Raw genomic sequence first — 43,079 nt, 5'->3', positions numbered from 1 at the left:
ACCTCAGACCCGGGCTGTCCCCCCACTCCCCTTGACCACCCTCGGCAACGCCAGCTGGATCTCCTCCCGAAGGTCCTGAATCTTCGGGTAGCCCGAGTACTGAGCCGTCAGCCGGTACATCTCCCGCAAGCGGTCCCAGGTGCGATGGGACGAGGTCTCGCCCATCGACATCAGCGCCAACCGCGCGTAGCGGTCCGCCTGTTCGGGGTCGTCGGCGATGAAGCAGGCCGACGCCAGCGAGATGTAGTCGAAGATCTGGGAGCGCTGCCGGCCCTTGGCCCGCAGCTCCAGCGCCTCCTTCGCGTGACGCTGTGCGATCGCTGCGGCCGAGGGGTCGTGGTCCGCGAGCGTGCGGTACGCCAGGGCCTGCATACCGTGCATGTCCGCCTCGTCGAACATCTGCATCCAACTGGGCGGCGGTACATCGCCCTTGTCCGAGACGAAGAGGTCCTCCGCCTCGCCGAGCGTGCGGCGCATGGCCTGGCCCTTGCCCATGGACGCCTGTGCCCAGGCCTCGATGGTGTAGAGCATCGCCTTCGTACGCGGCAGGACTTCCTCGCCCGAACCTGACTTCGCCAGGTTCATCAGGTCGAGGGCGTCGTCCGGCCGGCCCAGATGCACCATCTGGCGGGCCGCGCGTGAGAGCGCCTCGCCGGCGCGCGGTTTGTCGCCGCCTTCGCGTGCCGCGTGGGCGGCGATGACGAAGTACTTCTGGGCCGTGGGCTCGAGGCCGACATCGTGCGACATCCAGCCCGCCAGTACGGCGAGGTTGGCGGCGACGCCCCACAGGCGGCGCTGGAGGTGGTCGGGGTGGCGGTACGAGAGCATCCCGCCGACTTCGTTGAGTTGGCCCACCACTGCCTTGCGCTGCAGCCCGCCTCCGCGGGCCGCGTCCCAGGCGCGGAAGACCTCCACGGAACGCTCCAGCTCTTCGATCTCCTGGGACCCGATGGGGGCGGCCTCATAGCGGTCGTACCCAGCGGGGTCGGCGTGCAGGGGATCGTTGATACGGGGAGCGTCGGAGGAGAGGGCCGGATCGGTGTGCAGCCAGTCGTGCATGGCGCTGCTGAGTGCGGAGCCCGCGGCAAGCGCGGCGCCCGCGCCCACCAAGCCGCGTCGGTTGAGCATGAGGTCCATTCCCGTGAATTCGGTGAGGACCGCAGCCGTCCGCTCGGGCGCCCACGGCAGACCGTCGGGGTGTTCCACCTCGTGGCCGCTCTGCCGTTTCCCCGTGCGCCCGTGCCGGACCAGACCTAGGTCCTCGATGGTCACGACACGGCCGAGGCGCTCGGTGAACAGTGCCGCAAGTACCCGCGGCACGGGATCGCGCGGGATCTCTCCCATGTCGATCCAGCGACGCACCCGCGAGGTGTCGGTCGCCAGCTGCGGATGGCCCATGGCCGCCGCCTGCCGGTTGACCAGCCTTGCGAGCTCACCCTTGGACCAGCCGGCCAGGCCGAACAGGTCGCTGAGTCGGGCGTTTGGTTCGCTGCTCACGTCAAGCCCCCAGGTTCTCGGCTGAGTTGACAGTAACCCTCTGTCAGTTGCTGAGCGACTATTCGCCAGGGTTCGCCAGGGTGCGCCAGATGGTGTGCCATAGGCGACCGGGTGTCAGGTAGGAATGCGCCACCCCGACCCGGCGGCCGACCGCATTCCCCAGGGTGCGAACGGAAGTCGGGCCGGGCAGCGCACGTGACTCGTCGGCGCACGAAGGGATCTGTTTCGCCCATGTACACAGCATCGTCCTCCGTGTCCGCCCCGCCCCGGCCGTCCACCACGCGGCAGGCCGGGGGCCCTTATCTCGCCCCATCCCGCCCGGCGGCCCCCGTGTTGGGCACCGGTCGGACGCGGCGGGCTCCGGGGGCCGCAGGCTCAGCGGGGTTCGGCACCCAACCGCTCAGCGGGAGACTCGACTTGTCCGGCCCTCAGGGCGCCCAGTTGCGTACGGCTGTCGCCTCGGTGCACCGCATCTGCCCGGAGTTCAATCCCGTGCAGGTGCTGCGCCGCAGCGGCCGCTCGGTTCTGCTCGTCGGTACGACGGGACGTATGACTGCGGTCGCGAAGTGCTTAGTCGATCACTCCCCCGCATGGGCGGAGCGCAGCCGCCATGAGATAGCCACATACCGTTCGTTCGTGCGGCACCGTCCTCCGGTACGGGTGCCACGGCTGATCGCCGCCGATCCCGAGAATGGCACGCTGGTGATCGAGCGGATGCCCGGCCGGGTGGCGGCCCTGCAACGCCATCCGGCCGAGGCCCCGCCGCGTGCCGACATCAGGGCCGCGCTCGGTGCGATCTGCCGGCTGAACGCATGGCGGCCGCCGGCCGGCATGTTCGACGCTCCGCTCGACTATGCGGCGCGGATCAACCGGTACCACGAGCTGGGGCTGCTCACGGACCGGGACTCGGGCGATCTGCAGAAGCTGCTGCACGGCATCGCGCAGTCGGCGGGCAGCGGTTCCCTGGGTCAGTTCTGCCATGGTGACGCCCTGTTGTCGAATGTCCTCCTTTCGCCTGCGGGCCCGGTCCTCGTCGACTGGGAGCACGCCGGCTGGTATCTGCCGGGGTACGACCTGGCGACGCTGTGGGCGGTGCTCGCCGACGCACCGGTCGGGCGCCGCCAGATCAGCCAGCTCGCGCAGTCCGCGGGCCCGGCGGCCCGTGACGCCTTCCTGATCAACCTGATGCTGGTGCTGACCAGGGAGATAAGGACGTACGAGATGGCGGTCCAGCGCACGATGCGCGAAGCGACCCCGGCGGCACCGGGCCCGGCCCATCCCGGTGCCGTGCCGTCCGGCGAGGAACAGCGGCTGCTGCTCAGGCGGCTGCACGACGACTGCGCTCTGGCCCGCAGGGCCGTGAGGGCGGCGGTCGGCACTCGCTGACGGGGAGCGAAGGCCCCTGGGTGTTCCCCCAAGCTCTCGACTTCGCTCGAGCAGGGAGGGACCCCCATGGGTTGGGCGCACCCAGGGGCCTTCGCCAGCGGTCCCGGCTCCCTTGATGACCAGGGGGAAGCAAGGGAGCCGGGACCGCGCGTCTCCATACGGCGCCGGGGGAAGCGGCTACTCCGTATGGAAGGTCACCGAGTCCAGGTCGTACGGACCCGACTGTGGCGAGGTGAAGACCAGATACAGCTTGTGCGTCCCGGCCAGCGCCTCCACCGGCACCTTGACGGTGTCCTGGTAGATGTCCCAACCTCCCGTGTTCTGCACGGGAGTTGTGGCGAGCAGCTTCCCGTCGGGAGCGTCCGCGCGCAGTTCGATCGCGCCGACGCCGTACGGTGAGGACACCTTGTAGCCGACCGAGGCGATGCCCTCGACGCTCATCGGCTCGAAGGCCACCCAGTCGCCGTTGCTGATGTCACCGATGCGCTTGCCGTTCTCGGCACCGGCCTGCGAGACGATCCGGGTCCCCGACTGATCGTCGTAGTACTCGGCCTGCTTGTGCTTCGGGTGCATCACCGAACGGCCGTAGCCGGTCAGCGCGCTCGCGCCATTGCCGCCCTTGTCCGTGTACTTGGCGTTCAGCACGTACGTGAGATCCGCGCCCTCGGGGTGACCGCCGAGGTCACCGGTGTCCACGGTGCCTTCGCAGCCGGGGATGTCGGTGGTCGGATGCTCGTGGTCGTCATGGCCGAGTGCCGGGTTCACGGTGACCTTGGAGCAGTCGATCGCGCCGTCCTCCGGATCGGTGACCGTCACCTTGTACGGGATCTCGTCGCCGAACTGGATGAGCTTGCCGTCGACCGGCGTCTCGATCTTCACGACGGGCGCCGTATTGCCCGCCGTGATCGGGATGTTGGCGAAGCCCTCCTTGCCGGTGGAGTCGGTGACTTTCAGCTGGGCGTTGAAGTCACCGGCCGTGGTGTACGTGTGGGACGGATTGGCTTCGGTCGAGTCGGCGGTGCCGTCTCCGTCGAAGTCCCAGGCGAAGGCGAGGGCATCACCGTCCGGGTCCTTGCTGCCCTCGCTGGAGAAGTCCACCTTCAGTGGCGTGGGCCCGTTGGTGACCGAGGCCGTGGCCTTGGCGACGGGGCTGCGCTTGCCCTGGGCGTAGTCGATCCGGAAGAGACCGGAGTCGTTGTTGCCGCCGCCGAACTCCGATCCCCATTCGAGGACATAGAGGGAGCCGTCGGGTCCGAACGTCATGTCCATGGGCTTGGCGAACTTCATGGACGAGAACAGGTCGTTGATCTTGAGCAGCTTCTCGTCCTGGTCGAAGCGCATCTCCTTGACGTCGTTGCGCGCCCACTCGTAGAAGAAGCTCGCCCCGTCGTAGTACGCGGGGAACTTGGTCTGCGACGTGCTCTTGGCGTCGTAGCGGTAGACGGGGCCGCTCATGGGCGCGGAACCGCCGGCGCCCATCTCCGGGAACTCCTTGGACTCGCCGTATCCGTACCAGACTTCGGGGACCTGGATCGGCGGCAGGTCCGTCAGACCGGTGTTGTTCGGGGACGGGTTGGTGGGCTTGGTGCAGTCGAACTTGGCGCCGACTTCCTGGGTGTCCGGGTTGTACGGGGCGTATGCCTGGTTGTTGCCGTGGCAGAACGGCCAGCCGAAGTTGCCCGGCTTCTTGATGACGTTGTACTCGACCAGCCCCTCGGGGCCGCGCTCGGTCGTCGGGGCGCCGCGGTCGGGTCCGTAGTCGGAGACATGGGCGTAGCCGGTCTTCGGGTCGACGGTGAAGCGGAAGGGATTGCGGAAGCCCATCGCGTAGATCTCGGGGCGGGTCTTGTCCGTGCCCGGGGCGAACAGGTTGCCCTTGGGGATCGAGTAGCCGCCGCCGTCCTTGGGCTTGAGCCGCAGGATCTTGCCGCGCAGGTCGTTGGTGTTGGCCGAGGTGCGCGCGGCGTCCAGGCGCTCCTTGCCGGGCCGCCAGTCGATGGGTGAGTAACCCTGCCAGTCGGGGTCGAGGTTCGGCGGCACGTCGTCGCCGGTCGACAGGTAGAGCGTGCGGTTCGGGCCGAACTCGACCGCGCCGCCGGTGTGTCCGGGCTCCGGGAAGGAGCGGTCACGGTAGGCGGGGACGTCGATCAGCTTCTTCTCGCTGGCGGCGTCGAGCTTGCCGTCCTTGATGGTGAAGCGCGACAGACGGTTGATGTCCTCGGTGGCACCCGTGGGTGCGTAGTAGAGGTAGATCCACCGGTTGGTGGCGAAGGACGGGTCGAGCTCGAGGCCGACGAGGCCGTCCTCGCCGCCGGTGTAGACGTCGAGCTTGCCGGCCTCGGTGGTGGCGTGCGTCGCCGGGTCGAAGACCTTCACCTCGCCGCTGCGCTGGGCGTAGTAGACCTTGCCGTCCTTGGCGACGTCGAGCTCCATCGGGTCGGCGGTGTTGTCGTCGAGGGTGACCTTCTCGTACCCGTTCCAGACGGTGCCACCGCAGTCGCCGGCCGCGGTGCCGGAGGCCCACTTGAGGCCGCCGATGACGTGGTCGCGGAAGTACGCCTCGGTGTAGGAGGCCTTGTCGTGGCCCATCGCGGTGGCCCAGATCCTGCCGCCTTCGGTGCCCCGGCACCAGGAGATCGGATGGTCGGCGCCCATCGCGTCGCCGCCGGGGTTGTACGTGGTCTCGTCGGCCGTGACGAGGACGTGCACGTCACCGCGGGGGTTCTTGTCGAAGTTGTACCACTCCTCCGGGCGCTCCCAGCGCTGCGGAAGTCCCTTGGTGGAAGGGTGCACATGGTCGGCGACCTTCGCCGTGCCCTGGAGGACGCCGGGTGAGTGGGAGGGCATGTGCGCACCGGCGTTGATGGTTTCGTCCCACCACGGGAACTCGTTCTCGACGCCCATGTCGAGGGTGTTGTGGATCGCGACGACGCCCTTGCCGGAGCGTACGAACTTCTGCAGGCCTTCCTTCTCGGCGTCGGTGTCCCAGACCATGCCGGAGTTCTGCAGCATGACGATCGCGTCGAAGTCGTTCAGGGAGGGGTCGGCGAAGATCTTGGAGTCGGCGCTCTTGACGAGTTCAAAGTTGTTCTCGGCGGCCTCCTCCTCGAACATCTTGATGCCGTCGGGGATCGAGTCATGGACATAGCCCACGGCCTCGGTGAAGAGGAGGGCCCGGAAGGCGGGTTCCTTCCGGTCGACGATCTCGGCGGCGGCCGCGGGCAGGACACCCGCGACAAGCAGCAGTCCGCTGAGTCCTGCGATGAGGCCTCGGCGCATTCTTCGTGTGTCACGGACATGACATCCCATGGGGATTCCTCTCTGTCGTAACGGCCATGCGGGGGTGCCGGATGTCAGAGCGGTGGTGCGGTGCCGGATGTCGGAGCGGTCGTACGTGGGGGGCGGGTCAGGAGCGGCCGTACGTGGGCGGGTCAGGAGCGCTCTGCAAGGAGCCTGCGCAGGAAGCCGAGGCCGTCGGTGGCGATGGCGTCCTGGGTGGGGGCGAGCGGCCGCCAGACGGAGGCGGCGACCGCGATGGTCGCGTTGTGCGCGGTGAACGACTCGATGCAGAGCGGCCCGTGGAAGTCCACCTCGTCCAGCGCGTCGAGGAAGCCGCCCCAGTCCAGATGGTCGGCCCCGGGCGCACCCCGGTCGTTGGCACACACCTGGACGTGGGCGATCCGCCCGGCCGCCGTGCGGACGGCCGAGGCGAGGGAGCGTTCCTCGATGTTCTGGTGGTACGTGTCGAGCGCGACGCCGATGGACTGCGCCGGCAGTCCGTCCAGGCCCTCGAGGGTCTGCTCGACGGTGTTGAACAGGCTGGTCTCGTACCGGTTGAGCGGCTCGACGCCGATCCGGACGCCGGCCCGCTGGGCGTACTCGACGACGGGGGCGATGTTCTCCCGCCACTCCTCGTACGCGGCCTCGCGCTCGCACCGGTCCATCCGCCAGGTCCGGCCGACCGCCGCGTAGACGGGCCCGGCCACCACGGGTGCGCTGATGGCGTGGGCCGCGTCGACGCAGCGCCGCAGATAGTCCTGGGTGGCGCGGACCGTCTCCGCGCCCGCCCGTACGAGATCGCGGTCCGGCGGCATCACGGCGATCACCGCGGCCGGACGCAGGCCCGTGGCCCCGAGGAGTTTGACGGCCGCGGCGGGCTCCCAGTCGTCGGCCTGCTCCAGCGGAAGTTCGACGCAGTCGAAGCCCCAGCCGGCCAGGCGCGGCAGCACTTCGGCGAGTGCCGCCGGCCCGACCGGCGAGTGCCAGATCCACGGGTTGGCGCCGATCCTGCGTACGGAGGAAGCGGAAGAACTCACTTTCCGCCCCACTCCTTCGGGAAGCCCGGCAGGTCCTCGCAGCCGCACATGGCGTAGTGCAGCGGCGGCATGCCCTCCTGGAGGTAGTCGTCCAGGTTCTCCTCGGTGACGGTGGGCTGCGGGAGCTTCCACTCCTTGGGGACCTGCTTGCCCGCGAGGATGTCGAGGGCGGCGATCACGGGCGTGCGCCACTGGAAGGTGGGGTAGGTCGGGGCGATCGCGGTGAGCTTCTTGTCCTTCCAGGCCTTGAGGAAGTCCTGCTGGTCCTCGCCGGTGATCGGCGGGACGTCGACACCGGCGTCCTCGAAGGCTTCGATGGCGGCGACGGAGGTGGCGCCGGCGTCCATCCATACGCCGTCGATCTGTCCGTGCCGTGAGATGGCGTCGGCGACGATCGACTTGGTCTTGGCGGTGTCGCCCTCGGTGAACTTGATGTCCACGACGTCGAGTTCGCTCTTGTCGAAGGCGACCTTCGCGGCGGACCAGCGGTTCTCCAGGACGTCGACGCCGGGTGAGATGCGCAGGGCGAGGATCTTGCCCTTGGGCTTGACCTTCTCGACCAGGAAGTCGGCGGCGACCGAGCCGTATCCGTATCCGCCGATGGGGTTGATGAAGGTGACGGGGCAGTCGGTCTGCACGCCGCGGTCGAAGACGATCACCGGGACCTTTGTGCAGGCGGCCTCGACGGCCGGGGTGAGGGTGGCGGTGGTGTTGGGCGAGACGATGAGCGCGTCGCAGCCCTTGCCGGTGAGCTCCTCGATGTCGGAGATCTGCTTGTCGTCCTTGCCCTGGGCGTCAAGGACGGTGAACTTGGTGATCTCCTTGTGGAGTTTCACCTCGGCCTGCATGTTCTTCAGGCCGACCTGGCGCCAGGGGTTGAAGACCCCTGCGTTGGAGAAGCACAGGTGGGTGCCCGCGAGGCCGCCCTTCTTCTTGAACTCGGCGGTGTCGCGCATCTCGGGTTCGAGCATCTGCACCCAGGGCTTGTCCGCCGGTCCTTCGGGTGTGACGTCGGCGAGCTTGATCTGCCGGTCGTACTCGGCCTGTTCGAAGAACTTGGACTGCTCGGTGGCCTTGTCGTCCTGGCTCTCGGAGGCGGAGGCGCCGGGTGACTCGGGCGGTGCGTCGCTGGAGCAGGAGGTGAGCAGGGCGGCGGCGAACAGGGCCGCGCCCGGTGCGAGGAGTCTGTGCTTCCTGAGGGGTTTCATGAGGGTGTCCCTCCCGAAGAGTTGGAACGGCGGCGGATGCGGGACCAGTTGGCGGCGCCCAGGCCGACGGCGGCGATGACGATCACGCCCTGGACGGTGGATTCGAGGGCGCCGGAGACGCCTTGGAGGTTGAGCAGGGTGAACAGGGCCTGCAGGGAGAACGCGCCGGCCATCGCGGCCACCACGGAGCCCCGGCCGCCGCCGAGCACCACTCCGCCGAGCACGACGGCGGTGATGGCCTCGAACTCCAGGCCGCGTCCGGCCTGTGCGGACACACCGGAGAAGCCGCCGACGAGGATCGCGGCGAGCGCGGCGGCCACTCCGGAGAGGACGAAGGCGAGGACCCGGACGCGGTGCACGCGTACGCCGGAGAGCGCCGCCGTGCGCTCGCTGTCACCCGTGGCCATCAGGGTGCGGCCGAAGTCGCGGCGCATCAGCCACACCGCGAACGCGCCGACCGCGAGGCAGGCGAGTACCGCCCAAGGGAGCCAGCCGAAGGCCGAGTTGCGGCCGAGCGCGCGGAAGTCCTCGGGCAGGACGCCTGTCGGTGAGCCGCCGGTCCAGTAGAAGACGGCGCCTTCGAGGATCAGCATCATGCCGAGCGTGGTGATGAAGGAGGGGACGCGCAGGGCCGTGGTGATCAGTCCGTTGGCGAGGCCCACGATCGCGCCGCCGAGGACCAGGGCGAGGCTGATGACGAGCCAGTGGGAGTCGGTGAAGGAGCCGTACAGCTCGGCCGCGACGACCACTCCGGCGGTGACGATGGCGCCGACGGACAGGTCGAACTCGCCGCTGACGATGACCAGGTACTGACCGGCGGCCAGGATGACCAGGGGTGCGGCGCGTTTGACGAAGGCGAGGAAGCGGTCGAGTTCGTAGAAGCTCGGGTCGGTGACCGCGATCGCCACGAGCAGCACCACGAGCAGGGCGTACACCGGGATACCGGTGCCGAGGGCGCTCACCACTCGCTTGTACGACACGGGAGTTGACGTCGCGGTCGTCATGCGGACCTCCTTCCGCGCCGGGCGTACAGGGCGACGGCGGCGATGATCACGACGCCGCGTACGACGTTCTTGAAGAAGGGGTCCACGGAGAGCTGGTTGAAGACGCTGTCCAGGACGGCGAGGATCAGGACGCCGCCGAGCGTGCCCGCCACTCCCCCGCGTCCGCCCGCGAGCGCCGTGCCGCCGAGCACCACGGCGGCGATCGACTCGAGGTCGTAGCGCGCTTCGGTGCCGGCCCAGGGGGCGCCCGCGCCGAGCCGGGAGGCGAGGAAGAGGGCCGCGGCGCCCACGCACAGGGAGCAGATGATGTGGGCGATGACCACGGTGCGGCGGGTGCGGACGCCGGAGAGCCGGGCCGCGTGTTCGTCGCCGCCGGTGGCGTACATGTGATGTCCAAGCCTGGTGCGTCTGGTGATGAACCAGGCCGCGGCCGCGACCGCTGCGAGCAGGAAGATCGAGACGGGGATCGGGCCGATGCGGTCGTAGCCGAGGTGCCGGAAGGATGCGGGGACTTGTCCGGCGGGGCCGGTGTAGTTGTCCTCGATCCAGCCGCGCAGGATGAACGCCGTGCCGAGGGTGGCGATGAAGGCGTTGACCTTGAGCCCGGTGACGATCAGACCGTTGGCGAGCCCCACGGCGATGGACAGGGCGAGTACGGCGAGGATGCCGGTGACGACGCTGCCGTCCTGCATCGTCTCGGCGGCCACGAGGGTGCCGAGACTGATCAGGTACGCGACGGAGAGGTCGAGGGAGCCGGTGAGGATCACCGCGCTCTGGCCGACCGCGACGAGGCCGAGGGCCACGCAGTTGGACAGGATCGTGGTGAGGTTGGCCCGGGCGAAGAAGCTGCCGCCGTCGATCGTGACGATCAGCCAGCCGAGCACGATCACCACGGCGGCCGCGAGCCAGACGCCGACCGCCGGGTCGGTGAGCTTCGTGCGGCGCCGGGCCGGCTCGGGCTTGAGCACGGACGGGGCCAGTGCCGTCGGGGTCATGCGGCGTCGGTCCCTTCTTCGGCGGGGCCCGTGGCGAGGCGCATGATGTCCTCCTCCGAGGCGCCGGCGGGGAGTTCACCGGCGAGCCTGCCGTCGCTCATGACGAGGATGCGGTCGCTCATGCCGATGAGTTCGGGCAGTTCGGACGAGATGATCAGGACGGCGAGTCCTTCCTCGGCGAGCTCGCGTACGAGGGTGTGGATGGCGGCCTTGGCGCCCACGTCGACCCCGCGGGTGGGCTCGTCGAAGAGCAGCACGGTGGGCCCGGCCGCGAGCCATTTGGCGATGACGACCTTCTGCTGGTTGCCGCCGGACAGGAACTGCACCTGCTGGTCCGGGCCGCCGCGCGCCTGGAGCCGTACGCGCTCGAGGAGGTCCGCGAGGTCGCGTGCGGCTGTGGCACGCTGCTGGCCGGGGACGGCGCGGGTGACGAGCAGGGCGTTGTCGCGTACGGACTGGCGCAGGGCGAGCCCTTCGCCCTTGCGGTCCTCGGTGACGAGCGCGATGCCGGCGCGGATGGCCTCGCGGGGGTTGCCGGGCCTCAGCCTCCGTCCGCCGACGGTCATGTCACCGGCGCTGAACGGTGCGGCGCCGAACAGGGCGCGGGCCAGGGAGGTGCGTCCCGAGCCCTGCAGGCCGGCGATCCCGGTGACCTGGCCCGCGCGCAGGTCGAGGTCGATGCCCTTGAGCCGCTTGTTCGTGCCACCGCGCAGGGAGAGTGCCACCGCACCGGCCGCGTCCGAGGAGGCGCGCGGCGGGTAGTACGCGCTGAGGTCGCGGCCGACCATGGCGCGCACGATCGCGTCCGTGTCGGTGGAGGCGGTGGCGACGGTGGTGATGTGCCGGCCGTCCTTCAACACCGTGATGCGGTCGGAGAGTTCGAAGACTTCGCGCAGCCGGTGCGAGATGTACAGGATGCCCAGGCCGCGGCCGGCGAGCCGCCGTACGAGGCCGTGCAGGAGCCGTGCCTCGTGGTCGGCGAGCGGTGCGGTCGGTTCGTCCATCACCAGGATCCGGACGTCGGAGGCGAGCGCCTTGACGATCTCGACGGTCTGGCGGCGGGCCACGGACAGCTCGCGGATGTGCGTCCGCGGTGAGATACCGGTTTCTCCGAGCTCGGCGAGGAGTTCACCGGTGCGCCGCTCCATGGCGCGGCGGTCCACCAGGCCGAAGCGGGTGGGTTCGCGGCCGAGGAAGACGTTCTCGGCGACGGTGCGGTGCTCCAGGAGCGCGAACTCCTGGTGGATGATGCCGACCCCGGCCGCCTGCGCCTGCTTGGGGTGGGTGAACGCGTGGGCGGTGCCGTCGAGTTCGATGGTGCCGGAGTCCGGGATGTGCTCCCCGGCGAGCACCTTCATCAGCGTGGACTTGCCCGCGCCGTTCTCGCCGACGAGGGCGTGCACCTCTCCGGCGGCGAGGTCGAGGCCGACGCCATGGAGCACGCGGACGCCGAGAAAGCTCTTGGACACCTTTCGCATGGTCAGCAGCGGGGCTGCTCCGCCCGGTGACTGCGGTGACTCGCGTGTGGCCGGCATGCGCGGGGCTCCTTCGGCAGACAGCGTTTTCTGCACACCATCGCGGAGCAATGTCCTGGCACCGCTTTTTCCTGTCAAGGGTCCAAGCACCGTTCTGCACAAGGTTCTTGACGGTGACTTAGGTCGATCGCCGAACAGATGGAGCCTTGTACGCAGCAGAAGTGGGCCTCTATGGTGACGGCATGCCGACGGCCCCCGATGTGTCCTCCGCCTCCGCGGGCGACGTGCTCGCGCTCATCCGCTCCGGCTCGGTGGAGACCCGGGCCGATATCGCGCGCCTCACCGGTCTGGCACGCTCCACGGTGTCGCAGCGCGTGGACGCGCTCATCGCGCACGGCTTCGTCGACGAGGACAACGCGGACGGCGGCTCCACCGGCGGGCGGCCGCCGCGCCGCCTTCAGCTGCGTACCGGCGAACACGCGGTGGCGGGTGTGGACCTGGGGGCCTCGCACTGCCGGGTCGCCCTGCTCGATCTCACCGGCGCGACGCTCGCCCAGCGCGAGGACCCGCTGTCGATCGCGGACGGTCCGCAGGCGGTCCTCGGCCATGTCGAGAAGACCCTGCACGCGCTGCTCAAGGAAGCGGACCACGCCCCGCAGTCATTGCAGGCGATCGGGGTCGGCGTGCCAGGGCCGGTCGAGTTCACGACGGGCCGTCCGGTCGATCCGCCGATCATGCCGGGCTGGCATCAGTACCCGATACCGGAGTTCTTCGCCGACCGTTTCGGTGTGCGCGCGCTCGTCGACAACGACGTGAACGTCATGGCGCTCGCCGAGCAGCGCCTCGCCTTCCCCGAGACCCGCTATCTGCTGTACATCAAGGTCGGTACGGGCATCGGCTGCGGGATCATCGCCGACGGCCGCCTGCACCGCGGGGCGCAGGGCAGCGCCGGCGACATCGGCCATATCCGCGTGGCGGACGACACCGAGCCCTGCCGCTGCGGCAACTCCGGCTGCCTGGAGGCCGTCGCGGGCGGCGCGGCCCTCGCGCGCAGGCTCGCCGAGCTCGGCCTGGACGCGGCGAGCGGCAGTGATGTCGTACGCCTGGTGAAGTCCGGCAATCGCGACGCCGTCCGCATGGTCCGCGAGGCCGGACGGGCCGTGGGCGAGGTCCTGGCCGGTCTGGTGAACTTCTTCAACCCGGACACGGTGGTGGTCGGCGGCGCGCTCGCGGCCGTGCACGACCAGCTGCTCGCCGGGGTGCGCGAGGCGGTCTACCGGCGTTCGCATCCGCTGGCCACGCACGTGCTGCGGATCGAGCCGAGCCGTACGGGAGAGAACGCTGCCGCCATCGGCGCGGGCATCCTTGCGATCGAACACGCCCTCTCACCCGATCAGGTGGACCGCGCCCTCGCTGCCGCCGCCGGCTGACCATATGCCGAGACGCCCTGCCCACCGCGGGACCCGTCATTCTTCCTGCTCACCAGGGCGCATTGGTCCATTCCACTGACGCGTCGCAGGCCGCCGTGCCACCGCGCCGGAAACCGCCGAACCCCGCGCTGACATGGGAAATCCCCTTTGCTGTCGCATGATTGACGGATCGTCGGGCAAGCGATACCACTGACCTCGCCCGGCCCCGTACGCCCCACGCGCGCCCCTTGGCGCCCCACCGTCCCGGAGGCTGCTTTGCGACGACGACCCGATGCTGCACAGACTTCTGCCCCCCGCAGACGGCTGCCCAGGACGGCGGGTGCCCTCGCAACGGCCGCGCTGCTGCTGCCCCTCGTGGCGGCGGCCCCGTCCGGCGAGCAGAGCACAGCGCCGTCCGCCCGGCTGCAGGGCGCGTTCAGCGCGGCGGCCGCCGAGTTCCAGGTGCCGCAGAGCGTGCTGCTCGGCGTGTCCTATCTGCAGTCCCGCTGGGACGGACACGCCGGAGCGCCGAGCGTCGCCGGCGGCTACGGCCCCATGCACCTGACGGACGCGGCCACCGCGCTCAAGGCCGAGGCCCCGCATCACAGCCACGGCGAGGAGGACGCGCGAGGGGACTCCTCCCGCCCCGCGCGCGTCCCCGAGGCGGAGCTGCCGGACGCCTCCGAACTGCCCGCGCGGCTGCGGACGTTGACTCGTGCCGCGGAGCTCACCGGCATCTCCGCCGAGGAGCTGCGCACGGACCCGGCGGCGAATCTGCGCGGCGGCGCGGCGCTGCTCGCCGAGGCGCAGAAGAAGGCCGGCAAGCCGCTCAGCGCCGACCCGGCGGACTGGTACGCGGCCGTCGCCGCCTACTCGGGCGCCGACGACGAGGCCACGGCCGCCTCGTACGCGAACGAGGTCTTCGCCGTGATCCGCGACGGCGCCTCGCGCACCACGGACGCGGGCCAGCGGGTCGCCCTGGACGCGACGCCGGCGGCCGCACCGGACGCCGCGCAGCTCGAAGGGCTCGGGCTCCGCCGCGCCGCGAAGGGCGAGACCGACTGCCCGCCGACCATCGCCTGCGAGTGGATCCCGGCTCCGTACGAGGAGTTCGGCGAGGACGACTACGGCAACCACGACAAGGCCAACCGGCCCGAGGACCAGTCGATCGACTACATCGTGGTCCATGACACCGAGGGCCGCTGGGACACGGTGCTCAAGCTGGTCCAGGACCCCACGTATGTGTCCTGGCAGTACTCGCTGCGCGCGACCGACGGGCATATCGCGCAGCATCTGAAGCTCAAGGACGTGGGCTGGCACGCGGGCAACTGGTACATCAACAGCAAGTCGATCGGCCTGGAGCACGAGGGTTTCCTCACGCAGCCCGACACCTGGTACACGGAGGCGATGTACCGGACCTCGGCGCGCCTGGTGAAGTATCTCTCCAAGCGCTACGGCATCCCGCTGGACCGTCAGCACATCCTCGGCCACGACACGGTGCCCGGGCCGACGGCGGGCACCATTCCGGGGATGCACACGGACCCCGGCCCGTACTGGGACTGGCAGCACTACTTCACCCTGCTCGGCAAGCCGTTCCACCGCAGCGCCGGGCCGTCGGGCGGCCTGGTGACGATCCTGCCCGAGTACGACGAGCACAGCCCGGAGTTCACGGGGTGCACGAAGGCCGGCGAGAAGTGTCCGGCGCACGGCTCCAGCGCGGTGCGGGTGTACACCGAGCCGCGTGAGGACGCTCCGCTGATCAAGGACATCGGTCTGCGTCCGGGCGGCGGCGCGTCGACGATCGGCGTGAACGATCTCGGTTCGCGGGTGTCGACCGGCCAGCGCTACGCGGTCGCGGAACGCAAGGGCGACTGGACGGCGATCTGGTACCTGGGGCAGAAGGCCTGGTTCAAGAACCCGAAGAAGCAGCCCACGGCGGTGGACGCGGCAGGCCTGGTGATCACGCCCAAGGCGGGGCGCACGGACGTGCCGGTGTACGGACGCGCCTACCCGGAGGCGGCGGCGTACGAGGGGACGGGCATCGCGCCGCAGCCGGTGTCGGCGCTGCCGTACAAGCTGCTCGCGGGGCAGGAGTACGCGGCGGGTGACAAGACACCCGGCGAGTACTACTTCGCGCCGGTGTTCGACACCAGCGGGCACAAGGTGGTGCGGGGCAAGGACGAGTACTACGAGATCCAGTTCGGACACCGCGTGGCGTTCGTGCGGGCGGCGGACGTGGAGGTGAAGTCCAGCAGCTGAGGCAGCGGGACCGAGGGGGCCGTGGCGTGTGCCACGGCCCCCTTTCCGCTGCTAGTCGAGTACGTACCGCTCCCCCGCCCGTGCCTTGAAGGTGCGCTCGCCGCCGTCCAACAGGCTGCTGCGGACCGTCAGTTCGCGGGTGCGGGAGGCGTGCAGGACGATGCGGGTGGCCTGGCCGCCGGTCCAGGTGATGTCGACCGTGACGCCGCCGCGCGCCCGCAGTCCTCGTACGGAGCCGTCGGGCCAGGAGCCCGGCAGCGCGGGCAGGATGTCGATCACATCGTGCTGGCTCTGCAGCAGCATCTCCACCACGCCCGAGGTCGCCCCGAAGTTGCCGTCGATCTGGAACGGCGGGTGGGTGTCCCAGAGGTTGGGCAGCGTCGAATGCTTGAGCTGCTCGGCCAGCATGGCGTGAGAGTGGTCGCCGTCCCTCAGCCGCGCCCAGAAGTTGATCTTCCAGGCCTTGGACCACCCCGTACCGCCGTCGCCGCGCGCCGTCAGCGACACCTTCGCGGCCTCGGCCCACGTACTGCCCGGCGCTATCTGACGGCCGGGATGCAGGGCGTACAGGTGGGAGACATGGCGGTGCTCGTCGGCCGGGTCGTCGAGGTCCGTCTTCCACTCCTGCAGCTGTCCCCAGGAGCCGATGCGCAGCCCGGGGTCCAACCTCTCCAGCGCGGCGGCCAGTTCGTCGCGGAAGGCGCGGTCGTCGCCTAGGGTGCGGGCGGCTTCGAGCGTATTGGTGAACAGTTCGTGCACGATCTGCTGGGACATCGAGGCGCCCGCGGTGAAGTCGCCGTGCTCGGGCGAGTAACTGGGCGAGACCACCGCCGTGTTGTCGCGCGGGTCGGTGTGCAGGTTCGCCAGCCAGAAGCGTGCCGCCTCATTGAGCACCGGATAGGCGGTGGTGCGCAGATAGTCCGTGGAGCCGCTGAAGCGGTAGTGCTCGTACATCTGCGAGGTGAGCCAGGCGGCTGCCTCCGGGAACCAGAAGGAGGTCGCCCAGTCGTGCACGCCCGTGAAGCCGTAGGTGTTGGTCTCGTTGTGCACCACCCAGCCGTCCGAGCCGAACATCTCGCGTGCGGTGGTCCGGCCGGGCGGGACCAGCGCCTGCACGAAGCGGTCGTACGGTGCGGTGGTCTCGGCGAGGTTCGCGGCCTCGGCCGGCCAGTAGTTCATCTGCAGGTTGATGTTGACGTGGTAGTCGGCGCTCCAGGGCGGGGTGGTGCTGTGGTTCCAGACGCCCTGGAGGTTCGCGGGCAGCGATCCGGGACGCGAGGAGGCGATGAGCAAGTAGCGGCCGTACTGGAAGAAGAGCGTCTCCAGAGCCCGGTCGGCGGCGCTCGCCCCGCCCGTGTACTGCGTCAGGAGCTGGTTCGTGGGGACCTCCGGCAGTTCGGCCGCGAGGTCGAGGGCCACGCGGCCGAACATGCCTCGGTGGTCCTCGATATGGCGGGCACGCAACGCCGCATGGCCCCGGCCGGCGGCGCGTTCCAGGGTGCGGCGGACACGCTGCGCCGGGTCCTGTCCGCGATAGCTGGGGTGTACGTCCGCGTAGTCGGTACCGGCCGCGAGGACGAACCAGGCACTGTCCGCTCCGGTGACGGTGAGGGCGCCATCGGGGCCTGCGGTGACGGTGCCGCCGCTCGTGCGCACGGTGAGCCGGGCCTCGAACTTCAGGCCGTTGTCCGCGAGGGCGCCGCGCACGGTGAGCGTGCTCCCGTCGGCGCTCGCCGCGTAATCCGCTCGGGGTGACGTGTAGCGCAGGGTGAAGGCGACCTTGCCCGGCCGGTCGGCGGCGAGGCGTCCGACGATCACCCCATCGGGGTACGAGGCGAAGAACTCCCTCTCGTGGCGCACCTGTTGATGGGTGTACGTGACGGTCGCGAGGCCCGTGGTCAGGTCCAGCGCCCGGCGGTACGAGGCGTCCGGCGCCGTAGGGGCGTCGGGGACGTCGAGGTACAGGTCGCCGAAGGTCTGGTAGGCGCCGAACCCGCGGCGGGGCTGGCCGAGCTTCGCCGTGACGGTGTCCGGGTCGAGCCGGCCCTGTTCGTCGAGCAGGCGCTGCACCTCGGCGAGGGCCCCGGGGCGCGGCTCGCGCCAGTCGCCGTGGTCGTATCCCTGCTGCGAGCCGGGGCCGCCGGTCCACAGCGTCTTCTCGTTGAACTGGAGCCGTTCGCTCGCGAGCGTGCCGAAGACCATCGCGCCGAGTGCGCCGTTGCCGATGGGCAGTGCTTCGCGTTCCCAGTCGGCGGCGGGTGCCGCGTACCGGAGCCGCAATTGATCGGATGCTTGTGGGGCGGCGTGGGCCTCACCGGCCAGGGCACCGGTGGCCGCCGCTGCCACTCCGCTCCCCAGGGCTAATGCACCGGCCCCACCGATCGCCGACTTCACGGTGGTTCTTCGCGATATGCCGGAAGACGCCGATGCGGGCGTGGAAGGTGTTTCAGGCATGGATGACATGCCCCCGGACGCTAGAGGTCCGATGACTCGGCTACAAGGGTACGTGCAGCATCAGCTGCCCCGTCGGGAACAGCGCGAGGGCTCAGCCCTGCTGGAACAGCTCCGCGGGCAGCGGCTTGAGCAGCGCGTACAGGTCGTCGGTGATGGGGCGGTCCCAGGCGGCGATGGTCACCAGGACGTTGTCACTGCGGTCGAACTGGACGCAGGAGATACGGCTCTCGGAGAGCTTGAGACGGCGCACGATCAGCAGGTTGTCCCCCTGCATCACCGGCATGTCCTCGGTCGAGACGACCTCGACCTCCTCCTCGTTCTCCAGCGCGAGCAGCAGCTGAGCGACCTCGAAGGGCACCTGCTTCTCGCCCAGGTCGCGGGCCGGGGAGCCCTCGGGGAGATTGCCGATCACCATCGCGGGGCCGCGGCCGCCGAACAGGTCGTAGCGCAGGAAGACGCCCTGGCAGCTGCCGTCGGGGGCGGGCAGCAGGCCCGCGCCGAGGTTGCCCGGCCAGTCTCCCGGGTCCATGGCGAGGACGTCGAAGTCCGGCCCGGCGGGGGTGGGGGCGTTGCGGCGGCGGAGGAAGGACATGCGCCCATGGTACGTGGCCGCGGACCGTTCCCGACCCCGGGGACCGGGCCGCTGCCCAGCCGCCGCAAGGGTGCCGCGGAACTGATCTGCCGCCCGCTCACGCCCGGTCCTGCGGCACCTCCCCGAGGGCCGCGCCCAGACCGCCGAGGTCGGTGCCGACCTTGCGGAACACGGCCGACAGAAGGCGCCCGGCGGCCGGCTCGTCCAGGCCGAGCTCCTTGCCGATGTCCGCCGTGGACGCCCCCCGCACGGCGAGCGCGGCGGCCGTCCGCTCGCGGGCGGTGAGGGTGTCGGTCCCGGTGCTGTGCAGCCGCCGGGGCCGCTGCCCCATCGCGGCGAGCTCGTCGCGGGCCTGCTCGACGAGGCCGTCGGCGCCGCACTGCGCCGCGGCGTCGAGGCCGCGGTACAGATGGTCGGCGGCTTCCGCGGTCCTGCCGGTACGGCGCAGTTCCGCACCGAGGTCGACCAGCGAGCAGGCCAGCTCGTGGCCGGCCGGTGAGCGTTCGAGGTGGGCGACGGATTCCTCGAGGAGCTTGGCGCGCTCGGCGGGCGGGCCCACCTGGGCGTGGATCCGCAGGGCCTGTCCGATCGCGGATGCGGCCCCGTACTGCCGCGCACGCTGGACGGCTTCCTGCGCGAGCGAGGTGGCGCGTGCCGGGGTGTCGTGGGACTCGGCGCGCGCGAGGTGAAGGAGCCAGGGGCACCAGGCGGGGTTGCGCATGCCGCGCGGGTCCAGGCGCCGTCCGGCCGCGGAGAGTTCGACGGCCGCTTCGCGCACTTTGCCGCGCGCGAGGAGGAGTTCGCCGTACACGGTCTGCGAGTCGGGGAACGTCACGGCGGCCGGGAACGGCGGTCCGAATCCGTGCTCCTCGCCGATGTGTGCGGCCTCGGTGACCCGGCCGCGGGCGAGGAGGATCTCGACGAGGATGCTGACCGCGTACCAATGCGCGGGCGTACGGCGTCCGACGCGTTCGGCCAGGCGCAGTCCGGCGCGCGCGAAGTCCTCGGCCTCGGCGAGCCGTCCGCGGCGCAGCCGGACGTAGCCGAGCAGGGTGTAGCCGAAGGACAGGTGGCCGCCGCGCCAGCCCTGCTGCTCGAAGTCGGCGATGCCGGACGCGAACAGCTCTTCGGCGCGGCCCGGCCGGTCGGCGTAGAGGAAGGCGAGGGCGACGAGGACGGGCACCTCGAAGCCGCGGTCCTCCTCGGCGGCCCAGCCGAGACCGCCGGTGAGGGCGCGTTCGGCATGGTGGAGGGCGGTCTCGGCGGGTTCGCCGCGCAAGGTGGCGTCCCAGGCGCGCAGCCCGATGATGTACCGCTCGGTGAGATCGCGTCCGGTCAGGCGGTCGGCGAGCCGGGCCAACCGCCGTGAGCGGGCGGGTGAGTTGGGTTCGTCGGAGCGGAAGGCGTCCCACATGAACTGTTCGGCCTGCATCCGCAGCCGTACGCGTGCGTCCTCGGCGAGCTGGATCTCGTGGCCGAGGGTGGCGGAGGCCTCGGCCAGGCGGTCGGAGTGGGCGAGGACCTGGGAGAGCCGGATGACGATGCCGTGCCGCAGCTCGGGGTCCTCGATCCGTTCGGCGAGCGCGGCCCGCAGGTGGTTGACGGTGGTGGCGGGTTCGGTGAGCAGCGAGGCGCAGCCCAACTCGTAGAGCACACCGGCCCGTTCCTCGGGCGCCGGCGGCTCGCGCAGGGCGCGGGCCAGATAGCGGCGGCCCGCGTCGGGAGCCCCGGCTCGCTGCACCTCGCGGGCGGCGGCGCGCAGTTGCTCGACCACCCAGGGGTCGTCGTCGGGGTGGGTCTCCAGGAGGTGGCGTGCGGCGGCGGCCGCGCCGAGTCCTTCGTTGATGACCGCCCAGGCGGCCTGTCCGTGCAGGGCGACGCGGACTCCGCCGGGGATGGCGCGGTAGACGGCGGTGGCGATCAGCGGGTGCACGAACTCCAGGGTGTCGGCGCCGGTGAGGATACGGGCGCCGCGCAGCCGGTCGGCGCAGTCCCCGGCTTCCTCGCCGCCGAGTCCGGCGACGGATGCGGCCAGATGCGGGGAGATCTCGGTGCCGAGCACCGCGCAGGCCCAGGCGAAGCGCACGGTGGACGTGCCGAGCCGCTCCAGGCGGGCGATGAGACCGCTGCCCTTGACGGCGGCGGCGAGGTCGCGCAGCAGATGGGCGCCGGCCTCGTTGGGTTCGAGGCCGCGGTCGCGCACCTTCGCGGTGACTTCGACCGCCTCGAAGGGGTTGCCCGCGGTGACGGCCCAGGTCTCACGGCAGAACGCGTCGTCGGCATGCGCGCCCACGCTCTCGCGTACGAGCCGGGCGATGGCGGATGCGCTGAGCGGTTCGAGGTCGATGGGCCGCTGGCCGGCGCGGCCCGGCAGGCCCCTGAACTCGTCCGCGTAGTCCGGAAGTTCATCGGGACGGTAGGCGACGACGAGGAGCAGCGGGAGCTGTTCGGCGCGGGGCGCGAAGGCGGCGAGCCAGCTCAGGGACTCGCGGTCGGCCCAGTGTGCGTCGTCCAGGACGAGGACCATCGGCGCGCGCTGGACGGCGAGGTGGGTGAGTACCCAGTCGAGTCCGTCGCGTAGGCCCTGGGGGTCGGGCGGGGCCCCCTCGGCCGGGGCACACAGGCCGAGCGCGGGGCCGACGATGTCGTACCAACTGCCCAGTGTGGCGCGCAGTTCGTCCTGTGAGGCTCCGGCGAGCAGCGGCTGGACGAGCTGGCGGGCGACGTGGAAGGCGACGTGCTGCTCCTGGTCGCCGCCGCGCGCGGCGAGCACGGTGCAGCCCTTGGCGTGCGCACGCCGGCGCACTTCGGCGACCAGGCTGGTCTTGCCGAGCCCGGCGCGCCCGGAGAAGACGAGCAGGGCGCCGCTCGGGCGGTCCAGCGGGTCGACTCCTTCGGGGACGAGACCGGCCAGCTCGGCCAAGGCCTCGTCCGCGGCGGCGAGTTCGTCTTCGCGCTCGAACAGTGTGCGCCGCAGCCGCGCGCCACCGGCCTTGGGACCCGAAGGCCCCGACGGTATGCCCTGGTTCATGCCGCACCCCCTGCCGCGGTGGTGCGCGGGCGCGGGGAGCCGGTGCACGCCGTGGCTTCAAGGGACCTCAGCGTACGCCTGTGCGGGGGCATCGGGCCCTGCTGTTCGGGGAGTTGGGGCCGGGCAAGCCTGCGGCGCGCACGTACGGCTCAGGGCGTGACGATCGGAAAGACGGGGTCAGGGGCGTCCAGGACGGAAAGCAGCCGCTTCAAAAGGGCCGGGTCCCCGGTCATCGTGATGCCGTCCGTGCCCTTCCCGGCGAGCAGGGCGAGCAGCTGCGGTTTGGTCATGGTCATCGTCAGGCCGGCGTCCTTCGCCGGGGAGGCGGAGGTGGTCCAGGTGAGCAGGCCGTTCGCGAGGCGGAGGTGCCAGTAGGTATCGCCGATGTGCCAGTCGACGTCAAGGCGCAGGTCCCAGGCTTTCGGGCCGTTGACCCGTACCGCCATCGAGTCGATCAACTGGCCGACGGTGAGCGCCATATACATGTCGGGGCCGAGGGTGGCGCTGGTGGCCGGCTTGATGCCTTCCTTCAGCTCCTGCGCGGCCATGAGGTAGAAGTTCCGCCACACGGCGTTCTCCATCCCGTGGCCGAGACGGGTGTAGAGGCCGGCGAGATCACGCTTGGCCTCGCGGTCGCCCGGGTCGTTGAAGACGGCGTGGTTGAGCAGGGTGACCGCGAAGCGCAGATCGCCGCGCTCGGCGTACCGACGGGCCTGGCGGCGGACCGCGCGCTGTCCGCCGAGACACTCCACCCACCGCTTCGCCTCCTCGACGGGCGGGTGCTGCCACAGGTGTGCGGGGTTGGCGTCGAACCAGCCCATGTACCGCTGGTAGATCCCCTTGACGTTGTGGCTGATCGAACCGTAGTAGCCGCGATTGGCCCACACCCGGTCCAACTGCGGCGGCAGTTGCAGGGTCTCGGCGATCTCGGAGCCCGTACGTCCCTGATTGATCAGGCGCACGGTCTGGTCGTGCAGGTATCCGTACAGGTCACGCTGGTGGGTGAGCAGCGCGACGATCGCCTCGTCGCCCCAGGTCGGCCAGTGGTGGGAGGCGAAGGCGACATCGGCCTTCTTGGCGTACAGGCCGATGGACTCGGTGAGATAGCCCGCCCAGGCGTGGGCGTCGCGGACCTGGGCGCCGCGCAGCGTGATGATGTTGTGCATGGTGTGGGTGGCGTTCTCCGCCATGCACACGGCGCGCAGGTCGGGGAAGAGGAAGTTCATCTCCGCCTGGCTCTCGGTGCCGGGCGTCATCTGGAACTCGATCCGCACACCGTCGAGGGTGACCTCCTGCCCGGTGGCGGTGATGTAGCGGGTCGGCGGGATCAGCCCGACGGTGCCGAGTGAGACGTTGAGACCGAGTCCGCAGCCCACCTGCGTCTTGACGCCGGTGGGGAGTTGGGCCCCGTACATGTAGGCCGAGCGGCGGGCCATCGCGGGCCCCGCGTACACGTTCTCGCTGACCGCGTGCTCCATGAAGCCCTCCGGCGCGAGGATGTCCACGCCCTCGGTGCTGCCGGGGAGCACACCGCGGCAGCCGCCGAAGTGGTCGACGTGCGGATGCGTGTAGATCATCGCCTTGACCGGGCGCGCGCCCTTCGGGTCGCGGTGCTCACGGTAGAGCCGGAGCGCGGCGGCGGCGGTCTCGGCGGAGATCAGGGGGTCGATGACGATCAGTCCCGTATCGCCTTCGACGATGGTCATGTTGGACAGGTCCAGGCCGCGCACCTGGTAGATCCGGTCGGTCACCCGGTACAGGCCCTGGCGCGAGAGCAGCCGGGCCTGCCGCCACAGACTCGGGTCCACGGAGTCCGGCTCGCTCTTCTGCTCGCCGATGAAGCGGTACGCGTCCGGGTCCCAGGCGACCTTTCCCGCGGCGGTCTTGATCGGCCCTGCGGTGAAGGCCGCGATGAATCCGCGGTCCGCGTCGGCGAAGTCGCCCTCGTCCTCGTACGGCAGGCCGTCGGTGTCCGTCGGCGCGGACGGCAGCGTCCCCCGCGTCCCCTGCGTGCCCTGCGCCTCCCGCGTGCCCGAAACCGCCACCGCGGTCTGCGGGTTGAGCGCTACGGCGGCCGCGGCCGCACCTGCTGCGGCGGCGACGAATCCGCGCCGGTCCATCGACGTCATGGCGCCTCACCTTTGCTGGTCGGTTCGGTACAGGACGCAGCGGTCGACGCCCCTCGGGGGTCACTATTGCAGTCCGACTGCAATAGGAGTCAAGGGTTGGGGACGCGGAGGAGTGCGATATGCGGGTGGGGATCGCAGGTGGGCGGGGTCCTCAGGACTCCAGCAGCGCCCGAAGTGTCCGGGACAGCGCGGTGACCGCCGCCGTCGGGTCCAGCCCGCGTCGCGCCCGCAGGTGGTCCCAGGCGGCCCAGCCGGATGCGGCCTCCAGGGAGTCGAGGAGGCCTCCGGGACGGCGGGCACCGGACACGAGGGCCAGTTCGGGGGCGAAGGTGCGGGCCAGGTCGTCGCGGAACCAGGTGTCGCCCTCGGCCATCACGCGGCGCAACCCCGGGGATTCCGACTCGAGTTGGAGTCCCACCTTGCGGATGGGCGACATCACTTCGTACATGGCGCCGCGCTGGTCGAGCAGCGCCCGTACCTTGCGGCGCACCGGCCACTCGGGCGGCACTTCGACGGCGAGGGCACGCCACCGCTCGGCCTGCTGTTCGGCGGCGGTGACGTACAGCGCCTCACGGTCCGCGAAATGGACGAACACGGTCCGCTCCGAGACCCCGGCACGCTCGGCGATCGCTTTGCGCGTCGGCTCCCGCTCCCCCTCGGCGACCAGGTCGAGCAGCGCCTCCACGAGCACGGCACGCGTACGCTCCGGATCGCGCCGTCTGCGGCGTCCTGCCGGCGGCGTCGAGCCGCCCTGGTCCTTGTCCTCTGCTGCGGTCACGCGCCCCATCGTGGCAGAGCCGCGCGATCGGTCCGCCGCCATGCGCCGGTTCAGCGGACCCGGTCGTAGACCAGGGCGAGTTCGCCGGTCTTTCCGGTCTCCTGGCTGGTCAGCTCCCAGCTCGACGCGGGCAGGCCGTCCTCGAAGAGCCGCTCGCCGCCGCCGGTGATCTCGGGGCAGATCATGAGGTACAGACGGTCGACGAGATCCGCGGCGAGCAGGGGCTTGAGGATGCTGGGTGCGGTGTTGACGAGGATGTCGCCCTCACCGGAGGCCTTGAGCTCACGGATCACGTCCTCGACGGGCCCGTTCACCACGCGGGTGCGGTCCCACGGCGCCTCGGTCAGCGTCGTCGAGAACACGACCTTCTCGGCCCCGATCAGCCACTGCGCGTATCCGCGGTCGCGCGGATCGGCGTTCTCGTCCTCGGCGACCGTCGACCAGTAGCCGACGAACCCCTGCGCGTTGCCCCGGCCGAGGACGGCCGTGGTCTTGCCCTGCCAGACACGGGTGAGGTGGTCACGGGCGACCTCGGTGACGGCGTACGGGACGATCGCGCCCATGTCGCCGGGCCCTCCGGCCCCGTGGTAGCGCCCGTCGAGCGTGAGTCCGATGTTGGCGGTCACCTTGCGTGCGGTCGGGTTGTTCATGGGGTGTTCCCTTCCCTTGGTCACTGTCCGGTGGTGGCGCTGCAATGGCCGGCTTTTCTTCCCGTACGGGGAGTAGAGCCGTGCATGGTCGAGCTAGCCCAGTACGTGATCGAGCTGGTCGAGCACCTGCCCCCAGCCGGTCTCGATGCCGGCGATGAACTCCGCCGCCTCGACGGCGGTGTCGGCGAGGTGAAGCCCGAGCCGCAGGCGCGTGGCGCCGTCGACCTCGGTGAGCGTCAGGTCGTACTGGACGGAGAACGAGACGCCTCCCGCGGCATCGCGCACCGCGAGGTCGAAGACGAGGCGCTCGGGTTCCTGCGCCGCGTGCACCCGGCCGGCCGAGCGGTACGTGCCCTCCGCGTCGCGGTAGTCGAGGACCGCGCGACCGCCGGCCTCGGGTTCGAGGACGCAGTCGGTGATCGTCATCGACGGCGGGGCCCACCAGGAGGCGAGCAGCTCCGGCTCGGTCCAGTGCCGCCAGACCAGGGCGCGGTCCGCGGCGAGGCGGCGCTCGAACACAAAGGTCCGCCCGTCCGCCCAGCGCTCCCCGCCCTTGCCGGCAGCGGCCGTCTCGGCTTCGATCGCGGCCTGGTAGCGGGCGAGGACATCGAGCTCGCCTTGCTGCCCGCCCGCCGTCTCGACCAGCGACCGCAGCCGCCGCCCGAGGGCCTCAAGAGGTGCGGCCTCGATCGCGTATACACGCCGCTGGCCCAGCGGGTGGACGGTGGCGAGCCCTGCCCGGACCAGGGTCTGCAGGTGCTTGGTGGTCTGCGGCTGCCGCAGTCCGGTCAGCTCGGCCAGTTCACCGACGGACCGGGGACGCCCGGCAAGCAGCTCGACGATGCGCCAGCGGGCGGCGTCGCCGAGTGCGGATGCGATCTGCTCCATGCCTGAAGTATTCTCCAGATCGAATATCCCTGTCAAGGAATATCTCGGAGCAACTCGCTTGCCGACTGCGGTCGTTACGCGCCGATCCGCTCGGGCGGCGCGCGTGCGGGGTTCGAGACGTGGCCGTGGTCGGCGAGCTCATTGCCGAGCCTCCGATCACGGCAGCTCCCGATTCACGACTGGACCGAGCGGTGCCGTTCATGATGCCTGGCCACGCGCGCACGGTTGCCGCAGGAGGGTTTGCACCACTCCTGACGGGGGTGCTCCTTGAGGAAGTAGCGCACACAGCGCGGGGCGTGGCAGGCGCGGAGCTTGGCGCGGTCGGGTCCGGCGAGGAAGGCGATCGCCTCGCGCGCGAGCGTGGCGGTCAGCAGCTCGGCCGGCTCCGCGGGCGCCGCGGGGCGCAGCTCGGCCAGCGGCTCCGCGCCCCAGGCGAAGACCGGCACGACCGGGACCCGGGCCGCCGCTTCGTTCAGGCGGGCCAGCGCCTCGGGCTCCGGCAGGAGACGGCGCGCGTCGGCGGGGCTGGGTTCTCCTGGCCGTACAGCCTTGGCGAAGAGCGCGCGGACGGCGGCGCGCAGCTGCCGCACGGAGGCGAGGGAGACCGGGTCGGCGGTGAACTCCCCCAGTTCCGGCAGGTGTTCACGCACCCAGGCCGTCAGCCCGGCGGATTCGGAGAGGTCGTCGGCGACGCCTCCGTGGCCGTCGTGGCGGATGGTGAGGGTGAGGTCGAGGACCAGCTGACTGTCCGGCATGGGCCTAATGCTAACGTCCCGATGAACCGTTAACGCTGGAGGTATGGGTGGCCGAGGATCTGCGTCAGCTCCTGCGGGGCATCGAGGTGTTCGCCGGTGAACTCCCCGCGTTCGACCCGTCGACCGCGCCGGCGACGCCCGAGGAACTCTTCACCGAGTGGCTGCTGCACGCCCTGGACTCGGGCGTGCGCGTACCGCATGCGATGACGCTGTCGACGGCGGGAGCGGACGGCAATCCGACGGCGCGGGTGCTGATCCTCAAGAACGTGGATGCCGAGGGCTGGCAGTTCGCCTCGGACAGCGGCGGGGTCAAGGGCCGCGAGCTGGCTGAGCGCCCCTTCGCCGCGCTCACCTTCTACTGGCCCGAACTCGCCCGCCAGATCCGCGTCCGAGGTCCGGTCGTCACGGCGGGGCGGGACGCCTCCCGTGCCGACTTCCTCGCGCGCGGCATCGGCGCCCGCGCCGAGTCCCTGCTCGGACGGCAGTCACAGCCGCTGGCCGATCTCGCCGAGCGGGACAGGGCGGTCGCCGCTTCCCTCGCCCGTGTCGAGGAGCAGCCCGACCTGGTGGCCGACGGCTGGCAACTGCTCACGGTGCGGGCGGAGTCGGTGGAGTTCTGGCAGGGCGACAAGGGCCGGCGCCACACCCGCCTGACGTATCTCACCGCCGAGGACGGCGGCTGGGAGCGGGGGTTGCTGTGGCCGTGACCCATGTCGACCACTGGCGGGCCGGGCTCACGGAGATCCCCGAGAACGCCTGGCGTCCCGAGGTGGAGGTGCTGCAGCTCGCGGACAATGCGCTCGCGGCGATCCCCGCCCGGATCGGCACGCTGCGGCGGCTGCACACCCTGGACCTCGGGCACAACCGGCTGACCGAGATCCCCGAGCAGATCGGCGACCTCGAGCAGCTGTCGCGCTTCCTCTACGTGCACGACAACCGGCTCGCCGCCCTGCCCGCCTCCTTGGGCCGTCTGAGCCGGCTGCGTTACCTCAACGTCGGCGAGAACCAGCTCACCGAGCTTCCCGCCACTCTGGGCGGCCTGACGTCCCTGGTCGAGTTGCGCGCGCAGCACAACCGGCTGACCGACCTGCCGGACGGCCTCGGTCGCCTCGGCGCGCTGCGCGAACTGTGGCTGCGCGGCAATCTGCTCGGCGAACTCCCGGACAACACAAGGAACTTGACCGAGCTGCGGGAGGTCGAGCTGCGCGACAACCGGTTCGCGAAGGTCCCTGCCGGTCTGCGGGACCTGCCGCGCCTACGGAAGGTCGATCTCCGTTCCAACCAGGTGCGCGACCTCCCGTACTGGATCGGCGAGCTGCCCGCCCTGGAGAAGCTTGACCTGCGCTGGAACCCGCTGGACGGGGACTGCGCGGCCATCGAGGCCCTGGAGCGGCGGGGGTGCGTCGTCCTGCGGTGAGCGCGGGACGACGGATGCCCGACACCGGAGCAGGACGCCAGACTGGGACGGACGCACCCCCTTGACTCACGCGCGGCAGCGCAGCAGCTCAAGCGGCGGATTGACGAACAGGTCCGCCCAGAACTCTTCGCCGTGCTCACGGATACCGGCGTCGGAGATGTGCAGCGACACCCACTCCAGATCGCTGAATCCCCCCGCGGTCAGGGCCTTCTCGTACACCTCGCGGCGCGGGCGGGTGCTGACGAAACTCACCGGGTGATGCTCCAGGTGCGCGGTCAGGCGCACCCGCGGACCCATCTCGATCTCCTCGCCGGTCAGTTCGCTGCGGAAGCCGTACTTGTCGATGGAGGGCCCGTCGAAGCGGAAGTCGGGCGACTGGTTGAGGATGCAGAACGCGCCGCCCGGCTTCAGGCTCCGGTGAACGTTGCGGCACATCCGCTCCATGGCGGCGCTGTCCTCGGCGTAGTTGAGCAGCTGTACGCCGACGGCGATGTCGAACTCCTGGTCAAGCTCCCGCAGTTCGGCCGCGTCGCCCACCTCGTAGCGCACGCCGAGCGGCGCGGCCTCCTCAAGGCGCTGCGCCACGGCGACCATCTCGCCGGAGATGTCGATGCCGAGGACGTCCGCGGCACCGCGCCGCTTGAACTCCCGGCTGTAGAAGCCGGTCCCGGACGCGAGGTCCAGGACCGACTTGCCCTGTACGTCGCCGACCAGGGCCAGGACGCTGGGTACCTCTCCGTACTGCGCCAGCAAAAGCGCCTTGAAGCCCTCGAAGGCCTCGCCGATCCCGTCGTACAGCTGCGTGCTCTGCGTGCTCATCTCTTGGGGCCCCCGCACATCGTCGGTCGCGGCGTGTGCCGCTCGGTGTGAGGAGTACATCGCCCGCCGGGATGCGGCAGCCAGGAGTCGAAGGCATGAAGAGGTCCCCGGGCCAGGGTCCGGTCTTCGTAGGGATCTACAGGAGACAGTGCTGCGACGGACTGGCGGTACCCACCGCCGTCCGCCCCCCTCGCTCATCTATGTGAGGTCGAACTCGCCGTCCCGCGCCCCCAATACGAACGCCCGCCACTCGGCGGGCGTGAAGATCAGGGACGGGCCCTCGGGGCGGCCGCCGTTGCGCATCGCGATGAAGCCCTCGACGAAGGCGATCTGCACATCTCCCTGATTACGGGTGCCCGTCTGCCAGTCCGCGCGGCTCAGATCGAGGTCCGGCTTCTCCCAGCCCTCGAAGGGGTGCTGTCGGGTGGTGGTGGTGCTCTCGGCCACGTCCCTGCTCCTCCCGGTATGTCGTCCGCCCGCCAGCCTAGCTTTCGGCGGAGGTGCCGGACAGGCCACGGAAGGAGTACGGCCTGTCCGGCATGGTTCACGTCAGGCCGCCTACGGCCCGTCCGGCACCGCGACGTCAGTTCTGCGGCGGCTCGGATCCCACCAGCCACATGGCGAAGAACTGCGAACCGCCGCCGTACGCATGGCCCATCGCCTTGCGCGCACCGTCGACCTGGTGCTCGCCGGCCTGTCCGCGCACCTGAAGCGCCGCCTCGGCGAACCGGATCATTCCGGAGGCGCCGATGGGGTTGGTGGAGAGCACCCCGCCCGACGGGTTGATCGGCAGATCGCCGTCGAGTTCGGTGACGCCGGCCTCGGTGAGCTTCCAGCCTTCGCCCTCCTCGGCGAAGCCCAGGTTCTCCAGCCACATGGGCTCGTACCAGGAGAACGGCACATAGATCTCGGCGAGGTCGATCTCTCGGCGCGGGTCCTTGATGCCGGCCTGCTGGTAGACGTCGGCGGCGCAGTCCTTGCCCGCCTGCGGCGAGACGAAGTCCTTGCCCGCGAACATGGTGGGTTCCGAACGCATCGCCCCGCCGTGCACCCAGGCCGGCGCCTGTGGCGAACGGGCCGCGCCCTCGCGGTCGGTGAGGATCATCGCGCAGGCGCCGTCGGAGGACGGGCAGGTCTCGGAGTAGCGGACCGGGTCCCAGAGCATCGGGGACGCCTGCACCTTCTCCAGGGTGATGTCCTTCTCGTGCAGATGCGCGTACGGGTTCTTGAGCGCGTTGCGCCGGTCCTTGTAGGCGACAAGGGAGCCGATGTGATCGGGCGCCCCGGTGCGCCGCATGTACGCGCGGACGTGCGGCGCGAAGAAGCCGCCGGCGCCGGCGAGCAGCGGCTGCTGGAACGGGACCGGCAGGGACAGGCCCCACATGGCATTCGACTCGGACTGCTTCTCGAACGCCAGGGTGAGGACGGTCTTGTGCACACGGGACGCCACGAGCTTCGAGGCGACGAGCGCGGTCGAGCCGCCCACCGAGCCCGCGGTGTGCACGCGCAGCATCGGCTTGCCCACGGCGCCGAGCGCGTCGGCGAGGTAGAGCTCCGGCATCATGACGCCCTCGAAGAAGTCGGGCGCCTTGCCGATCACGACGGCGTCGATGTCGGCCCAGGTCAACTGGGCGTCCTGGAGGGCTCGTTGGGCCGCCTCCCGGACGAGCCCGGCGATCGAGACGTCCTTGCGGGCGGCGACATGCTTGGTCTGGCCGATTCCGACGACGGCCACAGGTTCTTTCGTGACGCTCACTGGGCGTCCCCTTCCAGTACGGCGACCAGGTTCTGCTGCAGACAGGGGCCGGACGTCGCATGGGCGAGCGCGCGGTCGGACTCGCCGCGGTGGATACGGGCCGCTGCCTCGCCGATGCGCAGCAGGCCCGCGGCCATGACCGTGTTGGCGGCGAGCGCACCGCCCGACGGATTGACGTTCACGTCGTCGCCGAGCTTCAGCGCCTTGCGCAGGACGACCTCCTGCGAGGTGAACGGTGCGTGCAACTCGGCGGTGTCCACGGGACGTTCGAAGACCCCGGCCCGTTCGGCGGCGAGCCGTGTCGACGGGGAGTCGGTCAGGTCCCGTACGCCGAGGCTGTGCGCCTCGATGCGGTGGTCCATGCCGCGGATCCACGCGGGCCGCGCGCACAGTTCGCGCGCCTTGTCCCCGGCGGCGAGGACCACGGCGACCGCGCCGTCGCTGATGGGCGGGCAGTCGCCCTTGCGCAGCGGCTGCACCACATAGTCACCCTGCGGCACCGAACCCTTCATCAGCGCATGCGCGTTGTCCGCGGCCGAGTCCCGGCTGCGGGCGGCTATCCCCGCGAGCGCCGGCTCGTCGGTCTCGCCGGCGTCGATGAGTGCCTGCGCCTGCAGCGCGGCGAGCGCGACCGCGTCCGGCCACAGCGGGGCCACGTAGTACGGGTCGAGCTGCCGGGTGAGCACATCGCGTACGGAGCCGGGTGACGTCTTCCCGTACGAGTAGACGAGCGCGGTGTCCGCCTCGCCGGTCAGGATCTTCACCCAGGCCTCGTACATCGCCCAGGCGCCGTCCATCTCCACATGGGACTCGGAGATCGGCGGCCAGGCGCCGACGCCGTCGAGGGCCATGGTGAAGGAGAAGGCGCGGCCGGCGAGATAGTCGGAGGAGCCGGAGCAGGTGAACCCGATGTCGCTGGCGTTCAGTCCGGTCTGCTCCTTGACCTGGTGCAGGACCGGCATGAGCATCTCGACCTCGGACTGCTCGTCCGAGTGGCGCACCTGGTCGCTCTGCGCGAAGGCGACGATCGCTACCTCTCGCATCTACACCAGCTCCTTGTACGTGTCGTAGTCCGCGTCCGGCTCGCCGGTGGGCCGGTAGTGGTCGGGATAGCGCCCGCCCTCGGTCCACACGGGTTCGACCCGCAGGCCCATGCGCACCTGGTCGTACGGGATCCCGGCGATGCGGCCGTGCAGGGCGAGGTCGGCGCCGTCGAGGGCGATGTGCGCGTAGACATAGGGCAGTTCGATGTCGAGGTTCTTGGCCTTGACGTTGACGATGCAGAAGGTGGTGACGGTGCCGCTCGGCCCGACCTCGACCTCTTCTCGGGTGGCGACTCCGCAGGTGGGGCAGGCGCCGCGGGGCGGGATGTACACCTTGGAGCAGGAGGGGCAGCGCTCGCCGACCATCTTCCGTTCGGCGACCGAGGTGATGTACGCGGACGCCGCGCGGCCGGGCGAGTACATGTAGTCGAGTCGGGCGGGCGCGACGATGCCGCTCACCTTGTCCTCGAACTCCCCGTCGTGCGGGGTGGCTTCGGAGGCCTCATCACCGTCGTACGGCTCGAAGCAGGCGATGTCCGTGATGGCGCCGGTGCGCTCCTCGGCCCAGCGGATCCGCACCCGCATGCCGGTGTGCACGGCGTCCGGGCCGTCGACGTCGAGGGCGTGCAGGAGGGCGGTGTCGGCGCCGTCGAGTTTGACCAGGATCCAGGCGAAGGGCTTGCCGAGGGGCTGGCCCCGGCGGTGTTCGGGGTTCCAGGCCCAGGTGGTGACGGTGCCGGTGGCGCCGACCTCGACGAGGTCGCGCAATTCGTCGGCGGTCACCGGGTCGTATTCGACGGGTGGCACGAGGATCTTGTCGTCGCTGGTCTTCACCCCGAGGACGGTGCGTTCGCGCAGTCCGGTGAGGAAGGCGCTCTGCACCGGGCCGAGCGAGCGGGTGAAGGGGAACTCGACGACCAGGGGGGCTTTGAGGAGTTCGGGCACGTGCGTGTCTCCTTGTTTCCGTGGGCGTTACCGGGACCGCGGCTCAGGCGCGCTTGTAGACGGGCGGGCGCTTCTCGGCGAAGGCCTTCGGCCCCTCCTTGGCGTCCTCGGTCGCGAAGATCGGCCAGCCGCGCTCGAGTTCGGACTTGAGGCCCTCGGTCTCGGTCATCTCGGCGGTGTCGTACACGGAGGCCTTGACGGCCTCGACGGCCAGCGGGCCGCAGGCGTTGACCATGTCGGCGATCTCCAGGGCCTTGTCGAGGGCCTTGCCCTCCGGCACGACATTGCCGATCAGGCCGATGGACAGGGCCTCCTGCGCGCTGTAGTGGCGCCCGGTGAGCAGCATCTCGAGCGCGTGGGTGCGCGGAATCTGCCGCTGCAGCCGGACAGTCGATCCGCCGATCGGGAACAGCGCCCTCTTGACCTCGCTCAGCCCGAAGGTCGCGCTCTCGCCCGCCACGCGGATGTCGGTGCCCTGAAGGATCTCCGTACCGCCGGCGACGCAGTAGCCCTCGACAGCGGCGATCACGGGCTTGCGGGGCCGGTGGTGACGCAGCATCGCCTTCCAGTGCAGATCCGGATCCTCCTTCATCCGCTCCCGGTACTGCTGACCGTCCATGCCTTTGCCCGCAAGGGCCTTGAGGTCCATGCCCGCACAGAAGTCGCCGCCGGCTCCGGTCAGCACGATGGAGCGGATCGAGTCGTCCGCGTCGGCCTCGAGCCATCCGTCGTAGAGGCCGACGAGCAGTGGCAGCGATAGCGCGTTCTTGGCCTCGGGCCGGTTCAGTGTGAGTACCAGCGTCGCGCCTTTGCGCTCCACGGTGAGGTGTTCGGTCCCGCCCATTGGTGCCTCCCGTCTCAAGACTTCAGCCCTGCCTCGCCCTGGTGCAGGACCCGCCTGGGGCCGGACTGCGACGGTTCGGCCTCAAGACCTAGAACAGGTTGCAGTAGGCGGAGGTCCAGTTCAATAGTTTTCTGACAGCCAGTCAGATTTCTTCGGCGGCACCCCTTCCCAGTTGTCCGGCGCGAGGGTCTAATGACCGCCGAGTAGCCCATTGCCAGGTGCTGTCCGGGGTCAGGAGGAACGGTGGAGTACAACCTTGCCGACCTGTTCGAGTCGATCGTCGACGTGGTCCCGGATCGCGAGGCGCTGGTCTACGTCGACCACCCGGGAACGGGGGCCGAACGCCGGCTCACGTACCGCGAGCTGGACGACGCGGCCAACCGCATCGCCCACCACTTGATCGCCTCGGGCCTGAAGCCCGGCGAGCACTTGGGCCTGCACCTCTACAACGGCATCGAATACGTGCAGACCATGCTCGCCGCCCTCAAGGCCCGCCTCGTTCCGGTGAACGTCAACTACCGCTACGTGGAAGAGGAGTTGGTGTACCTCTACCGGGACGCCGACCTCGCCGCGCTGGTCTTCGAGGCGGAGTTCACGGAGCGGGTGGCCGCCGCGCTCCCCAAGACGGAGAAGCTGCGTCATCTCGTACGGGTGGGAGAGCCGCCCGCGGACGCGCCTTCGCTCGACCTGACGGAGTTCACGGCCGCGGAGGCCGCCGGCTCGACCGAGCGGGGCTTCGGTCCGCGCTCGGCGGACGACCTGTTCATCATCTACACCGGTGGCACGACCGGGATGCCCAAGGGCGTGATGTGGCGCCAGGAGGACCTGTTCTTCGCGGGACTCTTCGGCGGGGCGCCGTCCGGTGAGCCGGTGAAGCGGCCGGAGGAGCTGGCCGAGCGGGTGGCGGCCGGCAGCGCGGGCCTGACCTTCTTCCCGACCCCGCCCCTGATGCACGGCACCTCGACGCTCACCACCTTCGTGGCCTTCGACTACGGCCAGCGGGTCGTCCTGCACCGCAAGTACGCCCCGGAGGAGGTGCTGCGCACCATCGAGAAGGAGAAGGTCTTCAGCGTCTCGCTCGTCGGTGACGCGATGCTCCGCCCGCTGGTGGACGCGCTGCGCGGGCCCTGCAAGGGCACGGACATGTCCTCCCTGTTCAGCCTCTCCTCCTCCGGCGCGATCATGTCGGACACGGTCCGCGCGGAGTTCCAGGAGCTGGTCCCGAACGTCATGCTCCTGAACAACTTCGGCTCCTCGGAGTCCGGCTCCAACGGCCGGGCGACCGCCGACTCGGGCCCCGAGAAGGGGTTCCGTATCGAGGTCAACGAGCGGACGCAGGTGGTCGATCCGGCCACGTACGAGCCGGTGGCCGTGGGCGAGGTGGGGCGTCTGGCCCAGCGCGGCCACGTACCGCTCGGCTACTACAACGACCCGGCGAAAACCGCCGAGACCTTCTTCCAGAAGGACGAACAGCGCTGGGTGCTGCTCGGCGACATGGCCACGGTGGACGAGAGCGGCATCGTCACGGTCCTCGGCCGTGGTTCGCAGTGCATCAACACGGGCGGCGAGAAGGTCTATCCGGAAGAGGTCGAGCAGGCCCTCAAGTCCCACCCGGACGTCTACGACGCCCTGGTCGCGGGCGTCCCGGACCCGAAGTGGGGCAACCATGTGGCGGCCGTGATCCAACTCAAGGACGGCGCCGCGGCGTTGACCCTGGACGACATCCAGTCCCACTGCCGCACCCACGTCGCCGGCTACAAGATCCCCCGCCAGCTGGTGGTCACGGACCACATCCAGCGCTCCCCCAGCGGCAAGGCGGACTACCGGTGGGCGAAGGCGTTGGCGGAGAAGGACGCCGGTTTGTAGCGCACTGACGCACCTGTACGGCAGAAGGGGTCCGCCGGGCGGGCCCTTCTGCCGTGTGCGAGGGTCGTTCCCGGGATCCGTACGCGGGAAGGGCGCGGGGTGGACTGGCCGGCATTCGAGAGCGAACTGACAGCGGGTGTCGTCGAGAAGGTGACCGAAGCGGCGAGCACCGGCGGCAGGCTCTACGCGGCCGTACTCGGTGAGCTGTACGCCGAGACCGACGGGGTGATCAGGCTGCCGATGCTGGGCGCCAACTCCGAAGACGCGCTGGCGGGCGACGAAGACGTGCGCTGGAGCCTGGCCGACTGGGACACCGTCTGGGATGCCTGGCTGCCCGAGGAGCGCTGGGCGTTCTGGGAGCGGACCCTGACCGAGGAGGCCTGCCGGAGTTCGGTGCGGCACTGGGAGCGGACCTTCGCCCGGTACCTGACCACGCTGACCCGGGTGTGCAAGCGGGCCCGTGAGCAGCTGTGTGCCCAAGGTGTGACCGATCAGGGCTTCGTCGTGGTCGTGCTGACCGATGACGACGCGGAGGAGGGACTGCTGCGGCGGGTCCTCGGCGTCCGTGACATGCGCCGGTTGTTTCCCCTGTACGACGAGGCGGCGGCCTGGACCGCCGAGGTGGAGGCCCTCGCACCTGGGGAGCGTGCCGTCCGCTACGTACGGGCGCTCAGCTTCCGGGACGGTCCGGTCGGGCGCGAGGACGCGGAGAAGGCGCTGTGCGCGTTGGGGCGGGATGCGGTACCGGCTCTGATCGACGCCTTGTCCCAGGGCCCGGACCGGTGGCAGGCGGCGAAGCTGCTCGCCGACGTCGGGGATGCTGCGGACGAGGTGATCGGGGCGCTGTCCCTCGCCCTGCGCAACACCACGGGGCCCGACCAGAGCTGGGCCGCCGTGGCGCTGTCCCGGCTGGGGCGGCTCGACGTGGTGCTGGCCGCCTCCGCCCTGCCGGACGACACCGTCGTGGAGGCGGTGGCGGCGCCCTTCACCGCTTTCCGCGACCACTGCGCCTCACCCTTGCCGCTGGATTACGGGCCACTGGAACAATTCCTGGTGGAGCGGCCCCAGTTGAACGAGGCGCTTGCCGCGACCTTGCGCCCGGGCAGCAGTTACTGCGTCATCCGGGCCGGGGAAGTGAGCACGGCCCTTGACGCCTTGCGCTCACCCCACGTCACCGTCCGCCGTCACGCGGTCTCCGTCCTCGCGGAACGGTCGCTCGGCGCCGCCGTGGGCCGCCGCGTCATTCCGCGGCTGACCGACGTCATGACCGAGGATCCGGACGCCACCACGCGCCGTCTGGCGGTCCTGTCCCTGCACTGGTGGAAGCACGACGCGCCCCTCCAGCAGGCCCTGCACGATCCCGATCCCCGGGTGCGGGACACCGCGCAGCACTGTCTCAACGAGAACTGAACGAGAATTGAGCGAGAAGGAGTCACCGTGAAGCGCATCGGTCTGATCGGAGTCGGCGAGATCGGCCGGGCCCTCGTCGAGGGCTTGTGCGAGGGCATCGACGAGGCGCCGGAGGTGTACCTGTCGCCGCGAGGTGCCAGGACGGCGGAGGAACTGGCCGGCCGCTTCGAGACCGTGCGCGTGTGCGCCGACAACCAAGCGGTGGTGGACAGTTCGGAGATCGTCCTGATCGCCGTGCGCCGCGATCAGCGGTACGAAGCGCTCGCCGGGCTGCGCGTGGACGGCGACAGAACCGTGGTCAATGTAATGGCCGGTGTCCGCAACGACGAGCTGCGCAAGACCCTCGGCGGGGACGCTCCGATCGTACGGGCCATCCCTCTGCCCACCGTACGAGAGCGCCGCTCCGTCACCGTGACCTGCCCGGCGCACCCGCTGGTGGACGCCCTGTTCGAGGAGCTGGGCGGCGTGCTTCCCGTCGCCGACGAGGCGGCCTTCGACGTCTTCTCCGCGCTGACGGGGACGCTCACCACCCACTACGCCTACCTCGCCTCCCTGACAGGGTGGGCGGGCGAACAGGGCATCGCCCACGCTGAGGCGGAACGCTACGTGCGCAGCCTCTTCCAGGGTGTCGGCCGTTCGCTGGGCGACGAGGCCCGCACCCTTCAGCAGCTCGCGGCCGACCACGAGACGCCGGGCGGCAACAACGAGCGCATCCGCACCACTTGGTTCGACGCGGCCAACAGCGCGGCGCTCACCACGGCCCTGGACGGACTGCTGAGCGATCTCGGCTAGCCGGGCTCGGCACTCGTCTCCGTGGGCTTGAGGCTCGGGGCCTCGGCGGGCGCCGGGCTCATCGCGCCGGTGTCCCGCGCGGTCCACAACAGCGCCGCGCACAGCAGTGCCACCGCGCCGACCAGCCACGGCAGCGGCCCCGGTGGCAGGGAGCCGGCCGCGAGGCCGGCGAGGGCGCCGACGAGCTGCAGGGCGAGCGACTGGACGGAAAGGGCCGTCGCGCGACCCTCGTTGGTGACGCGGCGGTGCAGCATGTCGTTCTGGTTGGGGCTGGCCGCGCCCAGGCCTATGTAGACCAGGCAGTACCCCAGGACGGCGACCACCACGGCAACCGCACCGTCCGTCGAGGACGTCACAGCCAGCGCCACCAGGCCGCCGCCCGCACCGGCCAGGCACACCGTCACGGCACGTGAGCCGCTGCCCGTGAGCCGTGCCGCGAGCGGCGCGAAGTGGCTGCCGACGCCCGAGCAGACGAACCCGGTGCAGGCCAGGGCCGCGAACAGCACGGCGCCCGACTCGGGCGCTCCGGTCAGGGCCGCGGCACGGCCCGGCGTGAGCAGTTCGAGGGCGCACAGGGCCGCTCCCACCGCGGCCGCGGTGAGCAGCACCCGTCGCACGATCCGGTCGCTGCCGCCGAGCCGCAGCCCGCTCACCACGGTGGCGGGCACACCTCGCAGCGTCGCGCCCAGTGTCGTACGGGGCCGGGGCTTCTCGGGCAGCGCCGTCATCACGTACACGGCGAACACCAGCGACAGCGCGGACGCGATCAGTGCCGGGACGGACAGCGCGAGGATCTGACCGCCGGTCGCCTCGCGCAGCCGGTCCCCCAGATCCGGCCCGAGGCCGAGCAGCCACGGCAGCGCGCCGCCGAGCAGAGTGCCGACCGCCAGTGCCGCCGAGGTCGCGGTGGATCCGCGGGCGAGGCCGGTGCGCAGGTCGGCCTCCGGGCCCGAGTGGGCCTGCACGGTCTCCACGTACCAGGCCTCGGCGGGACCGCTGTGCAGCGCGCGGCCGACGCCCTTGAGCGCCATGCCGAGGGCGAGCATCCAGGCGCTGGTGCCGAGTCCGACGAGCGCGAACGCGGCACAGTCGAAGACGCCGGCGGCGGCGAGCACCGTACGACGTCCGATGACGTCGGACAGTCCGCCGGTGGGGAGTTCGAGCAGCGCCACGGTCAGGGAGTGGGCGGCGAAGAAGCCCGCGATCGCGGCCAGCCCCATCCCCCGCTCGGTGAACAGCAGAATCCCGGGCGCGACGGCCAGCCCGGCGGGCAGCCAGAACAGCACGCAGACGGTGACGTACCGCCGGCGTGCCACGGCCGGACTGAGCAGTTCGGTCACGGGAGCCCCCAAGTCGACATGCGGGGGCGGACGGCGTCCCCCTCGCCGAAGAACGGCAAGGTTATGCCAGGGCGCGAGCCGGCAGAAGATCGCGTGCACGACTTCCTGCGCGACCCGCCGGCGCCCGGGCCGCTCAGATCCGGAAGATGCGCACCACATGCGGTGTATCGGCCAGGGTGTGCGGCGCGAAGGCGTGGTAGGCCCACACGTGCACCCAGGCGTTCCCCGTCCGCAGGGTCAGGACCGACTTCATCATCCCGGGCGCGAAGTAGGTGAGCAGCAGGAAGCTCACCGACAGCAGTGCGTCGCCCGGCGTGGTGAACAGTGTCCAGGCGTCCCACAGATGGAGGACCGTATAGGCGAGGCCGCCCAGGACGACGGTGGCAACGGTCGAGCCGGTGAGCTTGAGCAGCCGGGGCAGCAGGATCGCGTAGAGGAAGACCATCGCGGGCAGGACCGTGCCGGCGAAGTAGAGGGCGAACGTGGCAGGTACGCCGAGGAGCAGTTGGCGTCCGCCGAGGTCGAAGAGCTCGGGCCTGAGCACCGCGAACTGCACCGCCGACTCGACCACGAGGACCACACCGATCAGAAGGGCGTCGGCCCGACGGTCGGACGAGCGCAGGTTCAGCTGCTCGGCGCTGTAACGGCGGCGGAAGAACAGCAGCGGCAGGACGGCGTACACGACCAGGTTGTAGAGGGCCCAGGTGACGGCCTCGGCCGCGCCGACATGGTCATGGGTCCCGTAGAGCGTGCCCGCGAGGTGGAAGCCGAACGGGTGCCAGCCGAGCGAACGCGCCAGTGCGAAGCCGAGGGCGAGGCCGCTCGCTCCGTAAGCCAGCAGTAGCAGGGTTTCCGTCAGGGCGACGGAGCGCTCGGGTGCCCGCGCGGCCACGTCCGGGCGGGTGCGCCGGCGGGTCAGCAGGACCGTCACACCGATGAGGAGCAGCACTTCGGCGAGGGCGACGTTGGCCTCCACCAGGCGTCCGCCGGGCGTGCTTTCGGTGGTGGACGGCCAGTCGAAAGGCAGCCGGTCGTCGGCGACGGCCAGTACGAGCACGTTCACGGTCAGCCAGCCGGCCGCGGCCGTCCACAGGACGGGAGAGCGCAGGATCAACCGGCGTGGCGGGCCGTTGAGTTCCGGAGAGTTGGAGCGGGTGGGCTGCATGTGCGCCTCCGCGGGGTCTTCGGCGCGAGTGCACCGGAGCGGTTAACGTAGCACGACTGTGTTATAAAGAGCCCATGCCGAAAGTGGTCGACCCTCAACTGCGCCGCACGGAGCTGGCCGAGGCCGTGTGGCGGGTGATCCGGCGCGACTCCCTCGAGCAGGCCTCGGTCCGCAACGTCGCGCAGGAGGCCGGTCTTTCGGCGGGCTCACTGCGGCATTACTTCGGCAGCCAGTCCGAGTTGATGGTCTTCGCCATGCGGATGGTCATCGACCGGATCGAGCAGCGGATCGAGCAGCGCACTGCCGCGCTCGGCGCGGAGTGCGACCCCCTGCGGCGTGCCGAAACCGTGGTCGCCGAGTTGCTGCCGCTGGATGCCGAACGGCGGGCGGAGAACGAGGTATGGCTCGCCTTCACCGCCCGCTCCATGACCGATGCGACGCTGCGCGCCCTGCGCGAGGAGAGCTACGACAGGCTGCGCGACGGCTGTCGCGGCCTGGTGAGCGGACTCATCGGGCCCGGCCGTGACCTGGAGCTGGAGGCGGCCAGGCTGCATGCCCTGGTGGACGGCCTGGCCGTGCACGCGGCGATGCGGCCGGACACCTGCACCGCGGAATCGATGCGCGCCGCCCTCACCGTCCACCTGTCGGAGCTACGGCCGGAAAGCTGAACGGGCCGGGTGACATCTGTCGGCCCTGTGGGCCTCAGACGCCGAACTCCCGTACAGCCGCGAGGAATGCGCGCGGGTTCTCCTCGTGTACGAGATGTCCGGCCTCGATCGTGACGAGGCGGGCGTCCGGCAGCGCGGCGGCCATCGCGGCGATCTGCTCCTGGGGCACATGGCTCTTGGCGCCGCCCGCGATCACGAGCGTGGGGACCGTGATCCGTGCGTACCGCGCACGCCAGGCCGGGTCGGGATCGTTGAGGTCACGGTCGGTGTCGGGGACGACAGGCCAGTCGAAGTCGAGTGCGCCGTCAGGGCGTTGGGCCGGGCCGCGGCGGGGTTCGAGCGGCACCATCGCGGGGGCTTCCTCGATCACCAGGCGCCCGATCAGCTCTGGCCGCTCCTGTGCGAGCAGCCAGGCCGCGGCCCCGCCCATCGAGTGGCCGATCACCGAGGCTCCCGCGAGGCCCCGGTCCTCGATGAAGGCGCGCAGGTCGTCACGGAAACCCGCGAACGAGTACGTGCCGGGCCAGTCGCTGAGACCGTGGCCGGTGAGATCGAGCGCGTACACGCGGTGGTCGGCGGCGAGTTCGGCGGCGATGTCCGTCCAGTCGCGGCGGTCGGCGCCGCGGCCGTGCACCAGGATGACGGGCGGCGCGGTCTCCGGGCCGCTCACGGTGTGGGCCAGGCGCCCGCGTGCGGTGCGGGCGCTGTGCACGGACGGGTCGAAGAAGGCGGCGACCGTACGGCGGAAGGCGCCCGGATCGTCCAGCCAGGGGAAGTGCCCGGCACCGGACTGCACGTCGAACTGCGCCCCGGGCAGGACCTTTTCCAGCTCACCGGCGACCTGCGGGCGCGGACCCCCGTCCAGTTCGCCGCTCAGGACCAGTACGTCCGCGTCCAGCGCCGCGAGCGCGCCCCGTGTCGCCGCCGGATCGAAGGCGCCCTCCGATCCGTACCACAGCGCGGCCTCCCTGTTGATCTGCACGGGGCTGTCGGCCGCATGCGCCTGGGCCCGCGTGTCCCACCGGCCGTAGAAGAAGGCCTCGAAGGGTCCTTCCGCCTCCTCGCCGCGCAGCCGTGCCTCGAAGACGGGCCACGCCTCGTCGAACCAGGGCTCGCCGCTGCGCAGCCGCGCCGCCTCGCGCCGCTGCTCCGGCGTGACCGGGATGTCGACGGCCCACAGGGTCGGGGTGATCAGCGCGAGCTGCCGTACCCGCGCCGGATGGGCGGCCGCGTACAGGAGCGCGAGGTTGGAGCCCGCCGAGTGTGCAAGGAGATCGACGCGGTCGAGGCCGAGATGCTCCCGCAGCGCCTCGATGTCCCCCACCTGACGGTCGCAGCGGTACGTGCCGGGGTCGGCCGGTGTGTCCGAGGCCCCGGTGCCCCGCAGATCCAGGAACACCAGCTGCCGGTGCGCACCGAGACCGCCGAGGTCACCGAGGTAGGCACTGGCGCGCATCGCCCCGCCGGGCACGCAGATCAGCGGCTCGCCGATGCCCGCCGTGCGGTAGGCGAGGCGGGTTCCGTCCGGGGCTGTGAAGGTGGGCATGGCGTGATCTTCACAGCGGGGTCGTCGCCCTGGCAAGGCAATTCACCAGCGGTGAACGCACCTGTGAACGCACCCGCCCGCGGATGCCCCGGAACGCCTTGAGAGACTGCCGCCGTGCATACATCGACGCAGGTGGGCGAGCGCTTGGCGCTGCGGGCCGCCGTACCGGACGACCGCGAGGCCATCGCCGAACTGCGGGCCGTCGTGATGCGCCCGGACCTCGAACGCCTCGGCCGCTTCGACCCGCACCGGGTCCGCCAGCGCTTCCGCGACGCCTACACCCCCGCGCACACCTTCCTCGTCCTGTACGACGGCGCCTTCGCCGGCTGCGTGGCCCTGCGCCCCACCGACGACTGCCGCTGGCTGGAACACTTCTACCTCCGCCCCGAGCTGCACGGCCGCGGCCTCGGCTCGGCGATCCTGCGCACCGCCCTCGCGGAGGCCGACGCGGCCGGCGAGACCGTACGCCTCAACGTCCTCCAGTCCAGCCCCGCCCGACGCCTGTACGAACGACACGGGTTCGTCCTGGAGTCCGAGGACCCGGTGGATGTGTTCATGGTGCGGTTCCCGCCGACGGGTCGGCGGCTCTCCGTCTCCCCGAACACCGGTCCCTAGCTCTCCATCTCCCCGAACCCCTCCCCC

Annotated in this window: 34 protein-coding genes; 10 read left to right on the top strand and 24 right to left on the bottom strand. The window is 70.7% G+C overall.

Annotated features, from left to right (window positions below):
* Positions 1-3 precede the first annotated feature (3 nt).
* Positions 4-1,497: a DNA-binding protein NsdB gene (locus G6045_RS13050; RefSeq protein ID WP_165332076.1), complete on the bottom strand. Its 1,494-nt coding sequence runs from the start codon at positions 1,495-1,497 to the stop codon at positions 4-6.
* 231 nt (positions 1,498-1,728) lie between these two features.
* On the opposite strand from G6045_RS13050, the gene G6045_RS13045 reads away from it, so the two are divergent.
* Positions 1,729-2,883: an aminoglycoside phosphotransferase family protein gene (locus G6045_RS13045; RefSeq protein ID WP_165332075.1), complete on the top strand. Its 1,155-nt coding sequence runs from the start codon at positions 1,729-1,731 to the stop codon at positions 2,881-2,883.
* Positions 2,884-3,060: 177 nt separating this feature from the next.
* On the opposite strand, the gene G6045_RS13040 is transcribed toward G6045_RS13045, so the two are convergent.
* The 6 genes from G6045_RS13040 to G6045_RS13015 all read right to left on the bottom strand — a co-directional run bounded on the left by G6045_RS13040 (position 3,061) and on the right by G6045_RS13015 (position 11,893).
* Entirely contained in the window at positions 3,061-6,162 is a 3,102-nt protein-coding gene (locus G6045_RS13040; RefSeq protein WP_165332074.1) for a ThuA domain-containing protein, read from the bottom strand.
* Positions 6,163-6,314: 152 nt separating this feature from the next.
* Complete coding sequence (locus G6045_RS13035) at positions 6,315-7,199, bottom strand: sugar phosphate isomerase/epimerase family protein (RefSeq protein WP_165332073.1); 885 nt, start codon at positions 7,197-7,199, stop codon at positions 6,315-6,317.
* Positions 7,196-8,407 (bottom strand): ABC transporter substrate-binding protein, encoded by a 1,212-nt coding sequence (locus G6045_RS13030; RefSeq protein ID WP_165332072.1) that lies wholly within the window; start codon positions 8,405-8,407, stop codon positions 7,196-7,198. The genes G6045_RS13035 and G6045_RS13030 overlap by 4 nt, the downstream gene beginning before the upstream one ends.
* Complete coding sequence (locus G6045_RS13025) at positions 8,404-9,411, bottom strand: ABC transporter permease (RefSeq protein WP_165332071.1); 1,008 nt, start codon at positions 9,409-9,411, stop codon at positions 8,404-8,406. Before G6045_RS13025 ends, G6045_RS13030 begins: the two co-directional genes overlap by 4 nt.
* Positions 9,408-10,406, bottom strand: coding sequence for an ABC transporter permease (locus tag G6045_RS13020; protein WP_165332070.1), 999 nt, complete (start codon positions 10,404-10,406; stop codon positions 9,408-9,410). The genes G6045_RS13025 and G6045_RS13020 overlap by 4 nt, the downstream gene beginning before the upstream one ends.
* Entirely contained in the window at positions 10,403-11,893 is a 1,491-nt protein-coding gene (locus G6045_RS13015; RefSeq protein WP_165332081.1) for a sugar ABC transporter ATP-binding protein, read from the bottom strand. Before G6045_RS13015 ends, G6045_RS13020 begins: the two co-directional genes overlap by 4 nt.
* Positions 11,894-12,123: 230 nt before the next feature.
* Between G6045_RS13015 and G6045_RS13010 the strand changes: the two genes are divergently transcribed.
* Both G6045_RS13010 and G6045_RS13005 read left to right on the top strand, forming a co-directional pair.
* Entirely contained in the window at positions 12,124-13,311 is a 1,188-nt protein-coding gene (locus tag G6045_RS13010; RefSeq protein WP_165332069.1) for an ROK family transcriptional regulator, read from the top strand.
* A gap of 345 nt (positions 13,312-13,656) precedes the next feature.
* Entirely contained in the window at positions 13,657-15,549 is a 1,893-nt protein-coding gene (locus G6045_RS13005; RefSeq protein ID WP_235967858.1) for an N-acetylmuramoyl-L-alanine amidase, read from the top strand.
* Between the two features lie 51 nt (positions 15,550-15,600).
* Here G6045_RS13005 and G6045_RS13000 read toward each other — a convergent pair whose 3' ends face one another.
* From G6045_RS13000 to G6045_RS12965, 8 genes are all read right to left on the bottom strand, one after another.
* Positions 15,601-17,943: a glycoside hydrolase family 95 protein gene (locus G6045_RS13000; protein ID WP_328707753.1), complete on the bottom strand. Its 2,343-nt coding sequence runs from the start codon at positions 17,941-17,943 to the stop codon at positions 15,601-15,603.
* Between the two features lie 151 nt (positions 17,944-18,094).
* The gene (locus tag G6045_RS12995) at positions 18,095-18,595 is read right to left on the bottom strand and encodes a hypothetical protein (protein ID WP_165332067.1); all 501 of its coding nucleotides are present in this window, start codon (positions 18,593-18,595) and stop codon (positions 18,095-18,097) included.
* A 97-nt stretch (positions 18,596-18,692) separates the two neighbouring features.
* Positions 18,693-21,626: an ATP-binding protein gene (locus G6045_RS12990; protein ID WP_165332066.1), complete on the bottom strand. Its 2,934-nt coding sequence runs from the start codon at positions 21,624-21,626 to the stop codon at positions 18,693-18,695.
* A gap of 149 nt (positions 21,627-21,775) precedes the next feature.
* Positions 21,776-23,755, bottom strand: coding sequence for an alkyl/aryl-sulfatase (locus G6045_RS12985; protein WP_165332065.1), 1,980 nt, complete (start codon positions 23,753-23,755; stop codon positions 21,776-21,778).
* A gap of 151 nt (positions 23,756-23,906) precedes the next feature.
* Positions 23,907-24,533, bottom strand: coding sequence for a TetR/AcrR family transcriptional regulator (locus G6045_RS12980; RefSeq protein ID WP_328707752.1), 627 nt, complete (start codon positions 24,531-24,533; stop codon positions 23,907-23,909).
* A 50-nt stretch (positions 24,534-24,583) separates the two neighbouring features.
* Positions 24,584-25,183, bottom strand: a complete 600-nt coding sequence (locus tag G6045_RS12975; RefSeq protein ID WP_165332063.1) for a dihydrofolate reductase family protein — start codon at positions 25,181-25,183, stop codon at positions 24,584-24,586.
* Between the two features lie 93 nt (positions 25,184-25,276).
* A complete protein-coding gene (locus tag G6045_RS12970; protein WP_165332062.1) occupies positions 25,277-26,071 on the bottom strand; it encodes a metalloregulator ArsR/SmtB family transcription factor in 795 nt (264 codons plus the stop codon).
* Between the two features lie 173 nt (positions 26,072-26,244).
* On the bottom strand, positions 26,245-26,826 hold the full coding sequence (locus G6045_RS12965) for a CGNR zinc finger domain-containing protein (protein WP_165332061.1): 582 nt from the start codon (positions 26,824-26,826) through the stop codon (positions 26,245-26,247).
* Positions 26,827-26,873: 47 nt separating this feature from the next.
* Between G6045_RS12965 and G6045_RS12960 the strand changes: the two genes are divergently transcribed.
* Positions 26,874-27,533 carry a pyridoxine/pyridoxamine 5'-phosphate oxidase gene (locus tag G6045_RS12960; RefSeq protein WP_328707751.1) on the top strand — a complete coding sequence of 220 codons (660 nt, stop codon included), beginning with the start codon at positions 26,874-26,876 and terminating at the stop codon, positions 27,531-27,533.
* Positions 27,524-28,243 carry a leucine-rich repeat domain-containing protein gene (locus G6045_RS12955; RefSeq protein ID WP_328707750.1) on the top strand — a complete coding sequence of 240 codons (720 nt, stop codon included), beginning with the start codon at positions 27,524-27,526 and terminating at the stop codon, positions 28,241-28,243. Before G6045_RS12960 ends, G6045_RS12955 begins: the two co-directional genes overlap by 10 nt.
* 66 nt (positions 28,244-28,309) lie before the next feature.
* On the opposite strand, the gene G6045_RS12950 is transcribed toward G6045_RS12955, so the two are convergent.
* The 6 genes from G6045_RS12950 to G6045_RS12925 form a co-directional block, all read right to left on the bottom strand.
* Positions 28,310-29,062 (bottom strand): class I SAM-dependent methyltransferase, encoded by a 753-nt coding sequence (locus G6045_RS12950; protein WP_165332060.1) that lies wholly within the window; start codon positions 29,060-29,062, stop codon positions 28,310-28,312.
* A gap of 198 nt (positions 29,063-29,260) precedes the next feature.
* Positions 29,261-29,509 carry a DUF397 domain-containing protein gene (locus G6045_RS12945; RefSeq protein ID WP_165332059.1) on the bottom strand — a complete coding sequence of 83 codons (249 nt, stop codon included), beginning with the start codon at positions 29,507-29,509 and terminating at the stop codon, positions 29,261-29,263.
* 136 nt (positions 29,510-29,645) lie between these two features.
* Complete coding sequence (locus tag G6045_RS12940; protein WP_165332058.1) at positions 29,646-30,818, bottom strand: thiolase domain-containing protein; 1,173 nt, start codon at positions 30,816-30,818, stop codon at positions 29,646-29,648.
* Entirely contained in the window at positions 30,815-31,861 is a 1,047-nt protein-coding gene (locus G6045_RS12935) for a thiolase domain-containing protein (RefSeq protein ID WP_165332057.1), read from the bottom strand. The genes G6045_RS12940 and G6045_RS12935 overlap by 4 nt, the downstream gene beginning before the upstream one ends.
* Positions 31,862-32,806 carry a Zn-ribbon domain-containing OB-fold protein gene (locus tag G6045_RS12930; RefSeq protein ID WP_165332056.1) on the bottom strand — a complete coding sequence of 315 codons (945 nt, stop codon included), beginning with the start codon at positions 32,804-32,806 and terminating at the stop codon, positions 31,862-31,864. It lies immediately after the preceding gene.
* A gap of 43 nt (positions 32,807-32,849) precedes the next feature.
* Positions 32,850-33,650 carry a crotonase/enoyl-CoA hydratase family protein gene (locus G6045_RS12925; protein ID WP_165332055.1) on the bottom strand — a complete coding sequence of 267 codons (801 nt, stop codon included), beginning with the start codon at positions 33,648-33,650 and terminating at the stop codon, positions 32,850-32,852.
* Between the two features lie 243 nt (positions 33,651-33,893).
* Here G6045_RS12925 and G6045_RS12920 point away from each other — a divergent pair, with 243 nt between their 5' ends.
* The 3 genes from G6045_RS12920 (at position 33,894) to G6045_RS12910 (ending at position 37,718) form a co-directional block, all read left to right on the top strand.
* Complete coding sequence (locus G6045_RS12920; protein WP_165332054.1) at positions 33,894-35,516, top strand: acyl-CoA synthetase; 1,623 nt, start codon at positions 33,894-33,896, stop codon at positions 35,514-35,516.
* A gap of 99 nt (positions 35,517-35,615) precedes the next feature.
* Complete coding sequence (locus G6045_RS12915) at positions 35,616-36,926, top strand: DUF4303 domain-containing protein (RefSeq protein ID WP_165332053.1); 1,311 nt, start codon at positions 35,616-35,618, stop codon at positions 36,924-36,926.
* 27 nt (positions 36,927-36,953) lie between these two features.
* On the top strand, positions 36,954-37,718 hold the full coding sequence (locus G6045_RS12910; RefSeq protein WP_165332052.1) for an NAD(P)-binding domain-containing protein: 765 nt from the start codon (positions 36,954-36,956) through the stop codon (positions 37,716-37,718).
* Here G6045_RS12910 and G6045_RS12905 read toward each other — a convergent pair.
* Both G6045_RS12905 and G6045_RS12900 read right to left on the bottom strand, forming a co-directional pair.
* Entirely contained in the window at positions 37,715-39,058 is a 1,344-nt protein-coding gene (locus G6045_RS12905) for an MFS transporter (protein ID WP_328707749.1), read from the bottom strand. The genes G6045_RS12910 and G6045_RS12905 overlap by 4 nt on opposite strands.
* Positions 39,059-39,191: 133 nt before the next feature.
* Positions 39,192-40,223, bottom strand: coding sequence for a hypothetical protein (locus G6045_RS12900; protein ID WP_165332050.1), 1,032 nt, complete (start codon positions 40,221-40,223; stop codon positions 39,192-39,194).
* 74 nt (positions 40,224-40,297) lie between these two features.
* On the opposite strand from G6045_RS12900, the gene G6045_RS12895 reads away from it, so the two are divergent.
* Positions 40,298-40,891 (top strand): TetR/AcrR family transcriptional regulator, encoded by a 594-nt coding sequence (locus G6045_RS12895; RefSeq protein WP_165332049.1) that lies wholly within the window; start codon positions 40,298-40,300, stop codon positions 40,889-40,891.
* Between the two features lie 34 nt (positions 40,892-40,925).
* Here the strand turns inward: G6045_RS12895 and G6045_RS12890 are convergent, their stop codons facing one another.
* Positions 40,926-42,437: an alpha/beta fold hydrolase gene (locus G6045_RS12890; protein ID WP_165332048.1), complete on the bottom strand. Its 1,512-nt coding sequence runs from the start codon at positions 42,435-42,437 to the stop codon at positions 40,926-40,928.
* A gap of 207 nt (positions 42,438-42,644) precedes the next feature.
* On the opposite strand from G6045_RS12890, the gene G6045_RS12885 reads away from it, so the two are divergent.
* A complete protein-coding gene (locus G6045_RS12885) occupies positions 42,645-43,052 on the top strand; it encodes a GNAT family N-acetyltransferase (RefSeq protein ID WP_206343662.1) in 408 nt (135 codons plus the stop codon).
* Positions 43,053-43,079 lie beyond the last annotated feature (27 nt).

The sequence above is a fragment of the Streptomyces mesophilus genome, from assembly GCF_011044995.1.
In the GTDB taxonomy this organism is placed as follows: Bacteria; Actinomycetota; Actinomycetes; order Streptomycetales; family Streptomycetaceae; genus Streptomyces; species Streptomyces mesophilus.
Note: the sequence above shows the minus strand (reverse complement) of the source record. Positions and strands in the feature narration are given on the sequence as shown.

Excerpts from the sequence above, each read along its gene's own strand:
- G6045_RS12935 (WP_165332057.1), bottom strand. The coding sequence starts at position 31,861 with ATGCGAGAGGTAGCGATCGTCGCCTTCGCGCAGAGCGACCAGGTGCGC.
- G6045_RS13045 (WP_165332075.1), top strand. The coding sequence starts at position 1,729 with ATGTACACAGCATCGTCCTCCGTGTCCGCCCCGCCCCGGCCGTCCACC.
- G6045_RS12890 (WP_165332048.1), bottom strand. The coding sequence starts at position 42,437 with ATGCCCACCTTCACAGCCCCGGACGGAACCCGCCTCGCCTACCGCACG.
- G6045_RS12970 (WP_165332062.1), bottom strand. The coding sequence starts at position 26,071 with ATGGAGCAGATCGCATCCGCACTCGGCGACGCCGCCCGCTGGCGCATC.
- G6045_RS12925 (WP_165332055.1), bottom strand. The coding sequence starts at position 33,650 with ATGGGCGGGACCGAACACCTCACCGTGGAGCGCAAAGGCGCGACGCTG.
- G6045_RS12900 (WP_165332050.1), bottom strand. The coding sequence starts at position 40,223 with ATGCAGCCCACCCGCTCCAACTCTCCGGAACTCAACGGCCCGCCACGC.
- G6045_RS13030 (WP_165332072.1), bottom strand. The coding sequence starts at position 8,407 with ATGAAACCCCTCAGGAAGCACAGACTCCTCGCACCGGGCGCGGCCCTG.
- G6045_RS12975 (WP_165332063.1), bottom strand. The coding sequence starts at position 25,183 with ATGAACAACCCGACCGCACGCAAGGTGACCGCCAACATCGGACTCACG.
- G6045_RS13025 (WP_165332071.1), bottom strand. The coding sequence starts at position 9,411 with ATGACGACCGCGACGTCAACTCCCGTGTCGTACAAGCGAGTGGTGAGC.
- G6045_RS13010 (WP_165332069.1), top strand. The coding sequence starts at position 12,124 with ATGCCGACGGCCCCCGATGTGTCCTCCGCCTCCGCGGGCGACGTGCTC.
- G6045_RS13020 (WP_165332070.1), bottom strand. The coding sequence starts at position 10,406 with ATGACCCCGACGGCACTGGCCCCGTCCGTGCTCAAGCCCGAGCCGGCC.
- G6045_RS12895 (WP_165332049.1), top strand. The coding sequence starts at position 40,298 with ATGCCGAAAGTGGTCGACCCTCAACTGCGCCGCACGGAGCTGGCCGAG.
- G6045_RS12885 (WP_206343662.1), top strand. The coding sequence starts at position 42,645 with ATGCGCCCGGACCTCGAACGCCTCGGCCGCTTCGACCCGCACCGGGTC.
- G6045_RS12950 (WP_165332060.1), bottom strand. The coding sequence starts at position 29,062 with ATGAGCACGCAGAGCACGCAGCTGTACGACGGGATCGGCGAGGCCTTC.
- G6045_RS13040 (WP_165332074.1), bottom strand. The coding sequence starts at position 6,162 with ATGCGCCGAGGCCTCATCGCAGGACTCAGCGGACTGCTGCTTGTCGCG.
- G6045_RS12985 (WP_165332065.1), bottom strand. The coding sequence starts at position 23,755 with ATGACGTCGATGGACCGGCGCGGATTCGTCGCCGCCGCAGCAGGTGCG.
- G6045_RS12995 (WP_165332067.1), bottom strand. The coding sequence starts at position 18,595 with ATGTCCTTCCTCCGCCGCCGCAACGCCCCCACCCCCGCCGGGCCGGAC.
- G6045_RS12965 (WP_165332061.1), bottom strand. The coding sequence starts at position 26,826 with ATGCCGGACAGTCAGCTGGTCCTCGACCTCACCCTCACCATCCGCCAC.
- G6045_RS12990 (WP_165332066.1), bottom strand. The coding sequence starts at position 21,626 with ATGAACCAGGGCATACCGTCGGGGCCTTCGGGTCCCAAGGCCGGTGGC.